This is a genomic window from Cupriavidus sp. 291-E7, from assembly GCF_057798835.1.
In genome coordinates, this window is the sequence record NZ_JBYOJV010000016.1 from 55,720 (window position 1) to 112,218 (window position 56,499).

Consider the following 56,499-nt stretch of genomic DNA (forward strand, 5'->3'; position numbering starts at 1 on the left):
TTGACGTTGGCAAAGCGGCCCAGTGACTCGATGGCCTGTGCCGGCGGCACGCCCACGTGACGCGCGGCGGCAATCGCGGCAATCGCGTTCATGCGGTTGTGCGTGCCCTGCAGGTCCCAGACCACGGTGCCCTGGACTTCCTCGCGGAAGTACACGTCGAAGGCGTCCTTGCCGGCCGGCGCGGCCGTGCGGGCATCGCCTTCGCGCCAGTCGCCCATGCCGAACTGCTCCACTTCGCTCCAGCAGCCGCGCTCCAGCACGCGGGCCAGGGCCGGCTCGTTGCCGTTCACGATCAGGCGGCCCTGACCCGGTACCGTCCGCACCAGATGGTGGAATTGGGTCTCGATCGCGCCCAGATCGGGAAAGATGTCAGCGTGATCGTATTCCAGGTTGTTCAGGATCGCCGTGCGCGGGCGGTAGTGCACGAACTTGCTGCGCTTGTCGAAGAAGGCGGTGTCGTACTCGTCGGCTTCGATGACAAAGAAGTCCGATTCCGTCAGCCGCGCCGAAATGCCAAAGTTCTGCGGCACGCCGCCCACCAGGAATCCAGGGTTGTAACCAGCATCCTCCAGCAGCCACGCCAGCATCGACGTGGTAGTGGTCTTGCCATGCGTGCCGGCCACGGCCAGCGTCCACTTGCCGTTCAATACGTGTTCGCCCAGCCATTGCGGGCCCGACACATACGGCAGGTTGCGGTTCAGGATCGCTTCCATCAGCGGATTGCCGCGCGACACCACGTTGCCGATCACGTACAGGTCGGGATTGAGCGAGAGCTGCTCCGGATCGAACCCTTCGATCAGGTCGATGCCCTGGGCTTCGAGCTGGGTGCTCATGGGCGGGTAGACATTGGCGTCGCAACCGGTCACGCGGTGACCCGCCTGTCGCGCCAGGACCGCAACGCCGCCCATGAACGTACCGCAGATGCCAAGGATGTGAATATGCATGGGAGCTTCGGGAATGCGTGGGACCGCGGCGGCCGGGCCGCGCGGCACAGGAAAAGAAGGCTCTGATTGTACCCGCATGCGCAGGGTTCCCCTGGGCTGCGCGACCTTGCCGCAGGCGCGCCGCGCGGCCATGCGGGTATCATCGTCACCATGTCTCGACGTACGCCCTCAGACCCCGCCCGCCTGCGCGAGGAAATCGCCCAGGCCGCAGCGCGCATGATCGCCGAAGATGGCGCCGACTACGCCACCGCCAAGCGCAAGGCAGCCCGCCAGCTGCTGGGTGACTTGCGCGTGGCCGGAGAATGGCTGCCCGATAACGAGCAGATCGAGGAAGAAGTGCGCGCCTACCAGGCACTGTTCCATAGCGAGCACCAGCCGCGCATCCTGGCACTGCTGCGCCAGCTGGCCGTGCTGGCGATGGACGACCTGACCCCGTTCCGCCCCTATCTGGTCGGCGCCGTGCTCAACGGCACCGCCACCGAGCACTCCGACGTCTATATCCAGTGCTTCTGCGACAGCCCCAAGGACGTGGCGCTGCACCTGCTCAATGCCGGGGTGGACTTCGACACCAGCGAGAGCCGGCACTTCGCCGGCCGCGGCGACGTGGAGACGCTCAGTTTCCTATGGCGCGGCCAGTGGCCCGCCGTGCGCGAGGCGCGACAGCTGGCCGGCGAGGTACGCGCCACGCTGGGCGCGCCGGTGGGCATCCACATCGCGCTGTATGATGCGATCGACGAACGCGGCGCCGCACGGGCCGATTCCAGTGGCCGCGTGGCCCGGGCCGACATCAATGCCGTGCGCGCCCTGATCGAAGCCGCCGGCACGGGCAATTGAGCGCAGGGCTGCGCCCAGCATCGCTATCTATATAGAACTGTCATCATCGCCATCCAAACATGACTGCATCTACACCAGGCTCCAAGACGAACCGCCGCTCCTCCCTCACCATCTGGATCATCGTGGCCGTCCTGGCCGCAGTGGCCGGTGCGGTCGCGGCGAATTTCGCGCTGGCGCCCAAGCAGGCGTCGGACCAGGCGGTCGAGTCGCTGTTCCAGGCCAAAATGCCTGATCCGACCGGCAACGAGCTGGATCTATCGAAATTTCGCGGCAAGACGCTGGTCGTGAACTTCTGGGCGCCCTGGTGTGGCCCGTGCGTCGAAGAGATGCCCGAACTGACCGCCCTGCACGGCGAGTACGCGCAGAAGAACGTGGAGTTCATCGGCATCGGCATCGATTCCGCCGGCAACATTCAGGAATTTCTCAAGAAAGTCCCCGTAAAGTACCCGTTGGCCGTGGCCGGCTTCACGGGTACCGAACTGGCCAAGAGCTTTGGCAATGCTCAGGGCGGCCTGCCCTACACGGTTGTCATCACCCCTGACGGCAACGTGAAATACCGCAAGATGGGCCGCGTCCATGCGGACGAACTGCGCAAGGAATTGCCCGGCGCCTGAGTCGGACAAACGGCGCAGACTTGCAAGTTACCTCGATCTACGCCGATCTACGGTCAAAATCACCCGAAGTGACGCCCAACGCGCGGACAAACCCGCATCCACGGCGATTTTGTGGCAAATGATGCACTCGCGGCCCAGAAAATGGCCTTCGAGCGACATCCCGGCTTGTATCGCGTGCTAGACAAATCCCTCTAAGCTACGGTAATCTCCGCGCAATTTCGTTGAACTGGTCGAGTCGCCGTGTCGTCTACCCCTACCGTCAGCCGCTCCGCCCGCTACCGTAAAGTGCTGGTTCTGCATGGTCCGAACCTGAACTTGCTCGGAACGCGTGAGCCGCAGACTTATGGACACACCACGCTGGCCGATATCAACGACGCGCTGGCAAAACGCGCCGCGGCCGCCGGCATTGGACTGGACACGTTCCAGTCCAATCATGAGGGCGCCCTGGTGGACCGCGTCCATGCAGCGCGAGGCGAAGGGGTGGATCTCGTCATCATCAATCCCGCGGCCTTCACGCACACCAGCGTGGCGCTGCGCGATGCGCTGGCCGGGGTGGCCATTCCATTCGTCGAAGTGCATCTGTCCAATGTGCATCGCCGCGAGCCGTTCCGCCATCACTCATATTTCTCCGATCAGGCGATCGGGGTGATCTGCGGCCTGGGCTGGCAGGGATATCTGTTGGCACTCGAATACGCGCTGGCACAGGAACAGGACACACCGGGCAGCTGATACCCGATCTGTACAAACCGAGACAACCGCGGCCTGTTCCGTCCCACGAGGCAGGCCAAAATCAATGACTGACCGCCGCCGTCCCCTTCCTTGAACCGAAGGTGACCGGACAACCCGATTCTGGAGGATAAGAAGATGGACCTGCGCAAGCTGAAGACGCTGATCGACCTGGTGGCCGAATCCGGCATTTCGGAGCTCGAAGTGACCGAGGGCGACGGCAAGGTTCGCATCGTCAAGCAACCCCCGCAGGTGCTGGCGGCTCCCATTGCCATGCCCCAGTTCCAGGCTATGCCGGCGGTTGGCGCCGCACCGGCCGGCGCAGTCGCTCCGGCAGCCGTGGCGACGGAAGCCGCTCCGCAACTGCCGGCTGGCCACGTGGTCACGTCGCCGATGGTCGGCACGTTCTACCGCGCTCCGTCGCCGGGCGCCGCCCCGTTCGTGAACGTGGGCGATACCGTCAAGGAAGGCCAGACCATCTGCATCATCGAAGCCATGAAGCTGCTCAATGAGATCGAGTGCGACAAGGCCGGTGTGATCAAGGAAATCCTGGTCGAAAACGGCCAGGCCGTGGAATACGGCCAGCCGCTGTTCGTGATCGGCTGAAGCCGGCAGCCGGCTGACGCGGCAAAGCGGCCCCTGGCCCTGCCGCATGCGTTGGCCCGGTGCGCCATTCCCGGCGTGCGCGGGCCCGCCCCTGTTCTCGCAGAGAGAGACCATGTTTGAAAAAATTCTGATCGCGAACCGCGGCGAGATCGCCCTTCGCATCCAGCGCGCCTGCCGCGAGCTGGGCATCAAGACCGTGGTGGTGTACTCGGAAGCCGACAAGGAAGCCAAGTACGTGAAGCTGGCCGACGAAGCCGTCTGTATCGGCCCGGCCCCTTCGCCGCTGTCCTACCTGAACATGCCGGCCATCATCTCGGCGGCCGAAGTCACCGACGCCCAGGCGATTCACCCTGGCTACGGCTTCCTGTCGGAGAACGCCGACTTTGCCGAGCGCGTGGAAAAGTCCGGCTTCGTGTTCATCGGCCCGACGTCCGACAACATTCGCCTGATGGGCGACAAGGTGTCGGCCAAGCAGGCCATGATCAAGTCCGGCGTGCCGTGCGTGCCGGGTTCGGACGGCGCGCTGCCTGACGATCCCAAGGAAATTCTGGCCACCGCGCGCCGCGTGGGTTACCCCGTGATCATCAAGGCCGCCGGTGGCGGTGGCGGTCGCGGCATGCGCGTGGTGCACACGGAAGCCGCGCTGATCAACGCCGTCAACATGACGCGCGAAGAAGCGGGCCGTGCCTTCGGAAATCCCGAGGTCTACATGGAGAAGTTCCTTGAGAACCCGCGCCATGTGGAAATCCAGATCCTGGCCGACCAGCACAAGCAGGCCATCTGGCTGGGCGAGCGCGACTGCTCGATGCAGCGCCGTCACCAGAAGGTGATCGAGGAAGCGCCGGCTCCGCACATTCCGCGCCGCCTGATCGAGCGTATCGGCGACCGCTGCGCCGATGCGTGCAAGAAGATCGGCTACCGTGGCGCCGGCACGTTCGAATTCCTGTACGAGAACAACGAGTTCTACTTCATCGAGATGAACACGCGCGTGCAGGTCGAGCACCCCGTGACCGAGATGATCACGGGCATCGACATCGTGCAGGAACAGATCCGCATCGCTTACGGCGAGAAGCTGCGCTTCCGCCAGAAGGACGTGGAACTGCGCGGCCACGCGATCGAGTGCCGGATCAACGCCGAAGACCCGTTCAAGTTCACGCCGTCGCCGGGCCGCATCACCGCCTGGCACATGCCGGGCGGCCCCGGTGTCCGTGTGGACTCGCACGCGTATGATGGCTACTTCGTGCCGCCCAACTACGATTCGATGATCGGCAAGATCATCACGTACGGCACCACGCGCGATCAGGCCATCGCCCGTATGCGCATTGCGCTGTCGGAGATGGTGGTGGATGGCATCCTGACCAACGTGCCGCTGCACCGCGATCTGATGCTCGACGCCAACTTCGTGGAAGGCGGCACCAGCATTCACTATCTTGAACACCGCCTGGCCCAGAAGGCCAACGCCCAGGGCGAAAAACCCTGAAGCGGGGCCAATCGGCCGGCTTTGCAGTAGAAAAGGAACCCCGTGGCTTTCCAGGAATGTGTGATCGAAATTGCGCAGGATCAGGCTGAAGCCTGGTCCGATGCATTGTTCGACCTCGGCGCGCTGTCGGTATCGGTGGAAGACGCCGATGCCGATACGCCTGACGAGCAACCGCTCTTTGGAGAGCCCGGGCTGGAGCCGACGCGGCTGGCGTGGAACCGTTCGCGCGTGGTGGCGCTCTTCGATGAAGAGACCGACCCCGCGCTGGTGGTCACCGCCGCCGCCAATACGCTCAATGTCGACCCGGTGCCACCCTACACGCTGCGCGCCGTGGAAGACCAGGACTGGGTGCGTCTGACCCAGTCGCAATTCGAACCGATCCGCGTGGGCGAGAAGATCTGGGTCGTACCGTCATGGCACGATGCGCCGGAACCCGACGCAGTGATCCTGGAACTCGATCCGGGCCTGGCGTTCGGCACCGGCAGCCACCCGACCACTCGCCTGTGCATGCAGTGGCTCGAACAGAACGTGCGTGCCGGCGAAACCGTGCTCGACTATGGCTGTGGCTCGGGCATCCTGGCCATCGTGGCCAAGAAGCTGGGCGCGGGCGATACCGTCGGGATCGACATCGATCCGAATGCCGTCGAGGCATCGCGCTACAACGCCGAGCGCAATCGCGTGGAAGCCACCTTTGCGCTGCCGGAGTCGGTATCGGAAGCCGCCTACGACCTGGTCGTGGCCAATATCCTGTCGAATCCGCTCAAGCTGATGGCCGCGATGCTGACCGCGCGTGTGCGCCCTGGCGGCAGGCTGATCCTGTCCGGCGTGCTTGAACGGCAAGCCGATGAAGTGGCCGCCGCCTATGCACCGTGGATCGCCATGTCTGTCTGGCGCAGCGAGGAAGGCTGGGTCTGCCTGCACGGCACTCGCCCCGCTTCCGCTGCCTCCGCAAACCAATCCTGATATCCGATCATGGCCGCTGCCAAGCTCGTCACGCGCTGTCCGGCCTGCCGTACCGCGTTCCGGCTGGTTGCGGATCAGTTGCGGCTGCGCCAGGGCCTGGTCCGTTGCGGACAATGCGATACCGTCTTCGATGCGCGTGAGCACCTGATCGAGGTGCCGGCGCCGGGCGCCGCTTCCGCTGCAACACCGGCGCCTGATACGGCGCCATCGAGCGTCTCGATGGCCGCGGCACTCGCCCATGCCGAGCAGACGCAGGCAGCATCCCGCGCGCGCGAAAACGAGGCGCCCTTCGACCCCGGCTTCGATCCTGGGTACGAAGTCCCTGCGCTCGATTCTCCGACGACGATGATGTCGGAGCCGGAACAGGCTGAAGAGGCCGCTGCGGCAGACGCTGCGGCGAAGGCGTATTCGCAGCCGGATGCTGGCGTCGATGAAAGCGCGGAGATCGACGAAAGTGCCGAGGCCGAGGCCGATGCTGCGCGTGAATCCGAAGACGCACACACTTCGTCACCTGCCGATGCGGATGCGATGGCAGGCACGGAAGCCGTAGGGCTCGCTGATTCCAGCCAGCCTGAACAGCCTGTGGAGCCAGCACAGCCGGCCGAGTTCGAAGCATCCTCAGCACCCGCAGCACCCGATGAGGCCGAGGAATCCTCGGAAGCCCTGCAATCAGCGGAAGCGGAAGCGGAAACATTCGCGCCAGCCAGCACCGCCTTGCCCGCTGACGACGTCGAGCCCGCACCGAGCGAAGCATCGGCACCGGCAACCACGCCGGATGTGGACGTAGAGACGCCGCTCACGACGCCGCCCACTCCCTGGCCCACGCTCAACCATTCGGCATTCGACGATGAGCCGCTGCGGCAGTCCCCATCGACGCCTTCGACGCCATCGCCAGCCCCGTCGCCTGCCGCGCATTCCTCGCTTGACCCTGCCGCTGCGTTTGCGCCGAAAAATCCGTCGGGCTTGCCGCCATACGGCGCGTACAGTGCCAAGGCAAGCTGGCCGCCACTCCGGCCAGGCGATACGCCAACGGCCAATCCGGCGTCCGAGGCAATTGCGCCGGAAATGCCCGATGCCACCGATGAAGGCGAGGCGGATCACACCGTCCTGGCATCCGAGGCACCGGTGCTGCCCGATGCCGAAGCCGCGCAGGCATCTCACGAGCCCGCCGCCGAACCGCTGAGCATTTCGGAGCCGTTCCCGAAGAACGAAGAGGTACCCAGCGCAAGCGGTTTCCTTCGCACGGCGGACCCGGCCGACCCCGAGGCGGAAGCCTGGGCCGCCCAGGCGAAGGACGTCATCGAGCACGATCTGGGCGTCACGCCCCGCGATGGCACACCTGACGCCGTCGCACGCGAGACCACCACGCGCCACTGGTTGCGCCAGGACGACGCCGCGGCGCCCTCGGGCCCTGTCTTTGCGCCCGATTTCCTGCGGCATACGCGCGAGCGCGAACAGGCGCGCACGCCGCGTGCCCAGGTATCGGTGCCCGGCAGCAAGCGCACATGGATGCGCGCGGTGGCAGTCGTGCTGGGTCTGGGCATCCTGATTCAGGGCGTCTACCTGGCACGCAGCCAGATCGCCGGCAGCCTGCCGGTGCTGCGCCCGGTACTTGAGGCAGCCTGCGCACCATTCGGCTGCGATGTGCCGCCGTGGCGCGATCTCGATGCGCTGCGCATCGACAGCTCCCAGTTGCAGAAACAGGACGAAGGCACCGACGTCTATCAGCTCGCCGTCACGCTGCGCAACCAGGGTCGCGCCACCACGGCGCTGCCGGCTATCGAACTCGTGATGACCGACCTGCAGGATCAGTTGCTGCTGCGCCGCGTGCTGCAGCCGACCGAGTACCTGGAGCCAGCCCAGCGCGGCTTTGTCGCCACGGGCCTGCGCGCGGGCAGCGAGCTACCGGTTCGGGTACGATTCCGGACTCAGCAGTCAGCGGCCAACTACCGCGTGCTGATTTTCTACCCCTGAATTCCATCGCCCCCCGCCACGCCGGCCGGCAATGTACCGAACCGGCGGGCCGTATCTTCCTGACAGGAGCAACCATGAGCAATGTGACCCTCGGCGGCAACGCCATCGAAGTAGGCGGCAAGTTTCCTCACGCTGGCGACAAGGCCCCGGCCTTCTCGCTGGTTGGCAAGGATCTGAAGGACGTGACGCTGGCCGACTTCGCCGGCAAGCGCAAGGTGCTGAACATCGTACCGAGCCTGGACACGCCCGTCTGCCAGGCATCCGCGCGCAAGTTCAACGAGGCCGCCAGCAGCCTGGCCAACACGGTGGTGCTGACGATCTCGGCCGACCTGCCGTTCGCTATGGGCCGCTTCTGCACGGCCGAAGGCCTGACCAATGTGGTCACGCTGTCGACGATGCGCGGCGCTGACTTCAAGAACGCCTACGGTGTCGACATCAAGTCGGGCCCGCTGGCCGGCGTGTGCGCACGCGCGGTGGTGGTGGTCGACGAAAATGACGCGGTCAAATACAGCGAGCTGGTGCCCGAGATCAAGCAGGAACCGAACTACGACGCTGCCTTGGCCGCCCTGAAGTAATCTGTGCGTTAGCACACAGTTGTACAAGCACTTCCGCCCGTCATGCACGGGCGGAATTATTTAACGTATCTGTTGCGGCTAGACACACGGCCGTATCGTTTGGAGAAGAGATGTCCAGCCTGATCTGCGGCTCCGTTGCCTACGACACCATCATGACGTTTGACGGACGGTTCCGTGAACACATTCTTCCGGATCAGATCCACATGCTGAACGTCTCGTTCCTGGTACCGGGCATGCGGCGCGAGTTCGGCGGCTGCGCCGGCAATATCGCCTATACGCTGAAGATGCTCGGCGGCGATCCGGTGGTGATGGCCACGGTGGGCCAGGACGCCGGCCCGTATCTGCAGTATCTGCGCGATCTGGGCATTGGCACCGAACATATCCGTACGCTGGCCGACACGTTCACCGCGCAGGCGATGATCACGACCGACCTGGACAACAACCAGATCACGGCTTTCCACCCCGGCGCAATGAGCCAGTCGCAGGTCAACAGCGTGCAGGACGCGCTGACCTCGGGCAAGCGCCCGGCGCTGGGCATCGTCGCGCCGGACAGCCGCGAAGGCATGCTGCACCACGCACAACAGTTTGCGGAAGCCGGCATCCCGTTCATCTTCGATCTGGGTCAGGCCATGCCGCTGTTCAACGGCGAGGACCTGCGGCAGTTCATTGAACTCGCCAGTTACGTGACGGTCAATGACTACGAAGCGCAGGTCATGCTTTCGCGCACTGCGTGGACCAGCGCCGAAGTGGCCGCCAAGGTCCGTGCGTTCATCGTGACGCATGGCGAGCGTGGCGCCAGCATCTTCGCCGACGGCCAGCAATACGCCATTCCGGCCGTGCAGGCCGAGCGCGTGGTGGACCCCACCGGCTGCGGCGATGCATTCCGTGGCGGCCTGCTCTACGGCATCGAACAGGGCCTGGACTGGGAAACCACCGGCCGCCTCGCGTCGCTGATGGGCGCGCTGAAGATTGCCCAGCAGGGTCCACAGAATCACTGGATTTCGCGTGAAGAAATCGGCAGCCGGTTCGCATCGGCATTCGGTTATCAATACGCCTAAGATGAAACGGTGCTCCGCGCGCACCGGGAGATGACGAACGGCGCGGCGTTCAGACGGGAGTTGCCATGCATCAGATACTTCGAACCGGCGGTGTGGCAGTACTGGCCGCGGCGGCACTGGTCGGCGGCTGCGCCAATTACTCGAATTCGGGCAGCGTCTATTCGCCCGGGCAGGCACAGCGCGAACAGACCGTACGTTACGGCGTGGTCCAGGGCGTGCGCGAAGTCATGATCCAGGGGAGCACCACGGGGGCGGGCACGCTTGCCGGCAGTGCAATCGGTGGCGTCGCCGCGGGTAGCACCATTGGTAGTGGTGGCGGCTCCGTGGCAGCCGGTCTATTGGGTGCCGTGCTTGGCGGCATTGCCGGTAGCGCGGCCGAGAACCGCGTAACGCAACGGCGCGGTCTGGAAATCACGGTGCAGCTCGAGGATGGCGACATGCGCGCGATCACCCAGGAGGCCGACGAGGTCTTCAGGCCGGGCGACCGGGTGCGCCTGCTGTCTTCCGGTGGCGTGACACGCGTCTCGCACTGAAAAGATTACAGGGATGTCAGATTGAAACGCCGCGTGCCTCCGGGCCGCGGCGTTTTGCTTTGGGTCCACCGGCGGCGCATGGCCGCATATGCGTTCGGCCAATAAAAAACCCGCCGGGCACGGATGCCATCGGCGGGTTGGCAAGACTTGCTGTCTTGCGGACCGGATACAGCGTATCCGGTCAGTGCGGCACGCGATGCGTGCCCTGGTGATTCCCGGTTGTGATCGCTCGCACGAGGCGAAGCGATTACGGACGGTTGCCCGTCGGGAACGGCCAGGCCGCAGCCGGGTTCAGCGTGGTCTTTGCGGGCGCAGCAGCAGCGGGTGCAACAGCAGGGGCAGCGGCAGGCTTGGCAGCCTTCTTGGCAGCCGGCTTCTTCGCAGCAGCCTTCTTCGCAGCAGGCTTCTTGGCAGCCGGCTTCTTGGCAGCAGCCTTCTTGGCGGCCGGCTTCTTGGCAGCAGCGGCCTTCTTGGCCGGTGCAGCCTTCTTGGCAGCAACCTTCTTGACTGCAGCCTTCTTGGCCGGTGCTGCCTTCTTGGCGGCTACCTTCTTGGTTGCAACCTTCTTGGCAGCAACCTTCTTCACTGCAGCCTTCTTGGCCGGTGCTGCCTTCTTGGCGGCTACCTTCTTGGTTGCAACCTTCTTAGCAGCAACCTTCTTCACTGCGGCCTTCTTGGCTGCCGGCTTCTTGGCGGCGACCTTCTTGGCAGCTACCTTCTTCGTAGCGACCTTCTTGGCAGCAGCCTTCTTGGCGGCCGGAGCAGCCTTCTTGGCGGCGACCTTCTTCACAGCGGCCTTCTTGGCGGCGGGCTTGGCAGCCTTCTTGGCCGCCGGCTTTTTCTTTGCAGCAGTTGCCATGGATAACTCCTTCACTAGCGTGAAATATCGAATGACCTAAATGGACGACCCGACCGATCCGAGGCGCATTCATGCATGCCCCAACCGAGCGAGCGATTCATCGGCGCACGACACATCTTCAACCGCACGCTAATGAATTCGGTGACAGGGAAACCGCGGCGACCCATGTCGCACAGCGCGGTGTTTTCACGGCAGCGCAAAATCCGCGCGCGGGCTGCAAAGCCAGCGTCCAGGCGGATTTCCGGGGCATGCCGTGCCCTGGAATATTCGATTGGCCCGCGCCGTCCATCATGTCGGCGCACTGCCAGAAAAGAGGAGATATCGGTCAGCAGGCCTGCAGTACGGGCTTGGCCTCGCGCACTGCAGACGGCAATCCTACGGGGGTAGCTCGCCCATCCCGTCACTGGGCTACAGGAGACTGCACGCGTTGTAAGAAGCCTGATCGGCCCGGTCTGCGTCAAAGTTCTGGTGCTCCTCGGCTACCCGTATTCACTGCTACGAAGCGTCGCGTCATCGTTGCTTCTTGCTTGCCTTCTTGCGACGCTCGCTTCGTCGAATCACGTCGATGCAATGAAGTGAGACTCTTGTCAAGGCGAATCATAATTCGTTTGTTCGATGATGTTAAGAAAAAAGTGCAAAAAAACTTGCGCGCAAGATCGAATCGATCTAATTCACGCGCGCGCTCCGATGACGACACCATCGATACCCACTCCGATGACGACTCTCGCAAGCCAATCGAAGTTCCATCTCGCGCGTGTTTCGATGGTCCGCTAACGCATCGCGCTACCTCTGCGCGATGCACTCTCGCACCTCGCGCACTCGCCGTCGAAGAACGCTTTCCACATGTCGCATCGCTACGCTCCGACAACATTCGACACACTCGTCGGCTGCCCGGAAAGCCGCATGATCATTAGCTTTCCGACTCGCGTGCGATGACACGCAGCGCGATCGCAGACAGGTTGGCGATGTCCGCCACCGCGCTCGGCGATCGCGCTTCAGACAAGCTCGCACGCGACGCGCAACCACTGCCGGCACGCGCGCACTCGGTGTCCACGTGAACGGCGTCGCTCGATCTCGCTTGCGTCGATCAGACAGTTGCGCGAGTGCGACGAAAGAGTGATGCGCGTACGCAACGGTCTGTCACTTCGATGCACGTTCAGCGCCTCGTTTTGACATCGATCGCGCGATCGATGATGTGTCGGCGAGCAAGCCAACCGGTGAATCGCGGGATGCTTGCACCCACATGCATCGCATGTCGACGGACGCTTGCGCGCGTCTTCACGAAGTCCGTCACGACAGCCATGCGCCGATGCACGCGCTGGCCATCGCGCTGCCGTCGCCGCTGTCCGTTGGCAGTCGTCGGAGCATCGCCGCGCCCGACCACTGCTTCGTCAAACTCCGATCTGCTTCAGCGCTGCGATCCGGCTCACAACGCATTCGGGTTCTCACCAATGCCTTGCTTCGCCGCCGTGCGAGATGCGCCGGCGGTGTCGTGCAGCGCGTGCCGGTTGTGGCGCCGTTACGCCATCAGCCGATCCGCTAGAGGAATGTCTCGGGTGCTGCCTCTGCGCGGCGGATGTTGCAGGACAAAATCAAGGCCGGGCGCCGCCGGGCGGGCGATCGAAGCCACCAGTGAGGTACGCTCTGGTGCGTACGCAAACGGATGTTGGACGTTGCGGCGCGCGACGGTCGCCAGTAGATTGGCGTCGCGCGGCGCCGATGCCGACCGATGGGCTGGGATTCATGCGAACCTGTGCAACCATCCTGACCGTGCGCGGATATCCTGCACGCCTTGTACGGCTTGCACGTCAGACCTGCAGGATGGTCCGCAGCGTTACCGACCGGCAAGACCCGCGCCGCGACCTGGTGAATCCACCTTCGCGACACTGAACTGGAGATCTTCATGCGCATGACCGACCCTCGCGCCCTGCTTCGCACCACTGCCCGTGCCGCCATGTTTGCCGCGGCACTCACCGCCAGCACCTTTGCCCTGGCGCAGTCCTCCCCAGCCGGCACCTGGCACACGATCGACGACAGCACGGGCAAGCCGCGCGGCGTGATCGAAATTTCAGAGAAGGATGGCGTGTACAGCGGCAAGCTCGTGAAGAGCCTGGTGCCTACCGAAGGAGCGCCCAAGGTGTGCGACAAATGCACTGACGCGCGCAAGGACCAGCCGATCATTGGCATGACGCTGCTCACCGGGCTGCGCAAGAGCGCCGACAACGAATGGACTGGCGGCGAGATCCTGGACCCGGAAACCGGCAAGCTCTACAAGTGCAAGATGTCGCTGGCCGACGATGGCAAAAAACTCAACGTGCGCGGCTTCATCGGCATCAGCCTGATCGGCCGGACACAGACCTGGGTGCGCCAGCAGTGACGTCGTAACACGCAGCGACGGTCAGGCTCCCCTTGCCTGGTTCATCCACTGGATGCGGGAAGGGGTAGCCGGCGGCAAGCAGATTGCGGGCCGCACCACGCTTCAGCAATCTGACAGCTTCCTTCGGTAAGATCGAATTCCCGATCCTCTTTACAACAACTACCGGAGACTGAGCATGCATTTCCCTCTTCGCGGCCGCACGCTGGCCCTTGCACTCGCCGCCACCTCCCTCATCGCCACCACCGCCCAGGCCGCCGATGCCTGGCCGAATCATGTGATCAAGTTTGTCGTGCCATTCACCGCCGGCGGCGCCAATGATCTGGTGGCACGCGCGGGCGCGGAAGCGGTCAGCAAGCGCATCGGCCAACCCGTCGTGATCGAGAACCGCCCCGGTGCTGGCGGCATCGTCGGCGCCGACTATGTGGCCAAGAGCAAGCCCGACGGCTACACGTTCCTGGTGGGTGCCGTGGGTACGGTCACCAACGGCCTGATCCGCACGAAGATGCCCTACCAGCCCGACGACCTCATGCCGGTTGGACTGATCGCCGTCAGCCCGTCGGTGATCGTGGCGTCGCCGTCGCTGCCCGTGAATAACGTGAAGGAACTCGTCGAGTACTCCAAGAAGCAGGGTGGCGTGCCGTTTGCCACTGCGGGCAGCGGAAGCACGCCGCATTTCGTCGAAGAAATGCTTAAGGAAAAAGGTGCGCAGCTGACCGTGGTGCCCTACAAGAGCGGATCGGAAAGCATCACTGCCGTGATCGGTGGCCAGGTGGCTGCAACGTCCGAAGCGTCGATCGTCGTGCTGCCGCAGATCAAGGCCGGCAAGCTCAAGGCATTGGGTGCGACGTGGGACAAGCATATGCCCGCCGCACCGAACATCCCCACCACTGCCGAACAGGGCCTGCCTGAAGTGCGTATCGGCCATTGGGCGGGCATCTTCGCGCCGAAGGGTACCGACCCCGCGATCATCAAGAAGTTGAATGCGGAGTTGACGGCCGGCATGCAGAACGCCGAGATCCGCGAGCGCCTGATCCAGAACGGTATCGAGCCAGCGGGTGGATCGGTGGAGAGTTTCGTGGCGTTCATCAAGTCGGAACGCGAGCGCCTTGGCCGTATCGCAAAGAACGCCAACATGACGGCCGACTAACGCCTGATCGAGCCCCATCGAGAGCCCGATCGAGAAATATTTTGGATGAGATCACCCCATCGGGTGATCATATGTCTGCAGACGGCCCGCTACATGCGGGCCGTGTTGTTTGTGTCGTCAACGCTTCAAAAGCGATGCATTGGCCATACAAAACCGGTCACAGCATCAGGTCGACGCGCTTCATGTGCGAACCTTGAGACATTCAACCCCGACGCATCTTGTCTGTGACGGCCTTGCAACGCAAATTGCAACGCGAATAGTTCGTATTTATATTCCGGATCGCCCGCACATACGCCCCGGTTTGCTCGCCGGTAAAGGGCCCGGTAGTACGGGGCGAACTGGATCCGACAATGCTCCGCCGCACCCCCGTGGCCACCGCGCTGGTGGCCCTCTTCGCAGCTCCCGCAGCACCGGCCGCCTTTGCACAGCAGGCCCCTCAACCCGCCGCGCAATCGCCCGCGCCAGCGGCGGCACAGCCTGCGGCATCCGTGCCGCAAACGCTGCGCGAGGTGACGGTGCAAGGCTCCGCCGCGCGCGACGACTTCAATCCCGCTGGCAGCCAGTTATCCAAGCTGCCCGCTGACCTGCGCGACGTTCCGCAATCGGTAACGATCGTGAACCGTGCGTTGATGGACTCGCAAGGCGCCAGCTCCCTGGCCGATGCGCTGCGCAACGTACCCGGCATCACCATCGGCGGTGCGGAAGGTGGCCAGATCGGCAACAACATCAACCTGAACGGCTTCTCGGCACGCACGGACATCTATCTGGATGGCTTCCGCGACCGTGGCCAGTACTACCGCGACACGTTCGCGCTGGACCAGGTGGAAGTGCTGATGGGACCGTCGTCGATGCTGTTCGGCCGAGGCTCGACGGGCGGCGTGATCAACCAGGTCAGCAAGAAGCCGAAGCTGCAGGCCGCGACCGAAGTGTCCGGCTCTGTCACCACGAACGGGCTGGTGCGCGCCACGGCGGACGTCAATACGCCCACCGGCGATACATCGGCCTTCCGCATCTCGGCGATGGCGCAGGATGGCAAGCCGAGCACGCGCGATGAGATGACCGTGCAGGACTTTGGCATCGCGCCGTCGTGGCGCTATGGCATCGGCACCTCGACCGAGATCACGTTGTCCGCGTTGCTCCAGCACAACGAGGACATGCCCGACTACGGCCTGCCCGCCATCAACGGCCACCCCGTCAATGTCGACCGGAATACGTTCTACGGTTTCAACAACGACCACACGCGCCAGAACATCGTGTCGCTGTCGGGCGGCGTCGACCACAAGTTCTCGCCCAACCTGCGGCTGCGCAACTACACGGCGTTCAACTATGTGGAAACCAATGCCCGCGAGACGGCACCCAACGCCGTGGGATCGATCAATGCAGCGGGTGCCTTTACCGCGCTGACCACCACGAACCTGCCGCTGTCGCAGCTATACGTGCGCCAGCAGAGCCATGACCGCAGCATTCGCGATTATTCGATCTTCAACCAGACCGAACTGACGGCGAAGTTCGACACCGGCTCGGTGAAACACACGCTGCTGACGGGTCTGGAATTCGGCCACGACGGCTACAACAACCAGAACTACTTCCGCAACGGCAGCTGCGGCAGCACGGCGCTGAACCCGGCCACGGGTACCTCGGGCTACGTGGCCTGTACGCCAGTCGTCAATCCGCCGTACCAGGACTCGCCCGGCAGCGTTGCCACCCGCACGGGCAACCTGCAGGGCGGCTCGGCCAACACGGTGGCGGTCTATGCCAACGACTCGATCGAGTTCACGAAGCAGTGGAAGGCCGTGGCCGGCGTGCGCTACGACAAGTACATCGCCAGCATCAGCAACTCGGTCAATTCCAGCAATACGGCAGGCAGCACGGTACTGCCCAACGCCGACCAGACCGCGCACTTCACAAGCGTGCGACTCGGCGGCATCTGGCAGCCGACGGAGCAGCAGTCTTACTACGTGTCGTATGGCACGTCGTTCAACCCGTCGCTGGAGCAACTGGTGGGCACGGTGGGCCAGCAATCGCTGGACCCCGAGAAGAACAAGGCCTACGAGGCAGGCGGCAAGTGGGATCTGATGAGCGGCAACCTGTCGGTGACGTCGGCCATCTTCCGCATCACCAAGGACAACGCGCGCAGCCAGATCGACGCCACCACCTACGCGCTGACCGGCAAGATCCAGGTGGATGGCTTCCGGGCCGGCGTGACCGGTCGCATCACGCCGAAGTGGCAGGTGTTCGCCGGTTACACGTACCTCGATGCCGAGATCAAGAGCGGCATCGCCGCCGGCACCCAGGGCATGGTGCCGACCAATACGCCAAAGCACACCGCCACGGCCTGGACCAGCTACTCCATCCTGCCGAGCTGGGAAGTGGGCGGCGGGGCGTTCTACATGTCGCAGCGCTACGCCAACAACACCAACACGGTGCAGGTCGGCGGCTTTGTGCGCTGGGACGGCATGATTGCCTACCACCAGCCTAAATACGATGTTCGCCTGAACCTGTTCAACATCTTCGACAAGAAGTATTACGATGCGTTGATCCAGTCGGACGGCGGCCGGTCGGTGCCGGGTACGGGCCGAACCGCAATGCTGTCGTTCACCTATCGCATGTAAGCATCGCCGGGGCCGCACAGGACCGTGCCCTCCGGCGGCCCCAACCGGACTTCATCCATGCTGGTTCGCATTCCGAAGGTTCTCAACCCCGAACAGGTTGCCGTGGTGCTGGGGCAGCTCGAACACGCCGGCGACGCCTGGGTCGATGGCCGCGTATCGGCCGGCTATTCCGGCGCGCCGGTCAAGTTCAATCAGCAGATCGACGAGCGCTCGGAAGTAGCGGCGCAATGCCAGCACCTGATCCTGGCCGCCCTGGAACGACATCCGCTATTTATTAGCGCGGCGCTGCCGAACATCGTCTATCCGCCGATGTTCAACCGTTACAGCGAAGGCATGACCTTCGGTGCGCATGTCGATGGCGGCGTCCGCATCCATCCGCACAGCGGCCGCAAGCTGCGCACCGATATCTCCGCCACGCTGTTCCTGTCAGACCCCGCCAGCTACGACGGCGGCGAACTGCAGGTGGAAGACACGTACGGCGTACATTCGGTAAAACTGGCAGCGGGAGACTTGGTGGTCTATCCCGCCACCAGCCTGCACCAGGTGACGCCCATCACGCGCGGCACGCGGGTTGCCAGCTTCTTCTGGATACAGAGCCTGATCCGCGACGACGGCCAGCGCACGCTGCTGTTCGACATGGACAACGCCATCCAGACGCTCAATCAGACCAATGCCGACGAACGCGCGCGCCGCAGCCTGATCGGCTGCTATCACAACCTGCTGCGGCAGTGGAGCGAGACCTGAGCATCGGGGCTTCGGTCCTCAACCGAACTGCTCGGCCAGCGCCTGCCTGGCCTGGCCGATGAACTCGCTCTCGCCGCGCCGCGCGCCTAATAGATAGAACTCCGCGGACGGCAGCGCCGGTAGCTTCCATCCCGCCACCCCCGCGGCATCGAGCAACGTCACGCCTGGCCCGATTGCCGACGTGTTCAGGCACGACACCCCGAGACCCGCCGCTAGCGCCAGGTGCAGACCGGCCACGCCGGAAGCCGAGTGCGCGATCTCGAACTCCCGCCGGCGGCGCATCAGGAGCTGCACCACGAACTGATGCATCGAACAGGTGTCGGGCAGCAGCACCAGTGGCAACGTGCCCTGTGGCGCTTCGGCAATCTCCGGCGCCGCCACCCAGGCCAGTGCCTCCCGCCGCAGTACCGTGCCGCCGCGTGCGCCTTCACGGCTTCGGTCCGTGCCGCGCGCGCCGATCAGCCGCATGCTCAGCCCGATATCGAAGGCATCCATGTCCGCCGCGGCCTCGATGGCGGCGCTCTTCATGACCGTGACGTGCAGCTTCAGGTAGGGATAGCGGTCACGCAGGCGCCGCAGCATGCCGGCGATCTCGCCGGGACGGAAATAGTCCGTCACCGCCAGCCGTAGCTCGCCATCGAGTGTCTGCCCGCGCAGTTCCGCCATCGCCTGTTCATTCAGCGACAGGATGCGCCGCGCATAGTCGAGCAAACGCGCCCCCGCCGGTGTCACCGCCGCCCCCTTCTTGCCACGAGTCAGCAGCGGCACGCCGGCGCGCTCTTCGAGCTTGCGCAGCTGCTCGCTGACCGACGATTGCGACAGAAAAAGGCGCGGCGCGGCCGCCGACAGGCTGCCGCTCTCCGCCACCACCACAAAGGTCCGGAGCTGGTCCGTTTCGAATCCACGCATGACTTTTACGTTTCGGCTATTCCGATAGATAGGATCGTATATTCCCGCTTTTCCGATTTCAAGGAAGATCCTACGATGACATCACCGCAGCCGCAATGACGCGCGCCGCAACGTAAAACCCTTACCCGAAAGGAGCCAGTCATGCCCCACGTATCCCTGCAGATCTCCGGCCATCCCGATTCCGAACTGACCCGCCGCGCCGTGGCTACGGTGGGTGAGCTGACCCAGCGCGTGCTGGGCAAGGAAGCGCCGGTGATTGCCACCACCGTGACCTACATCCCGCGCGAACAGTGGTTTATCGGCGGCAAGCCGTTGTCCGAATATGACAAGGGGCGTAACGCGTTCCAGCTCGATATCAGCGTGACCGACGAGACCAACACCAAGGCGGAAAAGGCCGAATATCTGCGCCAGTCCTTCGCGGCGCTGTCCGAGCTGATCGGCGACGTCAACGAGGTGTCATATATCTACGTGATCGACGCCCGCGCGGCTGCCTACGGCTATGGTGGCAAGACCCAGGAGTTCCGGCATCAGCACCGTTGAGACCGCGCCGCCCCACGGCACGATGGCCCCGCGATGGCGATTCCATCGCCCGGGTTAAAAGTGCCGTGCGGGCGGCGTGCTTGTGCCACGCCGCGATGTTCACTAGTGTGGAGGGCGGATTTCCCGATACCGGAGGCATCGCATGAAGCAAGTCACGCTGCCCGGCGGCGAGCGCGTTCCCGCGCTGGGCCTGGGCACCTGGAACATCGGCGACCATCGCGGCACGCGCGCCGAGGAAATCGCCACGCTGCAAATGGGCCTGGACATGGGCCTGCGTCTGATCGATACGGCGGAAATGTATGGCGAAGGCTTGTCCGAATCGCTGATCGGCGAAGCACTGGCTGGCCGCCGGGACGATGCCTTCCTTGTCAGCAAGGTCTATCCGCACAATGCCAGCCGCAAGGGCGCCATCGCCGCGTGCGAGCGCAGCCTGCGCCGGCTGGGCACCGACCACCTGGACCTGTATCTGCTGCACTGGCGCGGAGACGTGCCGTTCGACGACACGATCGAGGCGTTTCAGGCACTGCAGGCGGCAGGCAAGATCCGCCATTTCGGCGTCAGCAATCTGGATCTGGCCGACATGGAGGAATTCTGCGACGTCCCGGGCGGCGACGCCGTAGCGGTCAACCAGTTGCTCTACAACCTGACTCGCCGCGGCATCGAGTTCGATCTGTTGCCGTGGTTGCGTGAGCGAAACGTGCCGGTGATGGCCTATTCGCCTATTGAACAGGCGCGGCTGCTGCGCAATGCCGGGCTGCAGCGCTTTGCGCAACAGCACGATATGACTCCGGCGCAAGCGGCGCTGGCATGGCTGCTGAGGTCCGACGATGTCATCGCGATCCCGAAGACCGCGCACCGCGACCGCCTGCGCGAGAACTTCAGCGCGCTGGACATCACGCTGACTCCGGACCAATTGGCCGAACTGGACAAACTCTTTCCGCCGCCGCGCCACGCGCAACCGCTGGCGATGCTTTGACCGTCGGCATCGCAAAAGAAAAGGCGCCGCTGCTGCGGCGCCTTTTTCATGTCGGTTGCGAAAGAGGTATCCGGTAACTCAGCGCTGTCCGGCTTTGTAGCGCTCCACCTCGACGTAGCGCGTCAGGTAGGTCCGGGCCTTCTCGCGCGTATCGGTGGTGACGCGATCGGCGGCTTGGCGCGCACTATTCTGGCCGTGGGCGCTGCTCATTTGCGCCGACAGGTAGGACTGGAAGGCGTCGTGCATGACCTTCAGCTGGTCCTTGCAGGCATCGATGGCACCGGCGGCAACTTCCTTCGAGGTGCCCTTGCCCTTGGCACCATCGCCGGCCCTGTCCTGGACGCAATCCATGTATTTGGCGCGCTCGGCCTGCCAGCCGGAATTCATCTGCGCCACTTCCTGCTTGGCCTCGGGCGATTCCACCGTCGGTGCGGACCCGCAAGCGGCCAACAGCAGTGCCGTCAGCGGCGTGACGATTGCGCCGGCGCGCATCCAGGCGCGGGGACGCTGCAATGCAGCATTCGGGGTCGAGTGCGGAGTCGAGTGCGGAATCAATTGGTCGGAAACGGCGTGGCCGGCGGTCATGTTGAGGGGGGCGGTTGACTTGTGCATGCACCACAGACCCGCCTGCTTACAGCGGGTTCCGGGACTAGTTCCCTGATTTTGCAAGAAAGTATGACGACGTCATGTCAGAGACCACTTGCCTCCATGTCAGACAAAATCGCATTTGCGGATGTGCCTTGTCCGCCTATGCTGTAGAGGCGGTTGCAACACATTACCCTCCTGGAGGAAATAATGAAACGTAGAACCTTCCTGTCCGCCGGCAGTGCCGGGCTTGTTGGTATTACCGGTCTCTCTATGGGCGCGCTGTCGCTGACGGGCTGCAGCGTGACCGGCCCCAAGGATTCGGGCGACAACGCGTCCAAGCGCCGCGAAATCGATACCGGCGCCACGGACACGCTGAGCCGGCTTTATGCCACGGCCAACGGGGCACGGGATCTCGGTGCCAAGGCAAAGGGCATCCTGATCTTCCCGAAACTGCTTTCCGCGGGCTTTATCGTCGGCGGCGAGTACGGCGACGGCGTACTGCGTTCCGGTGGTGCCGACCGCGGCTACTACCGGGCGATTTCCGGGTCGGTCGGCTGGCAGATCGGCGCGCAGTCCAAGGCATTCATTCTGATGTTCATGACGCAGGATGCCTACGACAAATTCGTGCGCAGCAGCGGCTGGCAGGTCGGAGCCGACGCCACCGTGGCACTTGCCACGATCGGCGCCAATGGCCAGATCGACACCAATACCGCCCAGCAGCCGATCATCGGCTTTGCCATGACCAACGCTGGCCTGATGGCCGGCCTGAGCCTGGAAGGCACCAAGATCTCCAAGCTCAATATCTGATCCGCGGATCGATACGCTGGCCGACTCACCGTCGGCGCGTAGCACAAGGCGCGCTTGTTGCGGAACCGTTGCGTTCCGTAACAAGCGCGCTTTTTTTCTTCGCTTCATGCCCGCGCCCAGCCGTTAGAATTCGTCCCTTGCCAATTTTCCAACCCGTACGCGAGGCCGAATTCTCATGTGGTTCAAGAATCTCCAGATTCATCGTTTCTCCGCCCCGTGGACGCTGAGTGCAGAAGATGTGGAGGCCAGCCTGGCCAAACACGCGTTCTATCCCGGCACCAGCCTTGAGATGCAGACCCAGGGCTGGGCATCGCCGCGCGACAACGACCAGCTCGTGCATTGCGTCAACAAACAGATGCTGCTGGTACTGCGCACCGAAAAGAAGCTGCTGCCGGCCACCGTGGTCAACCAGGTGACCAAGGCACGTGCGGCTGAAATCGAAGAACAGCAGGGCTTCAAGCCGGGCCGCAAGCAGTTGAAGGAACTGAAGGAACAGGTCACCGAGGAACTGCTGCCGCGCGCCTTCAGCATCCGCCGCGACACGCGCGTCTGGATCGACCCGGTCAACGGCTGGCTCGCCATTGACGCAGCCGGCACGGCCAAGGCCGACGAAGTGCGCGGCATGCTGTTCAAGGCCATCGATCCGCTGCCCGTGGTGGGCCTGCAGGTCAATCTGTCGCCCGTTACCGCCATGACCGAATGGCTGGCCACCGATACGGCGCCGGCCGGCTTCACCGTCGACCAGGAAATCGAACTGCAGTCGAGCAGCGAGAGCAAGGCCACGGTACGCTACGTGCGCCACCCGCTCGACCCCGAGGATCTGCGCCGCCATATCGCCGCAGGCAAGCGCTGCACCCGCCTGGCCATGACCTGGAACGACCGCGTGTCCTTCGTGCTGACTGACGCGCTGGCCGTCAAGCGCGTGAATCCGCTCGATGTGATCAAGGAACAGGCCGACGCCACGCTCCACGACGAGAACGAACGCTTCGACGCCGATTTCGCGTTGATGGCCGGTGAGCTTGCCGGCCTGCTTGCGGACCTGACCGAAGCACTTGGCGGCGAGCGCAAGCCCGAAGGCGCCACGGCAGTGGAACAGCGCAAGGCAGCCTGACCTCCAGCAGGCGGCCACCTCAACCGAGCGTCAACACAATGTGACGCCCGGTTTCACCGGCCTGCCGCCATGCGTCCTCGACCTCGCTCATCGGTATCTGGTCCGCCTCAATCGACAGATAGCCCTCGCGCATGCAGCCCAGGACATCCTCCACCACGAACCTCAGGTCTTCTGGCGGAGGATGATTGGCCGGTCCGCATCCCATCAGCACCGCACGCGAATCGCGCAGCGCGATGGGCGTCATCATGACGCTGGGCGCCATCCTGCGATCGGCCACGGAAACGATGCGCGTCCCGTGGACGCCAGGCAAGGCCGGTACGCCGCCCGCCTGGACCAGCGCCGCCAGCAGTAGCTCCAGGGCTTCGCCCCAGATAAAGTCCAGGACCACGTCGATCCCATCGAGGGCGTGTGTCGCAAACATGTGATGCAGCACGCTCGGCGTCTGGCCGAGGTCGATCTGCGCATCGGCACCGAGTATGTTTGCCAGGTCCATGCGGTGCCCCGCCACGATGACCCTTCCGGCGCCCTGCAGCCGGGCGGCCTGCACGGCCAGCTGCCCGACCAGCCCCGACACCCCAAGCAACAGCACTGTCTCTCCGGGCGCCAGATCCGCACGAACCGTAAGCGGCAGCCATGCACTCAAGGCGGGGCCCACCAGCGCGGCAGCCGCGACCGAGTCCACGTCGTCCGGCACCCGCACCACCCATTCAGCCGGCACGAACTCGGCCATCGCGCCAAACGGACTTCGGCCCGCATGGAAGTACACGCGCTGCCCGTCGGCCAGGTAGCCGACGCCATCGCGCCCGCACACATAGGGCAATTCGAGCGGCATGCTCGCATGCTGGCCGCGCGCGATGGCCAGGTCCGCCGGACGGATCGCCGACGCGCAGACGCGCACCATGACTTCGCCAGCGCGCGGTTCGGGATCGTGGAAATTGGTGAAGCGCGGGGCTTCGCCCATCTGGTGCAATACAACGGCTCGCATCGTGACTCTCTCCTTGGTTGAGATCCGCGAACGATCCTAAGTGGCCATTTGCCCAGTGTCTTTGAGGCGATTCTGAAAACGAAGCACGCGTAGAATCTGGCCGAAAGAGAAAAGAGAAAAGAGAAAAAACAAAAGACGCCACGGACAAAGACGTCACCGCCATTCCAACCAGTTGAGGAGATCCCCCTTGAAGTCGTTGCGCCCCCACACCCGCCTGACGCTGGCCGCCCTGCTGCTGGCCGCCGCCAGCACCGCCCATGCCGCCTGGCCAGAGCGCCCCATCAAACTCATCGTGCCGTTCCCGCCCGGGCAAGCCACCGACATCTTTGCGCGCGCGCTGGCCGAACGGCTCGGCAAGCAGCTAGGGCAATCGGTGATCGTGGAAAACCGCGCCGGCGCGGGCGGCAATATCGGCATGGAGGTGGCCGCCAAGGCCCCGGCCGACGGCTACACGATCGTGATGGCCGGCAGCGCGATGGCGATCAACCAGACGCTCTACAAGAAGCTCAACTACGATCCGCGCCAGGACTTTGCGCCGGTGTCGGGCGTGTTCTCGGTGCCGCTGGTGTTCCTGGCCACGCCGCAATCGGGCTTCACGTCGCTGCGCGATCTGATCGCCAAGGCCAAGGCCGCGCCGGGCAAGTACAGCTACGCCAGCGCGGGTATCGGCGGCACGCAGCACCTGTCCGCCGAAATGCTCAAGGCGCAGACCAGCACCTTCATCGTCCATATCCCGTACAAGGGCAGCGGCCCGGCCCAGGCGGACTTCCTCGGGAATCAGATTCCTCTGATGGTGGACTCGGTCACCGCGGCCATGCCGCTGATCCAGACCAACAAGGCGTTGCCGTTGGCCGTCACCACGGCAACGCGCGTGCCCCAGCTGCCATCGGTACCGACCGTGCGGGAGCAAGGCGTGCCGGGCTTCGAGGCGCTTGGCTGGGCCGTGATGATGGCGCCCGCCGGCACGCCGCCGGCCATCGTCAGCCAGCTCAACGCCGAGACCGTGAAGGCGCTGCAATCGCCGGAACTGCACAAGTTCATCACCGACCGGGGATCGGAGCCGATGCCGATGACGCCGGCGGAAACCGGCAAGTTCGTCGACAGCGAGATCAGGAAGTGGTCGGCGGTGGTGAAGCGGTCGGGAGCAACCGCGGATTGAGCGGCGAAAACCGTGCGATCGCACGGTTCTTGGCGGACCTGTCAAAAAAAGCGGCGCCAAAGAAAAACGGCCACCGGGTTCTCACCCGATGGCCGCTCCTCACCCGTCCCGGCTGCCTGGACTGTTCAGTACATGTAGTTACTGCTGTGCAGCCGACCCTTCAATCGATACTTCGCGGTGGTACTGCCAATCAGTCCCACGACAGCGCGCCGCCGGTCTGATACTCGATCACGCGCGTTTCGAAGAAGTTGCGTTCCTTCTTCAGGTCGATCATCTCGCTCATCCACGGGAACGGGTTTTCCTCGTTCGGGAACAACTGCTCCAGACCGATCTGCTGGCAGCGGCGGTTGCAGATGTAGCGCAGGTAGCCCTTGAACATCGGGGCGTTCAGACCCAGCACGCCGCGCGGCATGGTGTCTTCCGCGTAGCGGTATTCCAGATCCACGGCCTTCTTGAACAGCTCGGTGATCTCGGCCTTGAACTCGGGCGTCCACAGATGCGGGTTTTCGAGCTTGATCTGGTTGATCAGGTCGATACCGAAATTGCAGTGCAGCGATTCGTCGCGCAGGATGTACTGGTACTGCTCTGCGGCACCGGTCATCTTGTTCTGGCGGCCCATCGCCAGGATCTGCGTGAAGCCCACGTAGAAGAACAGACCTTCCATGATGCAGGCGAACACGATCAGGCTCTTCAGCAGCTTCTGGTCGTTCTCGGGCGTGCCGGTCTTGAACGACGGATCGGTCAGCGTGTCGATGAACGGGATCAGGAACTCGTCCTTGTCGCGGATCGACTGCACTTCATGGTACGCGTTGAAGATCTCGGCCTCGTTCAGGCCCAGCGATTCCACGATGTACTGGTACGCGTGCGTGTGGATGGCCTCTTCGAAGGCCTGGCGCAGCAGGTACTGGCGGCATTCCGGCGCCGTGATCTGGCGGTAGGTGCCCAGCACGATGTTGTTGGCGGCCAGCGAGTCGGCCGTCACGAAAAAGCCCAGGTTGCGCTTGATGATGCGGCGCTCGTCCTCGGTCAGACCGTTCGGGTCTTTCCACAGGGCGATGTCGCGCGACATGTTGATTTCCTGCGGCATCCAGTGGTTGGCGCAGCCAGCCAGGTACTTTTCCCACGCCCACTTGTACTTGAACGGCACCAGCTGGTTCACGTCCGTGGCACCGTTGATCACGCGCTTGTCGGCGGCGTTCACGCGGCGCGTGCTCTGTGCGGCGGCGGCGTTCGGGTTGTTGCCGAGGATGCCCGACGGCGCGGTGGCGGCCGGCGGCAGTACGCCTTGCTGGTCGACCGTGGCGGCCGGCACCGCGGGTTGCAGGGCAGGCTGCGGTGCGGCCTGCGGCGTGGCTTGAACGTCGTCGTCCCAGCTCAGCATGTTGTGTTCTCCAAGATTCGATTACGGGGGCGGCTTTGGCGCAACGCCTCGGCGGTTGAGCCGTCCGCCCTCTCCCCCGGCCCCTCTCCCGCACAGCGGGAGAAGGGAACAGACCGAGGGCAATTCAATGTGTTACTGGCAGGCTTCGCACTCGTCGAAGCCGGGGTCGCCCGGACGCATCGTGCAGACCGCGCCTTCGGCTTCCGGCATGGCCGGCGCCGATGCCGCCGCCGCGGCGATGGCCGACTGGCTGTCCGCACCCGACGACACCGCATTCAGCGAACCGCGCGTCACGGTGGACTTCTCCACGTGCGTGGCGGCGATCGTGCGCAGGTAGTACGTCGTCTTCAGACCGCGCAGCCAGGCCAGCTTGTACGTGTCGTCCAGCTTCTTGCCCGATGCGCCGGCCATGTAGATGTTCAGCGACTGAGCCTGGTCGATCCACTTCTGGCGGCGGCTGGCGGCTTCCACCAGCCAGGTCGGCTCCACTTCGAAGGCCGTGGCATAGATATCGCGCAGGTCTTGCGGAATGCGGTCGATGCGGGCCAGCGAACCGTCGAAGTACTTCAGGTCCGCAACCATCACTTCGTCCCACAGGCCGCGGTCCTTCAGGTCACGCACCAGGTAGTCGTTCACCACCGTGAATTCGCCCGACAGGTTCGACTTCACGTACAGGTTCTGGAACGTCGGCTCGATGCAGGCGGACACGCCGATGATGTTCGAAATGGTCGCGGTCGGGGCGATCGCGATGCAGTTCGAATTGCGCATGCCGTGCTGCTTGATGCGGGCGCGCAGGCTGTCCCAATCCATCGTCGACGACAGATCCACCTCCAGGTAGCCGCCGCGTTCATCGGCCAGCAGCTTGAGCGAGTCCTGCGGCAGGATGCCACGGTCCCACAGCGAACCCTGGTAGGTGCTGTAGCGGCCGCGCTCTTCAGCCAGTTCGGTCGACGCGTGGTACGCGTAGTAGCAGACCGCTTCCATCGACGTGTCGGCGAACTTCACCGCGGCGTCGCTGGAGTACGGCGTGCGCAGCACGTGCAGGCAGTCCTGGAAGCCCATGATGCCCATGCCCACCGGACGGTGGCGCAGGTTCGAATTGCGCGCCTTTTCCACCGCGTAGTAGTTGATGTCGATCACGTTGTCGAGCATGCGCATCGCGGTGCGGATCGTCTTCTGCAGCTTTACGTGGTCCAGCACGTGCGTGCCGTCGGCCTGCTGCTTCAGGTGAGCCACCAGGTTCACCGAACCCAGGTTGCACACGGCGATTTCGCTGTCGTTCGTGTTCAGCGTGATTTCCGTGCACAGGTTCGAGCTATGCACCACGCCCACGTGCTGCTGCGGGCTGCGGATGTTGCACGGGTCCTTGAACGTGATCCACGGATGGCCGGTTTCGAACAGCATGCCCAGCATCTTGCGCCAGAGCTGCATGGCCGGCACCTTCTTGAACAGCTTCAGTTCGCCGTTGGCTGCCTTGGCTTCGTAGCCCAGGTAAGCGCGTTCGAATTCCTTGCCGACCAGGTCATGCAGGTCCGGGCAGGTGGACGGCGAGAACAGCGTCCATTCGGCGTTTTCCATCACGCGCTTCATGAACAGGTCCGGAATCCAGTTGGCCGTGTTCATGTCGTGCGTGCGGCGGCGGTCGTCGCCGGTGTTCTTGCGCAGCTCCAGGAATTCCTCGATGTCCAGGTGCCACGTCTCCAGGTACGCGCAGACCGCGCCCTTGCGCTTGCCGCCCTGGTTCACGGCCACGGCCGTGTCGTTGACCACCTTCAGGAACGGCACCACACCCTGCGACTTGCCGTTGGTGCCCTTGATGTGCGAACCGAGCGCGCGCACGTTGGTCCAGTCGTTGCCCAGGCCGCCGGCGAACTTCGACAGCAGCGCGTTTTCCTTCAGGGCTTCGTAGATGCCTTCCAGGTCGTCCGACACCGTGGTCAGGTAGCACGACGACAGCTGCGAGCGGCGCGTGCCCGAGTTGAACAGCGTCGGCGTGGACGACATGAAGTCGAACGACGACAGCAGCTGGTAGAACTCGATGGCGCGGGCTTCGCGGTCCTTTTCTTCCAGCGCCAGGCCCATCGCCACGCGCATGAAGAACGCCTGCGGCATTTCGATGCGTACTTCGTCAACGTGCAGGAAGTAGCGGTCGTACAGCGTCTGCAGGCCGAGGTAGTTGAACTGGAAGTCGCGCGAGGCGTCCAGCGCGGCGCCCAGGCGGGCCAGGTCGTACGTGGCCAGCTTTTCGTCCAGCAGCTCGGCTTCGATGCCGCGCGCGATGAACTTCGGGAAGTACTCGGCGTACTTCGTCGACATTTCGGTCTGGGTCACTTCGGTGCCCAGGATTTCCTTGCGGATCGTGTGCAGCAGGATACGGGCGGTCACCTGGCTGTAGGCCGGGTCCTTCTCGATCAGCGTACGCGCGGCCAGGATGGCCGAGTCGTAGACCTGCGTCATCGGCACGCCGTCGTACAGGTTCTTGAGCGTTTCCTTCAGGATCGGCTCGGCACTCACGGCATTGCCCAGACCGCTGCAGGCGTTGTCGATCAGCGCGTGCAGCGCCACCAGGTCCAGCGGGTAGCTCACGCCCTTGTCGGTCACGTTGAACGACACGCCGGCTTCCTGCACGCGGGCCACGGCTTGCGCGTTGGCCTGAGCGCGTTCCTGCGTGCGCTTTTCGCGGTACAGCACGTAGGCGCGGGCCACCTCATGTTCGCCCGAGCGCATCAGCGCCAGTTCCACGTGATCCTGCACGTCTTCGATATGGAAGGTGCCGCCATTCGGACGGCTGCGCACCAGCGCGCGCACCACGCCCTGGGTCAGTTGCTCGACCAGCTCGCGCACGCGCGCGGACGCCGCGCCCTGGCCACCGTTGACGGCCAGGAAGGCCTTGGTCACGGCCACGGCAATCTTGTTCGGCTCGAACGCCACCACGGCGCCGTTACGGCGGATCAGCTTGTAGTCCTGGTACGAAACACCTGCAGCGGCAGGGCTCTGCTGCGAGCTACCGGCTGCTGCGCCACCAATTCCAGTTGCGCCAGTCACGCCGGTGGTTTGTTGTTCGTTTTGGGCCGTTTGCATGAGGTAACTCCGGTATTAACCCTGTGATGAATACTTCTGTTCTTGTACTGAGACGACAAAGTCCCTAGCAAAATGCGCTTCCTAAGACACTTGATTCAGGCCAGGCCAGATGCGAACCAAACTGCTCGTGCGGACATTTTGCTAGGGACTTTCGGTACTGCTCCGGCCCGATAACCAATATGCGTTAGATGACGCCTGTCACGGCGGCGGCTACTGCACTTCCGGGCCGGCTCCCCGGCGGCACCACTAGATGTTGTGGTGCCGTTCAAAACTGGGCCTAAGTATAGTGAAAAGAGACAGCATGACCAGTCTTGACAAGCGCGCGGGGCGGGCTGAGGCTCCCGGTGCGGCGGCGCCACATTCCCGCAAAGCGCGCTGCCTCAAGGCTTCGCGGCGTCACGTTCGGTGGCGCACAAAATTTCGAAAATTTTTTAATTGGAATGGATCACCGATAGGTGACCCAGGATGGGGCGCGGTACCGTCCACCGGGGGGCGCGATTGTAGCCCCGATTGCGCCGAAATGAGGCGGCGCGCAGGCAACAGCACGGGAATTTTTCACCGCCATGACAACCTGCACCGCATGGGGTCTTGTCATCGCCACTTTCGCCGTCACGGCCCATCCGGACCCATCACGACCGACGTGAGGTGTTTGCACAACATCGGGGGAAATACCTACCCGGTCACCCCTGCCGCCGATACGGCAACAGTGCGGGCGGCAGTTGCGCCAGCATGGCCAGGCGATCCCAGTCGAAGTGAGGCCCCGGGTCCGTCTTCCGGCCGGGCGCGATATCGCTGTGACCGGCAACACCCTGGATCGGATACGCAACGCGCAGCGCGGCCACCAGCGCACCGGCGGTACCGTACTGGGCCAGCGTGAATGGCTGGTCGTCGGTGCCTTCGATCTCGATGCCGATGGAGAAATCATTGCAGCGTTGCCGCCCGCAATAGTCGGACTGGCCCGCATGCCATGCGCGCTGGGTGCAAGGGACGAACTGCACCAGCTCGCCATCGCGCGCAATCAGGAAGTGGGCCGATACGCGCACGTCACGGATCGTCTCGAAGAACGGATGGCGCGACACGTCGAGCCGGTTCTGGAAGAACGCTTCGATGTCGCCAGTGCCGAACTGGCCCGGCGGCAGGCTGATGTTGTGGATCACCACCACGTCCAGCGGCATGCCCGCGGGGCGGGCATCGAAATTGGGGGACGGCGCGCGGCGGGCGGCGGGCACCCAACCGTCGGCGTCCGGCAGGAAGTCGTGCGCGCTGGCCGCGTCAGGCATCGCGGCCCTCGCCTTCGGCCAGCGGCTCGCCCTCGTCCACGGCGGCTTGTCCGTCGCGGCCTTCGCGCTCGTCACGGATGCCAAGCTGCTGGATGCGATAGCGCAACTGCCGGAAGTTCAGCCCCAGCAGCGGCGCGGCGGCGGTGCGGTTGAAACCGGTCTGCCTGAGCGCGCGCAGGATCAGCTCCCGCTCCACGGCTTCGAGCCGCGCGGGCAGGTCGATCGGGAAGTCGAGGTTGGCCAGCGCCGTGGCCAGCGGGTCGTTTTCCACAACACCGCCCGGCTCCGGTTCCGGCGCCAGCTCGGGCAGCGTCACGACAGGTGCCGCCGCGCCCGGTGCCGGCCAGGTGGCCGGACTGCCCCATGCGTGATAGCCGGCCGGCACCGGGGCAGCCGCTGGGGCATGCATCACCGCGGGCGCGCCCGCCTGCAGCATGGTGGCGCGCTCCATGCCGGCATCGAGCGGGCCCAGGTCCGCCACCGCGATTTCTTCGGACTCCGCGAACGCATAGGCGCGCTCCAGCAGGTTTTCCAGCTCACGCACGTTGCCGGGGAACGGGTACGTCGTCAGCCTGTCCAGCGCGGCGCGCGACAGTCGCTTGGGATGCGCATCGCCATAGCGCGCGGCCAGATGTTCCAGGATGGCGTGGGCCAGCACCGGCACGTCCACCACGCGCTCGCGCAGCGTGGGCATGCGCAGTTCCAGCACGTTGAGCCGGTAATAAAGATCCTGCCGGAACGAACCGGCCGCGACCATCGCGGCCAGATCCTTGTGGCTGGCGCACATCACGCGCACATCGACGCTGTCTTCCTTGCTGGCGCCGATCTTGCGCACGCGGCGCTCCTGCAGCGCGCGCAGCAGCTTGACCTGCATGGCCAGCGGCAGGTCCGCCACCTCGTCCAGCATCAGCGTGCCGCCGTGGGCCGCCTGGAAAAAGCCGCCACGCTCGGCGTCGGCGCCCGTGAACGCCCCCTTTACATGGCCGAAGAACTCGGCCTCCATCAGCGTTTCGGGAATCGCACCGCAGTTCACGGCCACGAACGGATGGGCCGAGCGCGCGCTGATGGCGTGGATGGCGCGCGCCGCGCGCTCCTTGCCGCTGCCCGATTCTCCGCTGATCACCACCGGTGCCATGCTGCGCGCCAGCCGCGACAGCGAGCGGCGTACGTCGTTGATGGCCGTGGAAATACCGGGCAGCAAGCTCGCGGCACGATCGGCCAGTTCGGCCAATTCGGACAGCTCTCCTGCATTGCCGCCATCCACCGGCGCCCGCTGCTGGCGTCCCAGCGCATTCAGGATCAGCGTGCGCAGCTGGTCCAGCGAGACTGGCTTGGCGATGTAGTCGAAGGCACCGGCCTTGAGTGCGTCCACGGCATTGTCGGCGCTGCCATATGCCGTGATCACGGCCACTGGCGTCCGTTCGGGCGATGCCGAAAGCTGGCGCACGATATCGATGCCCAGACCGTCGCCAAGCCGCATATCGGTCAGCACCAGGCTGTAGCGCCGTTCGGCCAGGCGCAGGCGCGCTTCGGCCAGCGACCCGGCCATCACCACGTCATGGCCCATGCGGCGCAGCGATATGTCCAGCAGCTCGCGCAGGTCAGCCTCGTCGTCGATGACGAGTATCGGATCGGGAGCGGGCGGTCTGGCTGCCATGACGGTGTAAGGGTCCGGTTATTGTTATTCGGTGCGAACTAGCCGGCGATGGCGGCATCGACCACGTCAGGTGCCTGGATGCGCATCGTCAGCACGAATGCCTTGGCTGGAAGTGTATCGCGAGCCCCGCCGCCAAGCATGCCGGTGCGTTCCAGCAACACATCGACGACGATCGCGCCGTAACGCACCTGCGCATCGTTGGCCCCGCACAGCTCGCGCGCCATGAACAGGCCCAGCCCGGTGCCTTGCGGATTGCTGGTGAAAAACGGCTCGAACAGGCTGCGTTGCTGGTCGCGCGTGACTTCGGCCCCGTCGTTCCAGACGATCAGCTCGGCATGGTGCTGATCCAGCGCATGGGCCAGCATGCGGATCGACCCCGGCAACCGGCTGCAGTAGCGCCACGCGTTGTCGAGCAGATTGCCCAGCACCTGCTGGAGCTGCGCGACATCGAAGATCACCGGGCCTTGCAGGTCGACGGTGACGCGAATTGCATTGGGATTGACCTCGGCGCGGGCGCCGGCACGCGAGCGCATCTCCAGCCGCCAGCGGTCGACGATCTCCGGCAGCGCCTGGCCCAGGTCCACCGCGCTCTGATCGGTCTTGGGCCGGCGCGACAGTTGCAGCACATCGGACACCACCTGGTCCAGCCGCCGCACGTTATCGCTGATGATGCGCAGCAGCCGCGCATCGATACTGCTGCCCTCGCCGCCGCCGGAATCGGCCAGCAGCTCGTTGGCCTGGCTGATGGCGGCCAGCGGATTGCGGATCTGGTGCGCCACGCTGGCCACCAGCCGGCCCATCGCCGCCAGCTTTTCCTGTTGCACCTGCTCGGCGATGCGCTCCCAGCTTTCGATATGCACCAGCACCGTATCGCGCATTTCGCTGCGCAGCAGGGTCTCGTCCTCGGGGCTCCATGCCATCGCCTCGTTCTGGGCGATGGCCAGACGCAGCCGCGCCGCGCCTTCGGGCGACATGTCGTGCACCCCCGTGGTATCGCCGCCGAACGTGGAAACGCCGTTGAGCGTGGCGCGCAGCCCCGCCAGGCCGGGCAGCACGAAACGCAGACGCAGGCGCGTGTGCAGCATGGGCGCGCGGCTTGCCGACGGGCGCGACGGCAGCGGCAGCAGCTGAAGAATGCGCGGTACGTCGTCCTTGCGCTGGATCCAGTCGCGCAGCATCTCCATCAGTGGCTGCAGGCGCGGAATGCGGCGCAGGTCGAACAGCACGTTCTCGCGCTCGCCCGAGCGCACCTGTCCCTGCTTGATCCGCTCGTGCGGCTGCACGCCCAGCAGCACGAACGCCGCCGGGTTGGCTGCAACCACGGCGCCGTTGGCGCGCACCAGCATCACGCCATCCTGCATGTCGTTGACCATCAGGCGGTTCACCAGCTGCTGCAGGCGCAGTTCCTGTTCGCGCGCCAGCGCCAGCTGCTCCTGCGCGATCTGGCGGTTGGCCAGCATGTACATCACCAGCGCCGCGATCATGAACACCAGCCCGAACAGGCCCGATCCCAGCAGATTGGCGTCCGCCTGGCGTGCCAGCAGTGTCTGGGCAAATGGGTTGACCATCACCAGCATGGCCGATACGGCCGCGGTGAACAGCGCGAACAGCAGGCTGGTCAGCGCCCCGGCTTCCAGCGCGGGCAGCAGAAAGATCATCGCCAGCCCTTCGCCATGACTGCCGGCGCCGCCCAGTACCAGGTAGACGGCGGCCAGCAACGTCAGATCGACGATGACCTGCACGCGCACGCGCAGGTGAAAATGGCGCCGCCACAGCGTGCCAAACAATGTCACCAGGGCGATGCACAGGTACGGCACCACCGCCGGAATGGCGGCCGCCGTGCGCGCGGTGGCGGCGATGCTGACCACCGCCACGCCGGAGCCGGCGCGCTCCAGCGGCAGCCAGGCATAGCCCAGCAGCAGCAGCGCCACGGCCGCGCGCGTCCAGCAGAAATAGCGCAGCAGGCGCCAGTGGAATTCAGGCGGCTCGGGCTGGCGCCACAGATCGACCAGCAGGTGCCAGCCGCTCAGCCGGGCCCAGACCGATGGCCGCCGCTTCATGCGCCGCCCTCTCCGGCGGTATCCGGGAGATGGCTGCGGCGGCAGTAATGAAGGCCCTGCCACGCGATGGCATCGCCCCTCGGCAGATGCACGCCGCAGTGCGCGCACTGGACCATCGGCTCGGAGGCGTCGCCGTCGGCTGCCGCACGCCCCGTCGCGGTATCGCGCCGCGCCCGTTCGGCATCCTGACGCGCGCTGGCGCGTTCACGCAGCCACCACAGGACGCCCAGCACGACAGCCAGCAGGAGGAAGATTCTTGCCATAAATCGGAAAAAACGAGAAACGCGTTGGCCTGGATGGCGGGGTGCCGTCAGGTAATCCGGTGCAGCACCACTTCGATCACGAAGCGGCTGCCCACGTAGGCCAGCAGCAGGATGCCGAACGACGCAATGACCCAGCGCAGCGCTGTGCGGCCACGCCATCCGCGGAAACTCCGGCCGATCAGGATGCCGCCGAACATCAGCCACGAAATGATCGCGAAAACGGTCTTGTGGTCCACGCGAAATGCCCGGGCGAACAACTGCTCCGAGAACAGGAAGCCCGACACGATCGTCAGCGTCAGCAGCACGAAGCCTGCCGCAATCAGGCGGAACAGCAGCTTTTCCAGCGTCAGCAGCGGCGGCAGCAGGTCGAGCCAGCGGCCCAGCCATTGCCCGGACGCCGGCTCACCGGCCGCCGGCCGGTTGAAACTGTGCAGGCGGCGCTCGGCCAGCAGCATCAGGAAGGCATGGAAGGCGGCCAGCGTGAACAGCCCGTAGGCCACGTTGGCAATCACGAAATGCAGCTTGAACAGCGGCCGCGCCGCATAGCCCAGAATCTGCGTGCCCGGAAATGCCAGCGGCATCAGGCTCGCCAGCATCGCCACGGGGAACACGATCAGTCCCAGACCGGCCAGCGAGAAGAAGAAACTCTCGATCCAGTAGATACCCACGCCCAGCCACAGCATGGCCGACAGCGCGAAGGCGAAGCCGAACATCATGTGGTCCGCCGGGAAGATCGTTTCGTGCAGCAGCACGCCGTGGCTGACCAGCGCCACCATCACCGCGGCGTGCCACCAGGCGGGCTGGCCGCTGGCCTGGTCGCCGTTGGCGGGCGATGGCATCAGCACGGTCAGGGCCGCGGCGCCGGTGCGCCCCTGTGGCCCGACGGTGCCTCCCCCGGCGGCCGCCAGTTGCGGGTTGCGCGTCGCCCAGCCGTGAAAGGCCAGGCCGCAGTAGAGAATTGCCGTCAAGGCATACAGTACAATGGCCATTTGCGCAGTTTACCTTAGTGCCAACACGGGTGGTTCTGGCGATGGATTCCCGCCACAACGCCCAGCCCAAGCCGGCTGCGCCCCGCATTCGAAGCCGAATTTTCTCCCCTTTTCTGCCATGCTGGATAACCTCACACAACGCCTGGCGCGGGTCGTCAAGACCATGCGCGGCGAGGCCCGACTGACCGAGGCCAATACCGCCGAGATGCTGCGCGAAGTGCGCCTTGCCATGCTCGAAGCCGACGTGGCGCTGCCGGTCGTGCGTGACTTCATCGCCCGCGTCAAGGAAAAGGCGCTTGGCGAGGACGTGGTCACGAGCCTGACCCCGGGCCAGGCGCTGGTCGGCGTGGTGCAGCGCGAGCTGACCGCCGTCATCGGCGGTGACGAAGCCGTCGCCGACCCCAAGGTCAATGAGCTGAACCTGAACGTTCAGCCGCCCGCGGTGATCCTGATGGCCGGCCTGCAAGGTGCCGGCAAGACCACCACGTCCGGCAAGCTGGCCAAGTGGCTCAAGGAAAACCGCAAGAAGAAGGTGCTGACGGTATCGTGCGACGTGTATCGTCCCGCCGCTATCGCCCAGCTCAAGACCGTGTCCGAACAGGTGGGCGCGGACTTCTTCCCGTCGCAGCCGGACCAGAAGCCGGTGGACATCGCCCGCGCGGCGCTGGACTGGGCGCGCAAGCACTATCACGACGTGCTGATCGTCGATACGGCCGGCCGCCTTGGTATCGACGAGGCGATGATGCAGGAGATTGCCACGCTGCACGCCGAGCTCAAGCCCGCCGAAACGCTGTTCGTGGTCGACGCCATGCTCGGCCAGGACGCCGTGAACACGGCCAAGGCGTTCAACGACGCGCTGCCGCTGACCGGCGTGGTGCTGACCAAGCTCGACGGCGACGCACGCGGCGGTGCCGCGTTGTCCGTGCGCCACATCACGGGGCGTCCGATCAAGTTCGTCGGCGTCGGTGAAAAGCTCGATGGCCTGGAGCCCTTCTACCCCGACCGCATGGCCCAGCGTATTCTGGGCATGGGTGACATCCTCGCGCTGGTGGAGGAAGCCCAGCGCGGCGTGGATATGGACGCGGCCGAGAAACTGGCCAAGAAGATCAAGAAGACCGGCGGCTTCGATCTGGAAGACTTCAAGGCGCAGATCGGCCAGATGAAGAAGATGGGTGGCCTGGGCAGCCTGGTGGACAAGCTGCCGGCGCAGTTCGCGCAGCAGGCGCAGGGTGCCAACATGGACCAGGCCGAGAAGCAGGTGCGCCGCATGGAAGGCATCATCAACAGCATGACGGCCGCCGAGCGCGCCAAGCCGGAGCTGATCAAGGCCAGCCGAAAGCGCCGCATCGCGGCCGGCGCCGGCGTGCCGGTTCAGGAGGTGAACCGCCTGCTGAACCAGTTCGACCAGATGCAGGGCATGATGAAAAAGCTCAAAGGCGGCGGCATGATGAAGATGATGCGCCAGATGGGTGCCATGAAAGGCGGCATGAAGGGTCTGTTCAACCGCTGACCCGCCGCCGAATCCTTACCCGCAAAAGACACGTAACAGGACACACCGATCATGATGACCGCCGAACAGGCCCGCGAACTCTGGGCCAGCTCCGAGGAAATCGTCAGCGCCGAGGAGGTGCAGGACTCGCTGGACCGCATGTCCCGCGAGATTACCGACAAGATGGGCGACGCCTTTCCGCTGGTGCTGTCCGTGATGGGCGGCGCCGTGGTCTTCACCGGCATGCTGCTGCCCAAGCTGCAGTTCCCGCTGGAATTCGACTACATCCACCTCTCGCGCTACAACAACAAGACCGTTGGCGGCGAGATGCAATGGCGCGTGGCGCCCCGCGAATCGGTCAAGGACCGCGTGGTGCTGGTGCTCGACGACATCCTTGATGAAGGCGAGACGATGGCGGCCATCCGCCAGCGCATCATGGACATGGGCGCGAAGGAATTCCACGCCGCCGTGCTCTGCGAAAAGACGCTGACCAAGGTAAAGCCGATGCACCCTGACTTCTGTGGGTTCCAGGTGCCCGACCGCTACGTCTTTGGTTGCGGCATGGACGTCAAGGGTTACTGGCGCAACCTCGGCGCGATCCGCGCGCTGGTCTGAGCTTTGCCCCGGCGGCGCCAGCCGCCGGTATGGCGAAGTGAAGCGATTCTGGCCAGGCGCGGCCGCCAGACGGTACGAGTGGATCGACCTGAGCCGCGCGACGACGCCAGAATCGTCCCGTTATTGGCTACCCGTGCGGACTGGCGCCGAGGATCGGCCACAGCGAGGCCAGCAACAGCAGCGCCATCGTTACATTGAACACCCGCAGCACGCGGGGATTGCCGAGCCAGCGGCGCAGCCCTGCGCCGAATACCGCCCAGGTGGTAATGCTCGGCAGGTTCACCACGGCACACAACGCCGCCATCAGCGCCGCGTTGATCCAGATATTCGGATGCAGCACATAAGCGCTGCATGCGCCCACCGCCATCACCCAGGCTTTCGGATTGACCCATTGGAACGCGGCCGCGCGCAGAAAGCTCATCGGCCGGGTCACCTCGCGGTCCTGCAATCCGCCTGCCGTCGCCAGCTTCCACGCCAGCCAGACCAGGTAAGCCGTTGCCCCCACGCGGAGCACATTCCACGTCCACGGGAGTGCCGTGAAAACCGAGCCCAGGCCCAGTCCCACGACCGTGATCATGACCACCATGCCAATGCAAATGCCAAGCAGGTGCGGCACGGTGCGCCGCAGGCCAAAGTTCACGCCGGGGGCCAGCAGCATCGTGTTGTTCGGGCCGGGTGTGATCGAAGACACCAGAAGAAAGGCGCTGTACGCCAGCAGCGCGCTGGTGCTGGCGGCAAGGTGAGGCGTAGCGGACAGGGCCATGACGGCGCTCCAGAAACATCGACAGGCGCTCAGTCTAGGCACACATCACAGTACAGTACCGGTACACATTGACGAAAAAGCGCCGGTACGGGGCCGATCCATTAGATATCTACCGTGCTAACGCCCTGCCGCGCTGACCGCCACCGCGACCGCCATGCCCCAGAGCACGATGCCCGTCATCCGCTCCACGGTGCGCACCGACCGCGCGAACCGTCCCATGATGGCGGGATGCCGTACGGCCGCCGCCACGGCAACGTCCCACAGCAGCACCACGCCGAACATCCAGACGCCATAAGCGGCCTGAGCGCCCAGCGGCGTGTGCCGTCCGGCCAGTACCGCAAACAGGCTGGCATAGAACAGACCGTTCTTGGGATTGAGGACGGCCGACAGGAATCCCATGCCGACGAGCGACGCCCAGGCTGCCCTCGGCCGGATGCCAGGCGGCGCCTCCGGCAGTTCGACAGTGCCCCGCGCACGCAGGAATTTCCAGCCCATCCACGCCAGATAGGCGCAGCCGGCCCATTGCAGTGAAGTGAACACCTGGCGCATGCCGGCCGTGGCGGCCAGCCCCGCAAGGGCCAGCACTATATAGATGCCGTTGCCCAGCGCGATACCCACGCACACGCCCATCGCACGCCGCGTGCCCTCCACCATTGCCGTGCGCAGGACCAGGAAGAAGTCCGGGCCGGGACTGAGCAGCGCCAGCCCGTGCGCGCCTGCAACCATCGCAAATTGCTGCCACGACACCTGATCGAAAACCATCGTTGACTCCTTGCCGCGAAGAACGCAAAGGCAGGCAGTCTGGCCGGACCAGCGGGGGATGGATTGTAGAAAATTGCGCGGGCGGGGGCGTGCCTAGCTGGCGCGCTGGAAGGCGCGCGGCGTCATGGCCACACGCTGACGGAAGGCGCGATGAAAGTGGCTCTGGTCGGCAAACCCGAGCTGCTGGGCGACATCGGCCAGGGCATCGCCCCGCCGAAGAAGCTGGCGCGCCCGATTGATGCGAAGGTCGAGCTGGTATGCGTGCGGTGTCATGCCGAATTGCGCGCGAAACTGCCGGATCAATTGATAACGGCTCAGTCGTGCCACGTCCGCAAGCTCGGCCAGCGGCAGGCGATCGCCGTGCTTCTGGCGCAATAACGCCACCACATCGTCAAGTCGGCCGGCAGGCGCCTGCGCGATATCCGCGCCCTCGTCCAGCAAGCCCTGGACATCGCCGACGAAGGCCACCAGCGCGGCTTCCTTTTCCACGGCGTCGCCCTCCGAAAACAGCATCTCGCTCAGCGAGCACACGGCGCCGTACACGGCCGGATCGTGCGTCACGTGAACCTGGCGCACACGTGCCCTGCCCGCTTCGTCTAGCACCGCGTCGACCCATGCCGCATCGAGATGAATCATCTGGTAGCTCCAGTGCCCGTCGGGCTCCGGATTGCACGCGTGCACGCAATTCGCGGGCACCCAGACAACGCTGCCCGGCGCCAGCCGCGCGCTGTGCCGATCATGACTGAAGACGCTGGTCCCGGCATCGACCGCGCCGACGGACAGGGTGGGATGCGTGTGAGGCAGGTACGCGGCGCGGCTGTCGCAGGCGCGGCGGCTTTCAGCGACGGGCAGCGCGGGATCGAACCAGTAACGGTTCAGCCCCGGCTGCGGTACGGATGCTCGCGCAGCCATTTGGTGGCGATCCACTTCTCGCCCGATTCCACCGGCAGCCCCGCATGCAATGTGCGCTCGTCGAGCGTGCCATCTGGCTGCTTGTAGCGGAAGAACACCGCATTGCCCTTTACCGGCGCCACCTCGAGACCGAGCTTGGGAAACGCCGTGGCGCCACCCGACGGCGGGCTGTTCAGATAGATGACCAGCGTGGCCACGCGCTGTCCGCCCACGCGCAACTGGCGCGCTTCGCCGGGGCGTTGCGGATTGAAGAAATCGAAGTGCGGCTGATATTCGCCGCCTGGCTTGTAGTTGAGGATCTGCAGCCCTTCGCCGTGGTCGACGGGCAAGCCCGTGATCGCCGCTATCCGGGCCTCGATACGCTGGATCAGCGCATGCTCGCCCACCTGGAACATGGCACCCATGCTGGTGCGCGCATCTATCAGGTTTTCATCGCCGGTATCGGGATTCACCACCGGTGACCGGTGCAAGCGGTCGCGCGCCAGCGAAATCAGCGCATCGCATTCGGTGCCGTCGAGCAGGTTCTGCAGCAGCAGGATGCGCGGCGCTTCCAGCGCGAACAGGATTGGAATCTCGCGCCCTTCATGGTGAAAGGCGTTGCTGCCAGCCACGGACGCGGCGGAGGCGGAGGCGGAGGCAGACGCGGCCGCCCCGGTCCGTCGCCCCGTTTTCTGGTCCGCGTGTTGCCCGGCCGGTTGCCGCGCCGGCGTCGGCGCCTGGCGGGCGGGCGGACGATGGCCTAGCGCCGCGTTCACGGTGTCCCGTGCGAACGTGGCATCGTAGCCCGAGCGCAGCATCGACAGCACCAGCGATTCGGCTTCGAAGCCCTGCTCGATATGCCGCGCCAGCCACTGCTCCAGCTCGGGCGAGGTAGCGCGATACCCTGCGCGGGACTCACGTGTCATGACGGATTGGCCAGGCGCTGCGGCGAGAACGGGTTGCGGGCCGGTGATTCGGGCGGCAGCGTGCGGCGTGCCGGTGCCGCGGGCGCGGCGCCCTCGGGGTCGCCCGCGATCGTGACCGTGGCCTCGGAATATTGCCAGCGCTTCCAGGCACCCAGCACCGCGTTAGGGTATTCCGGGCGTCCACGGCTGCCGTTGTAGCGGCCCAGCGCCAGGAACAGATCGCCGTTTTCCCGATCGAGGTAGTGACGCAGAATCGTGCAGCCGTAGCGCAGGTTGCTTTGCAGATGGAACAGCTTGCGGGTATCGCCATCGCCAATCGATCGCACCCAGAACGGCATCACCTGCATCAGCCCGCGCGCATCGGCGGAACTGATGGCGTATTTGCGAAAGCCGCTCTCCACCTGCACCAGGCCCAGCACCAGCGACGGCTCCAGCCCGGCGCGCTTGGCTTCGTAATAGACCGTTTCGATCAGCTCCACCCGCGTCTGCGGGTCGGGCATCTTGGCCTCCAGCCGGCGCGACATCTCGCCCAGCCATTTCAGGTACCCGAGCCTTTCGGAACCCGACGCAAACACCGGGCGCACCGGCCGGTTGTCCGCAATGGCCGCAGCCAGCGCGCCGCGCACGGAGTCAGCCAGGGCCTCTTCCTTCTGGGCACCGGCCTGGACTGACGTGGTCAGCACAGCACAAAGCAGCCCGCCGGCCAGGATGGCTGGCCAGCGGCGGGGCACGGAAAGACCGGCGGCGCGCATGGCGATCGGCGATCAGCTGGCCAGCAGATTGCGCACGTGCGCAACCACGTCGGCCACGGCTACCGGAGTGGCTTGCGCATCGCGGCGGCCCTGGTACTCGACCTTGCCTTCCTTGAGGCCGCGATCACCGACCACCACACGGTGCGGCACGCCGATCAGCTCCCAGTCGGCAAACATCACGCCGGGGCGCTCGCCTCGGTCGTCCAGGATCACGTCCACGCCGGCCGCCAGCAGCTCGGCATGGATGCGGTCCGCCTCGGCCTTGACGGCCTCGTTGCGGTCGTAGCCGACGGGGCACACCACCACGGCAAACGGGGCAATCGCCGCCGGCCAGATGATGCCGCGCTCGTCATAGTTCTGCTCGATGGCGGCGCCCAGGATCCGCGTGACGCCAATGCCATAGCAGCCCATCTGCATCGGCTGGTTCTTGCCGTTTTCATCGAGGAACACGGCGTTCATCGATTCCGAATAGCGGGTGCCCAGCATGAATACGTGGCCGACTTCGATGCCACGGCAGATTTCCAGCGTGCCCTTGCCGTCCGGCGAGGCGTCGCCAGCCAGCACGTTGCGCAGGTCGGCCACGACCGGCTCGGGCAGGTCACGGCCCCAGTTCACACCCGTGTAGTGGTAGTCGCGCTCGTTGGCACCGCAGCAGAAATCGCTCATGTTGGCGACGGTACGGTCCGCCACCACCTTGACCGGCTTCTTCGTGCCGATCGGGCCCAGGTAGCCGGGGGGCGAGCCGAACGTATCGACGATCTCGGTTTCGGTGGCAAAGCGGAATTCGGTCAGGCCCGGCACCTTCGAAGCCTTGACCTCGTTCAGTTCGTGGTCGCCGCGGATCAGCAGCAGCCAGATCTGAGGGCCGGTGTCGCCATCGGTGGCCAGCACGATCGACTTGACCGTGCGGGCCAGCGGGATGCCGAGGAATTCGGCCACGTGCTCGCACTTGGCCTTTTCCGGCGTCGAGGTCTTCGTCAGCGCTTCCGCGGCGGCGGCGCGCTGGGCCGACAGCGGCAGCGCCTCGGCCGCCTCCATGTTGGCGGCGTAGTCCGACGTGGGGCAGTAGACGATGGCGTCCTCGCCGGTATCGGCGATCACGTGGAATTCGTGGGAGCCCGAGCCGCCAATGGCGCCGTTATCGGCCGCCACGGCGCGGAATTCCAGGCCGAACCGCGTGAAAATGCGTTGGTAGGCGTCGTACATGCTCTTGTACGAGACCTTCAGGCCTTCGACGTCACGATCGAACGAGTAGGCGTCCTTCATCGTGAATTCGCGGCCGCGCATGATGCCGAAGCGGGGACGGCGCTCGTCGCGGAACTTGGTCTGGATCTGGTAGAAGTTCACGGGCAGCTGCTTGTAGCTGCGGATTTCGCCACGGGCGATGTCGGTCACCACCTCTTCCGACGTCGGCTGCAGGGCAAAGTCGCGTTCGTGGCGGTCTTTCAGGCGCAGCAGTTCGGGACCCATCTTGTCCCAGCGGCCCGTTTCCTCCCACAGCTCGGCCGGCTGAACCACCGGCATCAGCAGTTCCACCGCGCCGGCGCGGTTCATTTCCTCGCGAACGATGTTCTCCACCTTGCGGATCACGCGCAGGCCGACCGGCATGTAGCTGTAGATGCCGGCGCCCAGCTTCTTGATCATGCCGGCCCGCATCATCAGTTTGTGCGACACGATTTCCGCGTCGGCGGGGGCTTCCTTGAGGGTGGAAATGAAGAATTGCGAGGCTTTCATCCGTTGGTTTCTCGTAAGGCTGGTCGTGGCGGGTCGTTCCGACCGCGCCGCCGGACGGCAGCAATGGGCTTCCGGTTCATGGGGCACGCGCCTGAAACTGCCCATCTGGTCGGGAAAACCAGCATTCCCGTGGTCAGGCCGATGCGCGCGCATCCCTTATAATCGACGTAATTCTAAAGGATTCGAGGTGCAGTCATGCTCGATCGTGAAGGCTTTCGCCCGAACGTCGGCATCATCCTCATCAACGCACGTAACGAGGTTTTCTGGGGCAAGCGAATCGGCGAACACTCCTGGCAGTTTCCGCAAGGTGGCATCAAGTACGGCGAAACGCCAGAACAGGCCATGTTCCGCGAGCTGCAAGAAGAAGTCGGCCTGCTTCCGGAACACGTCAGGATTGTCGGTCGCACGCGCGACTGGCTGCGTTATGAGGTGCCGGACAAGTTCATTCGCCGCGAGATCCGCGGCCACTATAAGGGCCAGAAACAGATCTGGTTCCTGCTGCGCATGGTTTGCCGCGACTGCGACATCCACTTGCGCGCATCGGACCATCCCGAGTTCGACGCCTGGCGCTGGAGCGACTACTGGGTGCCGCTGGAGGCCGTGATCGAGTTCAAGCGCGACGTCTACCAGCTGGCGCTGACCGAACTGTCGCGTTTCCTGAACCGTAGCCGCGTACCGCTGAGCCCCTACGGGCATCATCACGTCGGTCACGGCCGGCATGGCGACGGTGCGCGGCCGCCCCGGCAGCCTGATATCCAGGCGGCCACGGCCGATGCGAGCGAGGCGGCAGCCAACTCGCAGGAACCCTCTCTCTCGCCGGATCTGCCGGCGACCACCAACCGGAGTCACGGATGATTAGTTTCAGCGGCCGGGGCATTCGCTCCGGCCTGTTGCTGGCAGCGGCCTGCCTGGCCCTGGCCGGCTGCAAGACGACTGGCAAGGGCATGCCCGAGGAAGAAGCAAAGGATCCCGACAGCGGGTTCGTCAATCCGTTCGAGGATCGCCAGTTCAAGGAAGTTGAGACCGCCCTGCCCGCGCCGCCGCGCGACGAGGACCTGATCCGGTTCTCGGTCAACGATTCCGCGGACTTCCGGTTTGCCGTCGATTCCAAGTCGATCTCGGTCGGCACGGACCGCGTGGTGCGCTACACGGTAGTCATCACCAGTTCGGGTGGCGGGCGCAATGTCAGCTACGAAGGCCTGCGCTGCGACGCATTCGAGCGCCGGATCTATGCCACGCTGCCCAAGGGCGCCACGGCGTGGGTGCCGAACCTGGGCGAGACGCGCGACATGTGGATCCGGATGCAGAGCCGCGCGCGCAACGCCTATGCGGCCACGCTGGCGACTGACTATTTCTGCGAAGGCCGCACCGTGGCAGGCAAGCCGGAGCAGCTCATCCGCGACCTGAAGGCATACGCGCCCAGCCGCTGACCTGCCTCATCGACGCAAAAAAAACGGCGAGCACCCTTCGGGACTCGCCGTTTTTCATGGACGCTCGCCGCGCCTTCAGACCAGCACGAGATTGTCGCGGTGGATCAATTCTGGCTCGTTCAGATGACCAAGCACCGTTTCGATTTCCGAAGACGGCTTGCGGGCGATGAGCCGGGCTTCCGCGCTCGAATAGTTCGTGATGCCGCGCGCCACCTCATGGCCGGTACTGTCGACGCAGGCAATCACCTCACCTCGCGCAAACTCGCCCTGCACTTCGGTCACGCCGATCGGCAGCAGCGACTTGCCGCCGCTGGTCAGCTTCTCCACCGCACCCGCGTCGATCACCACACGGCCGCGCAGCTGCAGATGATCGGCCATCCATTGCTTGCGCGCCGTCAGCCGGCCTGTCGGCGCCAGCAACTGCGTACCGATGGCTTCGCCCTCGGCCAGACGGCCCAGCACGTCCTGCTCGCGGCCCGATGCGATCGTGGTATGAGCACCGGATTTGGCCGCGCGCTTGGCAGCCAGGATCTTGGTCAGCATGCCGCCGCGCCCGATCGACGTGCCGGCGCCGCCAGCCATCGCCTCCAGCTCCGGCGTGCCAGCCAGCGCCTCGTGCACAAATTCGGCATTCGGATCCTTGCGCGGGTCGGCCGTATATAGGCCGCGCTGGTCGGTCAGGATCACCAGCGCATCGCCTTCGATCAGGTTTGTCACCAGCGCGCCGAGCGTATCGTTGTCGCCGAACTTGATTTCGTCGGTGACCACGGTGTCGTTCTCGTTGATGATCGGCACCACACCCAGCGTCAGCAGCGTCAGCAGCGTGGAGCGGGCGTTGAGATAGCGCTCGCGGTCCGCCAGGTCGGCGTGGGTCAGCAGCACCTGCGCGGTGCGGATGCCGTAGCGGCCGAACTGGCTCTCGTACACCTGCGCCAGCCCCATCTGGCCAACTGCCGCGGCCGCCTGCAGTTCGTGGATTTCCTTCGGCCGGCGCGACCAGCCCAGCCGCTGCATGCCTTCCGCGATAGCGCCCGAGCTGACCAGCACCACCTCCTTGCCCGTACCGCGCAGCTTGGCGATCTGGGCCGCCCAGCGTGCGATGGCATCGTGGTCCAGCCCCTTGCCGTCGTTGGTAACCAGGCTCGAGCCCACTTTGACGACAATACGTTTTGCCTGGGCGATGACCGATTGCATGGGAGTTTCCTGTCTCGGAGCCGTAGTTGTTGTGTGGGAGCGTTAGAGCTTACGCCTGCTCGCCGCCCCGGTCGACGTTGTGCAGGCGATCGTCCAGCCGGATGTCCGGCTCCGCCAGAGCGGCGGCCTCTTCGGCCTTCAGCGCGGCCAGGTGGTCCTTGATCGCATAGATCAGTTCGCGGCAACCCTCGCCGGTCAGGGCCGAGATATGGAACACCGGACCCTTCCACTTGTAGCGCTTGATGAAGTCCTTCACGCGGGCGGCGCGCTCCTCATCGGGCACCATGTCCACCTTGTTCAGCACCAGCCAGCGCGGCTTGTCGTACAGGGTTTCGTCGTACTTCTTCAGCTCGTTGACGATGGACTTGGCCTCGGCCACAGGGTCGACGTTTTCGTCGAACGGCGCGATATCAACAATATGGAGCAGCAGGCCAGTGCGCTGCAGATGCCGCAGGAACTGATGGCCCAGGCCGGCGCCTTCCGCGGCGCCTTCGATCAGGCCGGGAATGTCCGCCACCACGAACGACTGCTCGTGGTCGACGCGCACCACACCCAGATTCGGGTGCAGCGTCGTGAACGGGTAGTCCGCCACCTTCGGGCGGGCATTGGACACCTGCGTGATGAACGTGGACTTGCCTGCGTTGGGCATGCCCAGCAGGCCTACGTCCGCCAGCACCTTCAGTTCGAGCTTGAGCATGCGGCGCTCGCCCGGCTTGCCGTCCACCTGCTGGCGCGGCGCCCGATTGGTACTGGACTTGAAGTGGAGGTTGCCCCAGCCGCCCATGCCACCTTCGGCCAGGCATACCTTCTGGCCGTGCTCGGTCAGGTCGGCGATGACTTCGCCAGTGTCCATGTCCGAGATCAGCGTGCCCACCGGCATGCGCAGCGTGACGTCCTCGCCGGCGGCGCCGTAGCAGTCGGAGCCCCGACCGTTCTCGCCGTTCCTGGCAACGTGCTTCTTGGCGTAGCGATAGTCGATGAGCGTATTGATGTTGCGATCGGCCTGCGCAAACACGCTGCCGCCTCGCCCGCCATCACCGCCATCAGGGCCACCGAAGGGCACAAATTTCTCGCGCCGGAACGAAGCGCTTCCGTTGCCGCCATTGCCGGCGATCGCTTCGATACGGGCTTCGTCAATGAACTTCATGTTGGTTTTCCGATGTGGATCTGGCTTGTGCTCGCGAAACGCTGACAAAACGAAGCGTCGCAGTTCTGGCCGGGACTAAGCAGGGATTCCGGCCGTTGGTCGGACAAGCTGCGGGACGCGACAGCAGACAGTGCAAATGTTACGGCAAGGCCGCGCAATGACGCCAGATTCGTTTTGTTAGCGTTTCGAAATGAAAAAAGCCCCGCATTGGATGCGGGGCCTTTCATGCTGCAAAGGCTGTATCAGGCCGCCGGAACGACGCTGACGTGCTGCTTTTTAGCAGGGCCCTTGACGGCGAACTGCACATGACCGTCCACCAGGGCGAACAGCGTGTGGTCCTTGCCGATACCGACGTTGTCGCCAGCGTGCACACGCGTGCCGCGTTGACGAACGATGATGCCGCCGGCGTTGATGGCCTGGCCACCGTACACCTTCACGCCCAGGCGCTTCGATTCCGAATCACGGCCGTTCCGCGTAGAGCCGCCGCCTTTTTTCTGTGCCATGTCTTAACTCCTGTTGACCTATTGCGATGAAACCTGTGTCCGAGCCAATGCTCAGGCAACGATGGCTTCGATGCGCAGTTCGGTGTAATTCTGACGATGGCCCTGACGCTTCTGGTAGTGCTTGCGACGGCGCATCTTGAAGATCTTCACCTTGTCGTGACGACCTTGGGCGATAACGGTAGCCTTGACGGAAGCCCCGCTCACCAGCGGCGTACCAAACTTGATTTGGTCGCCAGCGCCCACTGCGAGCACCTGGTCCAGCGTGATTTCTGCGCCAATGTCAGCCGGTATCTGTTCTACTTTCAGTTTTTCGCCAGCAGCAACCTTGTATTGCTTGCCGCCGGTTTTTACGACCGCGTACATTGTCGAACCTCTCGATGTTGATTGAAACGATGAATGCTGCTCCAGGGAGCCCCGGAGCCGGCGCCGTTTCGTGCGCCGCAGACGGTTTGCATGAGAAACGCAACCGAAGGAACCGGCGATTATAGACCGGTTTACGGAAAAGCGCAAAGAAAACAATAAGATAGCCTGCCGGGCGCAGGCTGCGGCGGGCGACGCACTTTCAGAAAAGCGCGACTTGTCAGGTCAGGTCGGCCAGCAGGAACCCGGCCAGGGCAGCGAAAGCCACCCACCAGGCGGTGCGGCGGACATGCCGTCGGGATGCATTGGGCTTGTCCATGCCGGCATTATAGGTGCGCAACCTTGCTGCCCGGCGTACTGACAATCCCTTCCATTGCGATGCACACGACGGCCATAGTCACATGCGCATCGCATATAATCCACCGGTTTTGCGAAACGGTGATCTCATCTTGTCTCAGTCTTCCGCCACTGCCTTGCTTGCCCCGGTCGCTGCCGACATGCGCGCCGTTGACGCTGTCATCCGCCGCCGCTTGTCGTCGGAAGTTCCGCTGGTCGAGCAGATTGGCGAGTACATCATCAGTGCGGGCGGAAAGCGCCTGCGTCCGGTCATCCTGCTGCTGTCGGCGCGTGCGTTTGGCTACGAAGGCCACCGCCATCACGAGCTGGCCGCGGTCGTGGAATTCATCCACACGGCCACGCTGCTGCACGACGACGTGGTCGATGAGTCGGAACTGCGCCGCGGCCGCCAGACGGCCAACGCCGTGTTCGGCAATGCCGCCAGCGTGCTGGTGGGCGACTTCCTCTATTCGCGCGCCTTCCAGATGATGGTGGACGCCGGCAGCATGCGCATCATGGAGATTCTCTCCAACGCCACCAACGTGATCGCCGAGGGCGAAGTGCTGCAGCTGCTGAACATGCACGACCCCGACGTCACCGTGGAGCGCTACCTGCAGGTGATTCGCTACAAGACCGCCAAGCTGTTCGAAGCGTCCGCGCAACTCGGCGCGGTGCTGGCTGGCGCCGATGCCGCGATGGAAGAAGCTGCCGCCGAATACGGCCGTCGCATTGGCACCGCATTCCAGCTGATCGACGACATGCTCGACTACACGGCCAGTGCCGAGCAGATGGGCAAGAATGCCGGCGACGACCTGCGCGAGGGCAAGCCCACGCTGCCGCTGCTGCACCTGCTGGAGCATGGCACGAGCGAGCAGCGCGAACTGGCGCGCGACGCCATCGTGCAAGGTGGCACCGAGCACTTCGACGCCGTGTTCTCGGCCATCCATGCCAGCGGCGCACTTGAGGTAACGTTCGCCGCCGCCAAGCACGAGGCCGAGGCCGCCGAGCGGGCCGCGATGCAGTTCCCCGATTCGCCACTTAAGAACACACTGATCGAGCTGTGCGCGTTCTCGCTGCAGCGCCAGAGCTGACGGCGATGTACGGATTTTCTTGAGAAGGCGCTTGCCAACCTCGAGAAACGCCGCTAGAATTTTGTTCTTTGCTGCTGACGACGCACTATCAGCCGGCAACAGAAATCGGGGTGTAGCTTAGCCTGGTAGAGCGCTACGTTCGGGACGTAGAGGCCGGAGGTTCGAATCCTCTCACCCCGACCAGATTTCGATGCACGGCATCGCCGGACATCACCAAGCATCAGCAGAAAGCCGCACAGCAATGTGCGGCTTTTTTGTTTTTGCCCGCGCTTTTTGCGCGCCCCTCCCCCTCGCTTCCCGTCCCATCTCACGTCCGATTCCTTGCCCCGCGCAAGTAGGGTTGCAGCCGTGTCGCACAAACGCCAACGCGCGCGCGGGCTGGCTTTACAAAAAGTGACCCCGGCGTCAAACTGCCCCGGTCCGGGACCTCCGCCCTGTGCCGTCCCATCGCAGTCAACCGCGCCGCCCGCCGTTTTCTGACAAGCCTTCGGCAGCCTGCGCACCTTGCACAGTATTTCGCCATGACACTAGGTCTAGCGCTTGCCCAGAGCCGGCGGATCGCGCCAGCGCTGCTCGCCCAGCTCGAGCAATCGGCACGGGAAAAGAAAACGCAGTTGATCGATGAGATCATCGGCAGCGGCACGATGTCCGCGCACGACATCGCCATCTTCGCCGCCGACAAGTATCAACTGCCGCTGCTTGATCTGTCGCAATACAACCTCAACCGCGTGCCGCCGGCGCTGGCCGGCAACCGCGAGTTTCACGCGCACCGGCTGCTGCCGCTGGGACGCCGCGAGAACCGCGTGATCGTGGCGATATCCGATCCGGCCAACCAGACCGGCGTCGACGCCATCCGGCAAAAGCTGAACCTGCCCGTGGAAGCGGTCGTGGTCGAGCACGACAAGCTGATGAAGCATGTGCGTGCCGCCGGCGAATCCCTCGGTACGCTCAAGAACATCTCGCCGGTGACGCCCACCGCGCAGAAGATGATCGAATACGATCCGTCGGCGGCCGCTGCCGCGCGCAAGGGTCCGGGCAACGAGATCGACGACGCGCCCGTGGTGCGCTTCCTGCAGAAACTGCTGACCGAAGCCTTCCATCGCGGAGCATCCGATCTGCATTTCGAACCGTTCGAGTTTTTCTACCGCATCCGCTTCCGTGTGGACGGCGTGCTGCAGGAAGTCGCCCGCCCGCCGCTGGACATCCGCGACAAGGTCGCCACGCGCATCAAGGTGCTGTCGCGGCTGGACATCTCGGAAAAGCGCGTGCCGCAGGACGGCCGGATGAAGCTGCTGATCTCCGTCCCCAAGGAAAAGGACAGCAAGGAAACGATCGACAAGGCGATCGACTTCCGGGTCTCGACGCTGCCGACACTGTTCGGCGAGAAGATCGTGATGCGGATTCTCGATTCCTCGACCGACAAGCTCGACATCGACCAGCTCGGCTACGAGCCGAAGCAGAAGGAACTGTTGCTCGAGGTGATCAAGCGCCCGTACGGGATGGTGCTGGTGACCGGCCCGACCGGCAGCGGCAAGACCGTGTCGCTCTACACGTTCCTGAACATGTTGAACCAGGGCGACATCAACATCTCCACGGCCGAAGATCCGGCGGAAATCCAGCTGCCCGGCATCAACCAGGTCAACGTCAACGACAAGGCGGGGCTGACTTTCGCGGCCGCCCTCAAGTCGTTCCTGCGGCAGGATCCGGACATCATCATGGTCGGCGAAATCCGTGACCTGGAAACCGCCGACATCTCGATCAAGGCCGCGCAGACCGGCCACCTGGTTCTGTCCACGCTGCATACCAATGACGCGCCCACGACACTGACCCGCCTGATGAACATGGGCGTGGCACCGTTCAACATCGCGTCGTCGGTACTGATGATTACCGCGCAACGCCTGGCGCGCCGCCTTTGCACCTGCAAGCGGGAGGGCGACCTGGCGCCGCAGGTGCTGCTCGATGCCGGTTTCGCCGAGTCCGATATCGACGGCAGCTGGAAGCCGTATCACCCGGTGGGCTGCGAGCGCTGCAACGGCAGTGGCTACAAGGGCCGTTGCGGTATCTATCAGGTCATGCCGATTTCCGAGGCCATGCAGCAGATCATCCTGTCGCACGGTACCGCGCTGCAGATCGCCGAACAGTCGCGCAAGGAAGGCGTGCTATCGTTGCGCGACGCCGGCCTGCAGAAGGTAAAACAGGGCATTACGTCGCTCGAAGAAGTGCTGGCGACCACGAACAACTGACGGTTTGAAGCAGTGCTGACCAGGCGCGCGGCCGGGGACAGTGCATCGTAGAACTGGCTGCGCAAACGGGTGCCGGCATCGGGTGCGGGCACCGCAAAACAATAGCAATAGCAATATTTCGGGGGTCATATCATGGCGACGCGCGCACCAGCGGCGGGCGCCCGGACGGCAGCGCCGTCACGGGCCAAGACAGGGCGGAAGGCGCCCACGCAATACATCTTCGAGTGGGAAGCCAAGGACCGCAAGGGCAAGACCTTCAAGGGCGAGCAGCGGGCCGAGAGCCAGGCGGAAGTAACCAGCACCCTGCGCAAGCAAGGGCTGACCGTCGTCAAGATGAAGAAGCGCAAGGCGGCGCGCGGCAAAAAGATCACCGAAAAGGATATCGCCTATTTCACGCGCCAGCTGTCGACGATGCTCAAGGCGGGCATTCCGCTGCTGCAGTCGATCGACATCATTGCGCGCGGCCATGCCAACCCGAACTTCACCCAGCTGCTGAACGACATCCGCTTCGACATCGAGGCCGGTAGCAGCATGGCGCAGGCCTTCCGCCGGCACCCGAAGTACTTCGATACGCTCTACTGCAACCTGATCGATGCCGGCGAGCAAGGCGGTATTCTCGATGCGCTGCTGGAGCGGCTGTCGCTGTACATGGAAAAGAGCATCGCGCTGAAGAGTCAGATCAAGTCGGCAATGATCTATCCGATCGCCGTGCTGACCGTGGCCTTTGCCGTGACCGTGGTGCTGATGCTGTTCGTGATCCCGGCCTTCAAGGGCGTGTTCTCCAGCTTTGGCGCCGCGCTGCCGGCGCCGACGCAGCTGGTGATCAACATGTCCGACTTCTTTGTCCAGTACTGGTATCTGATCGTCGGCACCCCCGTACTCTCAATCATCGGCTACTTCCGGGCGCGCAAGACATCGGAAAAGGTGCAGCGCTGGCACGATAAGGTGCTGCTGATGATGCCGATCTTCGGCAGCCTGTTCCGCAAGGCCGTGGTAGCGCGCTGGACACGAACCCTGGCCACGATGTTCGCGGCGGGCACGCCACTGGTGGAGTCGATGGAGTCGGTGGCGGGCGCCGCCGGCAACTGGATTTACTATGACGCGACCCGCGAGATCGAGCAGTCTGTCCGGATCGGTACCAGCCTGACCAATGCCATGCAGGCCACCCATGTGTTCGACAACATGGTGCTGCAGATGACGCAGATCGGGGAGGAATCCGGTGCGCTGGACAATATGCTGCTCAAGGTTGCCGAGTTCTACGAGCGCGAGGTTGACGACGCCGTGGCGGCCATTTCCAGCCTGATCGAGCCGCTGATCATCGTGATCCTTGGTGTGATGATCGGTGGCATGGTGGTGGCCATGTACCTGCCGATCTTCAAGCTTGGCCAGGTAGTTTAAGGATAGGTGTAGCGATGCAAGCTGTATTTGGCCCGAGTGGCGCCGCCACACTGGCATCGCTGGCGGCGTGGCCGCCAGCCTTCGTAATCGTGGCGGCCGGACTGCTCGGCCTGCTCGTGGGCAGTTTCCTCAATGTGGTGATCCATCGTCTGCCAAGGATGATGGATCACGACGAGGCCAACTACATCGCCGAACTGCGCGGCGAGCCGCTGCCGCATCCGGACCGTTACAACCTCATGGTGCCGAGGTCGGCCTGCCCCCATTGCGGGCACACGATTGCGGCATGGGAGAACGTGCCCGTGGTCAGCTGGCTGTTTCTGCGCGGCAAGTGCTCGTCCTGCAAGGCGCCGATCAGCATCCGTTACCCGCTCGTGGAAGCCCTGACGGGCGCCCTCAGCGCACTCGCGATGTGGCATTTCGGCCCGACCGTTCAGGCGCTGGCTGCGATCGCGATGATCTGGGCGTTGGTGGCGCTGTTCATGATCGACGCCGATACCCAACTGCTGCCGGACCAGATCACGCTGCCGCTGCTGTGGCTGGGTCTTCTGCTGAACCTGCACGGGTACTTCGCGCCGTTGGCGGACGCCGTGATCGGTGCCGCCGCCGGCTACCTGGTGCTTTGGAGCGTCTACTGGATCTTCAAGCTGGTGCGCGGCCGCGAAGGCATGGGCTACGGCGATTTCAAGCTGATGGGCGCGCTTGGCGCCTGGTTCGGCTGGCAGGCACTGCCGGCGCTGATTCTGATGTCGTCGATTGTCGGCGCCATCATCGGTGGCGCGATGCTGCTCATCCAGCGCAAGGGCAGCGAGACCACGTTCCCGTTTGGCCCTTACATCGCCGGAGCGGGAATGATCGTGCTGTTCTTCGGCCCGGACGTGCTGCCGCTGGGCCTGGTAGCCGGGCGGTAGCCGCAAAGCTGGTATCGTTGGCGGCATCGCCAATGAAAAAAAGTTTGCCTCCATGCTGGAAATCGGACTGACCGGTGGCATCGGCTCCGGCAAGACCCGTGTCGCGGATATGTTTGCCGAGCGCGGTGCCGCGCTGATCGATACCGATCTGCTTGCCCACGAGATCACCGCCCCGGGCGGGGCCGCCATTGCACCGCTGGTGGAAGCCTTTGGCCCACAGTGCCTGCGGCCAGACGGCGCAATGGACCGCGATGCCATGCGCGCGCTCGTGTTTTCCGATCCCACGGCAAAGATCAGGCTCGAAGCCATCACCCATCCACTGATCCGCCAGCTGACCGAGTCGCGGGCCGCCACCATCCGGGCTGCCGGCCAGCATCCCTACCTGATTTACGTGGTGCCGTTGCTTGTGGAGTCGGGCACATGGCGCGCGCGGGTCGGGCGCGTGCTCGTTGTTGATTGCCAGGAAGAGACGCAGGTCGCTCGTGTCATGGCACGCAACGGGTTCACGCGATCCCAGGTGCAGGCCATCATGCACAGGCAGGCCACACGTGCGGCGCGTCTGGCCGTCGCGGACGATGTGATCGACAACGACGGCCCGCCCGACGCACTTGCGCCGCAAGTGGCACGCCTGGACGCGCTATATCGCGAGCTATCGGCCAGCAACGCGGACACACGGGCCGGCGGGTAGGCACCTTGCGGGCACCGCGAATCGCCGGGACCACGTCCGCTACAGGCCACCCTGGCACATTCGATTTGTCCTCAGGCCCCGACTCGCATAGAATGCGCTGAAACATGCCGGAAATAGTGCGCTGAGTGACGGCTCCCGGCCTTTGTGCCGCGACTGAACCACCTTGGCGTACGGAGGAACCGGCGGGCCCGCCGGGCGCCCTCGACTGAAACAACCGCCATTCGGCGCGCAGCACGGATACCGACTTGATCCTGTACGAATATCCTTTCAACGAACGCATCAGGACGCTCCTGCGCCTGGAAGACCTGTTCGATCGGCTGGATTATTTCCTCGGACAGGAACATCCGCTTCAGCACCACGTTGCCATCACCACGATCTTCGAGATTATCGACGTGGCTGGCCGTGCCGATCTCAAGACTGACCTGATCAAGGAACTGGAGCGTCAGCGCCAGGCACTGGCACCGCTGCGTGCCAATCCACAGATCGATCAGGATGCCCTGGTCAGCATCGTCACCGAAATCGAACAGGGCATTGCCGCACTGAGCCAGACCGTTGGCAAGGCCGGTCAGTTACTGACCGACAACGAGTGGCTCACCAGCATCCGCAGCCGCGCGATCATTCCGGGCGGCACCTGCGAATTCGACCTGCCGGCCTACTTTGCCTGGCAACACCGCCCCGCCGAAGATCGCCGCGCCGATATCCTCAAGTGGGCGCGGCCGCTGGCTTCGCTGCGCATGGGTGCGACCATCGTGCTGCGCCTGCTGCGCGAGTCGGGCCAGAGTGGCAAGGTAATTGCCACGGGCGGCAGCTACCAGCAAATGCTGTCTGGCCGCAGCTACCAGCTGATGCAGGTGTACCTGGACGAATCGCTGCTGGCATTCATCCCCGAGATGAGCGCCAACAAGTACATGCTCTGGGTGCGCTTTACCCAGCAGGACGGCGATATGCGTCCGCGCTCGGTCGACGCGGACATCCCCTTCCTGCTCAAGCTCTGCAATTTCTGAAGTCCACCACGATGCCAGCCGTCGTCAAATGTCCCACCTGCGGCAAGGATGTTGCCTGGGTGCAGGAAAACAAGTTCCGCCCGTTCTGCTCCGATCGCTGCAAGCAGATCGACCTTGGCGCCTGGGCGTCTGAAAAGTATGTGATCGGCGGCAAGCCGGACGAGACGCCATCGCCGGACCTGCCGGCGGACGAGGAAGACTGATATTCCCCGAATCTGGTGCGCCCTCTCCCGCAACGCGGGAGAGGAAATCGCATAGCAACTGCACGCGCATCAGCGCGCCGCCAGCACCCTTCGGCAGAATCCGACACACACGGCAATAAACACCGCCAACCCCAGCCACTGGGCGTTTGTGGCAAACCCCTCGCCCACCAGCGCGAGCGGCGCTTCCTTGCCCGACAGGCCGATCACCGCGGCCAGCGCCACGCCGACCA

53 protein-coding genes and 1 tRNA gene (2 of these 54 cut by a window edge) are annotated in these 56,499 nt (G+C 64.4%); 31 read left to right on the forward strand and 23 right to left on the reverse strand.

What is annotated here, in order from left to right:
* On the reverse strand, positions 1–944 hold the 5' portion of the coding sequence (gene mpl / locus AC3FLX_RS24675; protein ID WP_488699946.1) for a UDP-N-acetylmuramate:L-alanyl-gamma-D-glutamyl-meso-diaminopimelate ligase. It extends 436 nt beyond the left edge of the window; 944 of the gene's 1,380 nt are visible here — the first part of the coding sequence; it begins with the start codon at positions 942–944; its stop codon lies off the left edge, out of view.
* A gap of 150 nt (positions 945–1,094) precedes the next feature.
* Here mpl and AC3FLX_RS24680 point away from each other — a divergent pair, with 150 nt between their 5' ends.
* The 10 genes from AC3FLX_RS24680 to AC3FLX_RS24725 all read left to right on the forward strand — a co-directional run bounded on the left by AC3FLX_RS24680 (position 1,095) and on the right by AC3FLX_RS24725 (position 10,307).
* A complete protein-coding gene (locus tag AC3FLX_RS24680; protein WP_488699948.1) occupies positions 1,095–1,778 on the forward strand; it encodes a UDP-N-acetylmuramate--alanine ligase in 684 nt (227 codons plus the stop codon).
* A gap of 59 nt (positions 1,779–1,837) precedes the next feature.
* A complete protein-coding gene (locus tag AC3FLX_RS24685; protein WP_488699949.1) occupies positions 1,838–2,392 on the forward strand; it encodes a TlpA family protein disulfide reductase in 555 nt (184 codons plus the stop codon).
* Between the two features lie 240 nt (positions 2,393–2,632).
* Positions 2,633–3,121 carry a type II 3-dehydroquinate dehydratase gene (gene aroQ, locus AC3FLX_RS24690; RefSeq protein ID WP_488699950.1) on the forward strand — a complete coding sequence of 163 codons (489 nt, stop codon included), beginning with the start codon at positions 2,633–2,635 and terminating at the stop codon, positions 3,119–3,121.
* A 135-nt stretch (positions 3,122–3,256) separates the two neighbouring features.
* A complete protein-coding gene (gene accB, locus AC3FLX_RS24695) occupies positions 3,257–3,724 on the forward strand; it encodes an acetyl-CoA carboxylase biotin carboxyl carrier protein (protein WP_488699951.1) in 468 nt (155 codons plus the stop codon).
* A gap of 112 nt (positions 3,725–3,836) precedes the next feature.
* The gene (accC, locus tag AC3FLX_RS24700) at positions 3,837–5,204 is read left to right on the forward strand and encodes an acetyl-CoA carboxylase biotin carboxylase subunit (protein ID WP_488699952.1); all 1,368 of its coding nucleotides are present in this window, start codon (positions 3,837–3,839) and stop codon (positions 5,202–5,204) included.
* Positions 5,205–5,246: 42 nt separating this feature from the next.
* On the forward strand, positions 5,247–6,167 hold the full coding sequence (prmA, locus tag AC3FLX_RS24705) for a 50S ribosomal protein L11 methyltransferase (RefSeq protein WP_488699953.1): 921 nt from the start codon (positions 5,247–5,249) through the stop codon (positions 6,165–6,167).
* Between the two features lie 9 nt (positions 6,168–6,176).
* A complete protein-coding gene (locus AC3FLX_RS24710; protein WP_488699954.1) occupies positions 6,177–8,141 on the forward strand; it encodes a DUF3426 domain-containing protein in 1,965 nt (654 codons plus the stop codon).
* Positions 8,142–8,215: 74 nt separating this feature from the next.
* Entirely contained in the window at positions 8,216–8,716 is a 501-nt protein-coding gene (gene tpx / locus AC3FLX_RS24715) for a thiol peroxidase (protein ID WP_488699956.1), read from the forward strand.
* 110 nt (positions 8,717–8,826) lie between these two features.
* Positions 8,827–9,774 (forward strand): carbohydrate kinase family protein, encoded by a 948-nt coding sequence (locus AC3FLX_RS24720; RefSeq protein ID WP_488699958.1) that lies wholly within the window; start codon positions 8,827–8,829, stop codon positions 9,772–9,774.
* Positions 9,775–9,839: 65 nt separating this feature from the next.
* Positions 9,840–10,307: an outer membrane lipoprotein gene (locus AC3FLX_RS24725; RefSeq protein ID WP_488699959.1), complete on the forward strand. Its 468-nt coding sequence runs from the start codon at positions 9,840–9,842 to the stop codon at positions 10,305–10,307.
* Positions 10,308–10,554: 247 nt separating this feature from the next.
* Here the strand turns inward: AC3FLX_RS24725 and AC3FLX_RS24730 are convergent, their stop codons facing one another.
* Positions 10,555–11,166 carry a histone H1-like DNA-binding protein gene (locus AC3FLX_RS24730; RefSeq protein ID WP_488699960.1) on the reverse strand — a complete coding sequence of 204 codons (612 nt, stop codon included), beginning with the start codon at positions 11,164–11,166 and terminating at the stop codon, positions 10,555–10,557.
* Positions 11,167–13,069: 1,903 nt separating this feature from the next.
* On the opposite strand from AC3FLX_RS24730, the gene AC3FLX_RS24735 reads away from it, so the two are divergent.
* From AC3FLX_RS24735 to AC3FLX_RS24750, 4 genes are all read left to right on the forward strand, one after another.
* Positions 13,070–13,543 carry a DUF2147 domain-containing protein gene (locus tag AC3FLX_RS24735; protein ID WP_488699961.1) on the forward strand — a complete coding sequence of 158 codons (474 nt, stop codon included), beginning with the start codon at positions 13,070–13,072 and terminating at the stop codon, positions 13,541–13,543.
* A gap of 175 nt (positions 13,544–13,718) precedes the next feature.
* Positions 13,719–14,690, forward strand: coding sequence for a Bug family tripartite tricarboxylate transporter substrate binding protein (locus tag AC3FLX_RS24740; RefSeq protein ID WP_488699962.1), 972 nt, complete (start codon positions 13,719–13,721; stop codon positions 14,688–14,690).
* Positions 14,691–15,040: 350 nt separating this feature from the next.
* Entirely contained in the window at positions 15,041–17,302 is a 2,262-nt protein-coding gene (locus AC3FLX_RS24745) for a TonB-dependent receptor (protein ID WP_488699963.1), read from the forward strand.
* 57 nt (positions 17,303–17,359) lie between these two features.
* Complete coding sequence (locus tag AC3FLX_RS24750) at positions 17,360–18,046, forward strand: Fe2+-dependent dioxygenase (protein ID WP_488699964.1); 687 nt, start codon at positions 17,360–17,362, stop codon at positions 18,044–18,046.
* An 18-nt stretch (positions 18,047–18,064) separates the two neighbouring features.
* On the opposite strand, the gene AC3FLX_RS24755 is transcribed toward AC3FLX_RS24750, so the two are convergent.
* On the reverse strand, positions 18,065–18,955 hold the full coding sequence (locus AC3FLX_RS24755; RefSeq protein WP_488699965.1) for a LysR family transcriptional regulator: 891 nt from the start codon (positions 18,953–18,955) through the stop codon (positions 18,065–18,067).
* Positions 18,956–19,096: 141 nt separating this feature from the next.
* Here AC3FLX_RS24755 and AC3FLX_RS24760 point away from each other — a divergent pair, with 141 nt between their 5' ends.
* Positions 19,097–19,495 carry a tautomerase family protein gene (locus AC3FLX_RS24760; RefSeq protein ID WP_488699967.1) on the forward strand — a complete coding sequence of 133 codons (399 nt, stop codon included), beginning with the start codon at positions 19,097–19,099 and terminating at the stop codon, positions 19,493–19,495.
* A gap of 142 nt (positions 19,496–19,637) precedes the next feature.
* Positions 19,638–20,471: an aldo/keto reductase gene (locus tag AC3FLX_RS24765; RefSeq protein WP_488699968.1), complete on the forward strand. Its 834-nt coding sequence runs from the start codon at positions 19,638–19,640 to the stop codon at positions 20,469–20,471.
* Between the two features lie 78 nt (positions 20,472–20,549).
* Here the strand turns inward: AC3FLX_RS24765 and AC3FLX_RS24770 are convergent, their stop codons facing one another.
* Positions 20,550–21,083, reverse strand: coding sequence for a hypothetical protein (locus AC3FLX_RS24770; RefSeq protein ID WP_488699969.1), 534 nt, complete (start codon positions 21,081–21,083; stop codon positions 20,550–20,552).
* Between the two features lie 183 nt (positions 21,084–21,266).
* Between AC3FLX_RS24770 and AC3FLX_RS24775 the strand changes: the two genes are divergently transcribed.
* Both AC3FLX_RS24775 and AC3FLX_RS24780 read left to right on the forward strand, forming a co-directional pair.
* Entirely contained in the window at positions 21,267–21,866 is a 600-nt protein-coding gene (locus AC3FLX_RS24775) for a BPSL1445 family SYLF domain-containing lipoprotein (protein ID WP_488699970.1), read from the forward strand.
* 175 nt (positions 21,867–22,041) lie between these two features.
* Positions 22,042–22,977 (forward strand): recombination-associated protein RdgC, encoded by a 936-nt coding sequence (locus AC3FLX_RS24780; protein WP_488699971.1) that lies wholly within the window; start codon positions 22,042–22,044, stop codon positions 22,975–22,977.
* Positions 22,978–22,996: 19 nt separating this feature from the next.
* Here the strand turns inward: AC3FLX_RS24780 and AC3FLX_RS24785 are convergent, their stop codons facing one another.
* Complete coding sequence (locus AC3FLX_RS24785; protein ID WP_488699972.1) at positions 22,997–23,962, reverse strand: MDR/zinc-dependent alcohol dehydrogenase-like family protein; 966 nt, start codon at positions 23,960–23,962, stop codon at positions 22,997–22,999.
* Between the two features lie 196 nt (positions 23,963–24,158).
* Between AC3FLX_RS24785 and AC3FLX_RS24790 the strand changes: the two genes are divergently transcribed.
* Positions 24,159–25,121, forward strand: a complete 963-nt coding sequence (locus tag AC3FLX_RS24790) for a tripartite tricarboxylate transporter substrate binding protein (protein WP_488700047.1) — start codon at positions 24,159–24,161, stop codon at positions 25,119–25,121.
* Between the two features lie 190 nt (positions 25,122–25,311).
* Here the strand turns inward: AC3FLX_RS24790 and AC3FLX_RS24795 are convergent, their stop codons facing one another.
* The 7 genes from AC3FLX_RS24795 to AC3FLX_RS24825 form a co-directional block, all read right to left on the reverse strand.
* Entirely contained in the window at positions 25,312–26,502 is a 1,191-nt protein-coding gene (locus AC3FLX_RS24795; protein WP_488699974.1) for a ribonucleotide-diphosphate reductase subunit beta, read from the reverse strand.
* Positions 26,503–26,634: 132 nt separating this feature from the next.
* The gene (locus AC3FLX_RS24800) at positions 26,635–29,583 is read right to left on the reverse strand and encodes a ribonucleoside-diphosphate reductase subunit alpha (RefSeq protein WP_488699975.1); all 2,949 of its coding nucleotides are present in this window, start codon (positions 29,581–29,583) and stop codon (positions 26,635–26,637) included.
* Positions 29,584–30,263: 680 nt separating this feature from the next.
* On the reverse strand, positions 30,264–30,863 hold the full coding sequence (gene ampD / locus AC3FLX_RS24805; RefSeq protein ID WP_488699976.1) for a 1,6-anhydro-N-acetylmuramyl-L-alanine amidase AmpD: 600 nt from the start codon (positions 30,861–30,863) through the stop codon (positions 30,264–30,266).
* Entirely contained in the window at positions 30,856–32,520 is a 1,665-nt protein-coding gene (locus AC3FLX_RS24810) for a sigma-54-dependent transcriptional regulator (RefSeq protein ID WP_488699977.1), read from the reverse strand. Before AC3FLX_RS24810 ends, ampD begins: the two co-directional genes overlap by 8 nt.
* A gap of 38 nt (positions 32,521–32,558) precedes the next feature.
* Positions 32,559–34,580: a PAS domain-containing sensor histidine kinase gene (locus AC3FLX_RS24815; protein WP_488699978.1), complete on the reverse strand. Its 2,022-nt coding sequence runs from the start codon at positions 34,578–34,580 to the stop codon at positions 32,559–32,561.
* Positions 34,577–34,843, reverse strand: a complete 267-nt coding sequence (locus AC3FLX_RS24820) for a PP0621 family protein (RefSeq protein ID WP_488699980.1) — start codon at positions 34,841–34,843, stop codon at positions 34,577–34,579. The genes AC3FLX_RS24815 and AC3FLX_RS24820 overlap by 4 nt, the downstream gene beginning before the upstream one ends.
* A 47-nt stretch (positions 34,844–34,890) precedes the next feature.
* Positions 34,891–35,832, reverse strand: a complete 942-nt coding sequence (locus AC3FLX_RS24825) for a cytochrome C assembly family protein (protein WP_488699981.1) — start codon at positions 35,830–35,832, stop codon at positions 34,891–34,893.
* A 118-nt stretch (positions 35,833–35,950) separates the two neighbouring features.
* On the opposite strand from AC3FLX_RS24825, the gene ffh reads away from it, so the two are divergent.
* A complete protein-coding gene (gene ffh, locus AC3FLX_RS24830; protein WP_488699982.1) occupies positions 35,951–37,342 on the forward strand; it encodes a signal recognition particle protein in 1,392 nt (463 codons plus the stop codon).
* Positions 37,343–37,393: 51 nt separating this feature from the next.
* Positions 37,394–37,936 (forward strand): hypoxanthine-guanine phosphoribosyltransferase, encoded by a 543-nt coding sequence (locus AC3FLX_RS24835; protein ID WP_488699983.1) that lies wholly within the window; start codon positions 37,394–37,396, stop codon positions 37,934–37,936.
* 127 nt (positions 37,937–38,063) lie between these two features.
* Here the strand turns inward: AC3FLX_RS24835 and AC3FLX_RS24840 are convergent, their stop codons facing one another.
* From AC3FLX_RS24840 to AC3FLX_RS24865, 6 genes are all read right to left on the reverse strand, one after another.
* Positions 38,064–38,699 carry a LysE family translocator gene (locus AC3FLX_RS24840; protein ID WP_488699984.1) on the reverse strand — a complete coding sequence of 212 codons (636 nt, stop codon included), beginning with the start codon at positions 38,697–38,699 and terminating at the stop codon, positions 38,064–38,066.
* A 117-nt stretch (positions 38,700–38,816) separates the two neighbouring features.
* Positions 38,817–39,461, reverse strand: a complete 645-nt coding sequence (locus AC3FLX_RS24845; RefSeq protein ID WP_488699985.1) for a LysE family translocator — start codon at positions 39,459–39,461, stop codon at positions 38,817–38,819.
* A gap of 93 nt (positions 39,462–39,554) precedes the next feature.
* Positions 39,555–40,373 carry a helix-turn-helix transcriptional regulator gene (locus AC3FLX_RS24850; protein ID WP_488699986.1) on the reverse strand — a complete coding sequence of 273 codons (819 nt, stop codon included), beginning with the start codon at positions 40,371–40,373 and terminating at the stop codon, positions 39,555–39,557.
* A complete protein-coding gene (locus AC3FLX_RS24855) occupies positions 40,337–41,278 on the reverse strand; it encodes a 2OG-Fe(II) oxygenase (RefSeq protein WP_488699987.1) in 942 nt (313 codons plus the stop codon). The genes AC3FLX_RS24850 and AC3FLX_RS24855 overlap by 37 nt, the downstream gene beginning before the upstream one ends.
* Positions 41,275–42,030, reverse strand: coding sequence for a lytic transglycosylase domain-containing protein (locus AC3FLX_RS24860; protein ID WP_488699988.1), 756 nt, complete (start codon positions 42,028–42,030; stop codon positions 41,275–41,277). Before AC3FLX_RS24860 ends, AC3FLX_RS24855 begins: the two co-directional genes overlap by 4 nt.
* A 12-nt stretch (positions 42,031–42,042) precedes the next feature.
* Entirely contained in the window at positions 42,043–43,764 is a 1,722-nt protein-coding gene (locus tag AC3FLX_RS24865; RefSeq protein WP_488699989.1) for a proline--tRNA ligase, read from the reverse strand.
* A gap of 195 nt (positions 43,765–43,959) precedes the next feature.
* Between AC3FLX_RS24865 and AC3FLX_RS24870 the strand changes: the two genes are divergently transcribed.
* Together AC3FLX_RS24870 and AC3FLX_RS24875 are read left to right on the forward strand one after the other, a co-directional pair.
* Positions 43,960–44,619, forward strand: coding sequence for an RNA pyrophosphohydrolase (locus AC3FLX_RS24870; protein WP_488699990.1), 660 nt, complete (start codon positions 43,960–43,962; stop codon positions 44,617–44,619).
* Positions 44,616–45,194 carry a CNP1-like family protein gene (locus AC3FLX_RS24875; RefSeq protein WP_488699991.1) on the forward strand — a complete coding sequence of 193 codons (579 nt, stop codon included), beginning with the start codon at positions 44,616–44,618 and terminating at the stop codon, positions 45,192–45,194. Before AC3FLX_RS24870 ends, AC3FLX_RS24875 begins: the two co-directional genes overlap by 4 nt.
* A 75-nt stretch (positions 45,195–45,269) precedes the next feature.
* On the opposite strand, the gene proB is transcribed toward AC3FLX_RS24875, so the two are convergent.
* The 4 genes from proB to rplU all read right to left on the reverse strand — a co-directional run bounded on the left by proB (position 45,270) and on the right by rplU (position 48,401).
* Entirely contained in the window at positions 45,270–46,388 is a 1,119-nt protein-coding gene (proB, locus tag AC3FLX_RS24880) for a glutamate 5-kinase (protein WP_488699992.1), read from the reverse strand.
* A 49-nt stretch (positions 46,389–46,437) separates the two neighbouring features.
* Positions 46,438–47,535 carry a GTPase ObgE gene (gene obgE, locus AC3FLX_RS24885; protein WP_488699993.1) on the reverse strand — a complete coding sequence of 366 codons (1,098 nt, stop codon included), beginning with the start codon at positions 47,533–47,535 and terminating at the stop codon, positions 46,438–46,440.
* Between the two features lie 242 nt (positions 47,536–47,777).
* Positions 47,778–48,038 (reverse strand): 50S ribosomal protein L27, encoded by a 261-nt coding sequence (rpmA, locus tag AC3FLX_RS24890; protein WP_488699994.1) that lies wholly within the window; start codon positions 48,036–48,038, stop codon positions 47,778–47,780.
* A gap of 51 nt (positions 48,039–48,089) precedes the next feature.
* A complete protein-coding gene (gene rplU / locus AC3FLX_RS24895) occupies positions 48,090–48,401 on the reverse strand; it encodes a 50S ribosomal protein L21 (RefSeq protein WP_008647259.1) in 312 nt (103 codons plus the stop codon).
* Between the two features lie 494 nt (positions 48,402–48,895).
* On the opposite strand from rplU, the gene ispB reads away from it, so the two are divergent.
* From ispB to AC3FLX_RS24935, 8 genes are all read left to right on the forward strand, one after another.
* Complete coding sequence (gene ispB / locus AC3FLX_RS24900) at positions 48,896–49,825, forward strand: octaprenyl diphosphate synthase (protein ID WP_488700048.1); 930 nt, start codon at positions 48,896–48,898, stop codon at positions 49,823–49,825.
* 106 nt (positions 49,826–49,931) lie between these two features.
* Positions 49,932–50,008, forward strand: a tRNA-Pro gene (locus AC3FLX_RS24905).
* Positions 50,009–50,346: 338 nt separating this feature from the next.
* Positions 50,347–52,068, forward strand: coding sequence for a type IV-A pilus assembly ATPase PilB (gene pilB / locus AC3FLX_RS24910; RefSeq protein ID WP_488699995.1), 1,722 nt, complete (start codon positions 50,347–50,349; stop codon positions 52,066–52,068).
* 132 nt (positions 52,069–52,200) lie between these two features.
* A complete protein-coding gene (locus AC3FLX_RS24915; protein WP_488699996.1) occupies positions 52,201–53,466 on the forward strand; it encodes a type II secretion system F family protein in 1,266 nt (421 codons plus the stop codon).
* 14 nt (positions 53,467–53,480) lie between these two features.
* Positions 53,481–54,374 carry a prepilin peptidase gene (locus AC3FLX_RS24920; RefSeq protein WP_488699997.1) on the forward strand — a complete coding sequence of 298 codons (894 nt, stop codon included), beginning with the start codon at positions 53,481–53,483 and terminating at the stop codon, positions 54,372–54,374.
* 52 nt (positions 54,375–54,426) lie between these two features.
* Positions 54,427–55,062 (forward strand): dephospho-CoA kinase, encoded by a 636-nt coding sequence (gene coaE / locus AC3FLX_RS24925; RefSeq protein WP_488699998.1) that lies wholly within the window; start codon positions 54,427–54,429, stop codon positions 55,060–55,062.
* 245 nt (positions 55,063–55,307) lie between these two features.
* Complete coding sequence (zapD, locus tag AC3FLX_RS24930) at positions 55,308–56,066, forward strand: cell division protein ZapD (protein ID WP_488699999.1); 759 nt, start codon at positions 55,308–55,310, stop codon at positions 56,064–56,066.
* A gap of 11 nt (positions 56,067–56,077) precedes the next feature.
* On the forward strand, positions 56,078–56,269 hold the full coding sequence (locus AC3FLX_RS24935) for a DNA gyrase inhibitor YacG (RefSeq protein WP_488700000.1): 192 nt from the start codon (positions 56,078–56,080) through the stop codon (positions 56,267–56,269).
* 69 nt (positions 56,270–56,338) lie between these two features.
* On the opposite strand, the gene AC3FLX_RS24940 is transcribed toward AC3FLX_RS24935, so the two are convergent.
* Positions 56,339–56,499, reverse strand: partial view of an OPT family oligopeptide transporter gene (locus tag AC3FLX_RS24940; RefSeq protein WP_488700001.1) — the end only. The gene runs 1,870 nt beyond the window's last position; only the last 161 of its 2,031 coding nucleotides appear in the window; the start codon falls outside the window, past its right edge; the stop codon is at positions 56,339–56,341.

Excerpts from the sequence above, each read along its gene's own strand:
- AC3FLX_RS24680 (WP_488699948.1), top strand. The coding sequence starts at position 1,095 with ATGTCTCGACGTACGCCCTCAGACCCCGCCCGCCTGCGCGAGGAAATC.
- AC3FLX_RS24685 (WP_488699949.1), top strand. The coding sequence starts at position 1,838 with ATGACTGCATCTACACCAGGCTCCAAGACGAACCGCCGCTCCTCCCTC.
- accB (WP_488699951.1), top strand. The coding sequence starts at position 3,257 with ATGGACCTGCGCAAGCTGAAGACGCTGATCGACCTGGTGGCCGAATCC.
- accC (WP_488699952.1), top strand. The coding sequence starts at position 3,837 with ATGTTTGAAAAAATTCTGATCGCGAACCGCGGCGAGATCGCCCTTCGC.
- AC3FLX_RS24710 (WP_488699954.1), top strand. The coding sequence starts at position 6,177 with ATGGCCGCTGCCAAGCTCGTCACGCGCTGTCCGGCCTGCCGTACCGCG.
- tpx (WP_488699956.1), top strand. The coding sequence starts at position 8,216 with ATGAGCAATGTGACCCTCGGCGGCAACGCCATCGAAGTAGGCGGCAAG.
- AC3FLX_RS24720 (WP_488699958.1), top strand. The coding sequence starts at position 8,827 with ATGTCCAGCCTGATCTGCGGCTCCGTTGCCTACGACACCATCATGACG.
- AC3FLX_RS24725 (WP_488699959.1), top strand. The coding sequence starts at position 9,840 with ATGCATCAGATACTTCGAACCGGCGGTGTGGCAGTACTGGCCGCGGCG.
- AC3FLX_RS24730 (WP_488699960.1), bottom strand. The coding sequence starts at position 11,166 with ATGGCAACTGCTGCAAAGAAAAAGCCGGCGGCCAAGAAGGCTGCCAAG.
- AC3FLX_RS24735 (WP_488699961.1), top strand. The coding sequence starts at position 13,070 with ATGCGCATGACCGACCCTCGCGCCCTGCTTCGCACCACTGCCCGTGCC.
- AC3FLX_RS24740 (WP_488699962.1), top strand. The coding sequence starts at position 13,719 with ATGCATTTCCCTCTTCGCGGCCGCACGCTGGCCCTTGCACTCGCCGCC.
- AC3FLX_RS24745 (WP_488699963.1), top strand. The coding sequence starts at position 15,041 with ATGCTCCGCCGCACCCCCGTGGCCACCGCGCTGGTGGCCCTCTTCGCA.
- AC3FLX_RS24750 (WP_488699964.1), top strand. The coding sequence starts at position 17,360 with ATGCTGGTTCGCATTCCGAAGGTTCTCAACCCCGAACAGGTTGCCGTG.
- AC3FLX_RS24755 (WP_488699965.1), bottom strand. The coding sequence starts at position 18,955 with ATGCGTGGATTCGAAACGGACCAGCTCCGGACCTTTGTGGTGGTGGCG.
- AC3FLX_RS24760 (WP_488699967.1), top strand. The coding sequence starts at position 19,097 with ATGCCCCACGTATCCCTGCAGATCTCCGGCCATCCCGATTCCGAACTG.
- AC3FLX_RS24765 (WP_488699968.1), top strand. The coding sequence starts at position 19,638 with ATGAAGCAAGTCACGCTGCCCGGCGGCGAGCGCGTTCCCGCGCTGGGC.
- AC3FLX_RS24770 (WP_488699969.1), bottom strand. The coding sequence starts at position 21,083 with ATGCACAAGTCAACCGCCCCCCTCAACATGACCGCCGGCCACGCCGTT.
- AC3FLX_RS24775 (WP_488699970.1), top strand. The coding sequence starts at position 21,267 with ATGAAACGTAGAACCTTCCTGTCCGCCGGCAGTGCCGGGCTTGTTGGT.
- AC3FLX_RS24780 (WP_488699971.1), top strand. The coding sequence starts at position 22,042 with ATGTGGTTCAAGAATCTCCAGATTCATCGTTTCTCCGCCCCGTGGACG.
- AC3FLX_RS24785 (WP_488699972.1), bottom strand. The coding sequence starts at position 23,962 with ATGCGAGCCGTTGTATTGCACCAGATGGGCGAAGCCCCGCGCTTCACC.
- AC3FLX_RS24795 (WP_488699974.1), bottom strand. The coding sequence starts at position 26,502 with ATGCTGAGCTGGGACGACGACGTTCAAGCCACGCCGCAGGCCGCACCG.
- AC3FLX_RS24800 (WP_488699975.1), bottom strand. The coding sequence starts at position 29,583 with ATGCAAACGGCCCAAAACGAACAACAAACCACCGGCGTGACTGGCGCA.
- ampD (WP_488699976.1), bottom strand. The coding sequence starts at position 30,863 with ATGCCTGACGCGGCCAGCGCGCACGACTTCCTGCCGGACGCCGACGGT.
- AC3FLX_RS24810 (WP_488699977.1), bottom strand. The coding sequence starts at position 32,520 with ATGGCAGCCAGACCGCCCGCTCCCGATCCGATACTCGTCATCGACGAC.
- AC3FLX_RS24815 (WP_488699978.1), bottom strand. The coding sequence starts at position 34,580 with ATGAAGCGGCGGCCATCGGTCTGGGCCCGGCTGAGCGGCTGGCACCTG.
- AC3FLX_RS24820 (WP_488699980.1), bottom strand. The coding sequence starts at position 34,843 with ATGGCAAGAATCTTCCTCCTGCTGGCTGTCGTGCTGGGCGTCCTGTGG.
- AC3FLX_RS24825 (WP_488699981.1), bottom strand. The coding sequence starts at position 35,832 with ATGGCCATTGTACTGTATGCCTTGACGGCAATTCTCTACTGCGGCCTG.
- ffh (WP_488699982.1), top strand. The coding sequence starts at position 35,951 with ATGCTGGATAACCTCACACAACGCCTGGCGCGGGTCGTCAAGACCATG.
- AC3FLX_RS24835 (WP_488699983.1), top strand. The coding sequence starts at position 37,394 with ATGATGACCGCCGAACAGGCCCGCGAACTCTGGGCCAGCTCCGAGGAA.
- AC3FLX_RS24840 (WP_488699984.1), bottom strand. The coding sequence starts at position 38,699 with ATGGCCCTGTCCGCTACGCCTCACCTTGCCGCCAGCACCAGCGCGCTG.
- AC3FLX_RS24845 (WP_488699985.1), bottom strand. The coding sequence starts at position 39,461 with ATGGTTTTCGATCAGGTGTCGTGGCAGCAATTTGCGATGGTTGCAGGC.
- AC3FLX_RS24850 (WP_488699986.1), bottom strand. The coding sequence starts at position 40,373 with ATGGCTGCGCGAGCATCCGTACCGCAGCCGGGGCTGAACCGTTACTGG.
- AC3FLX_RS24855 (WP_488699987.1), bottom strand. The coding sequence starts at position 41,278 with ATGACACGTGAGTCCCGCGCAGGGTATCGCGCTACCTCGCCCGAGCTG.
- AC3FLX_RS24860 (WP_488699988.1), bottom strand. The coding sequence starts at position 42,030 with ATGCGCGCCGCCGGTCTTTCCGTGCCCCGCCGCTGGCCAGCCATCCTG.
- AC3FLX_RS24865 (WP_488699989.1), bottom strand. The coding sequence starts at position 43,764 with ATGAAAGCCTCGCAATTCTTCATTTCCACCCTCAAGGAAGCCCCCGCC.
- AC3FLX_RS24870 (WP_488699990.1), top strand. The coding sequence starts at position 43,960 with ATGCTCGATCGTGAAGGCTTTCGCCCGAACGTCGGCATCATCCTCATC.
- AC3FLX_RS24875 (WP_488699991.1), top strand. The coding sequence starts at position 44,616 with ATGATTAGTTTCAGCGGCCGGGGCATTCGCTCCGGCCTGTTGCTGGCA.
- proB (WP_488699992.1), bottom strand. The coding sequence starts at position 46,388 with ATGCAATCGGTCATCGCCCAGGCAAAACGTATTGTCGTCAAAGTGGGC.
- obgE (WP_488699993.1), bottom strand. The coding sequence starts at position 47,535 with ATGAAGTTCATTGACGAAGCCCGTATCGAAGCGATCGCCGGCAATGGC.
- rpmA (WP_488699994.1), bottom strand. The coding sequence starts at position 48,038 with ATGGCACAGAAAAAAGGCGGCGGCTCTACGCGGAACGGCCGTGATTCG.
- rplU (WP_008647259.1), bottom strand. The coding sequence starts at position 48,401 with ATGTACGCGGTCGTAAAAACCGGCGGCAAGCAATACAAGGTTGCTGCT.
- ispB (WP_488700048.1), top strand. The coding sequence starts at position 48,896 with ATGCGCGCCGTTGACGCTGTCATCCGCCGCCGCTTGTCGTCGGAAGTT.
- pilB (WP_488699995.1), top strand. The coding sequence starts at position 50,347 with ATGACACTAGGTCTAGCGCTTGCCCAGAGCCGGCGGATCGCGCCAGCG.
- AC3FLX_RS24915 (WP_488699996.1), top strand. The coding sequence starts at position 52,201 with ATGGCGACGCGCGCACCAGCGGCGGGCGCCCGGACGGCAGCGCCGTCA.
- AC3FLX_RS24920 (WP_488699997.1), top strand. The coding sequence starts at position 53,481 with ATGCAAGCTGTATTTGGCCCGAGTGGCGCCGCCACACTGGCATCGCTG.
- coaE (WP_488699998.1), top strand. The coding sequence starts at position 54,427 with ATGCTGGAAATCGGACTGACCGGTGGCATCGGCTCCGGCAAGACCCGT.
- AC3FLX_RS24935 (WP_488700000.1), top strand. The coding sequence starts at position 56,078 with ATGCCAGCCGTCGTCAAATGTCCCACCTGCGGCAAGGATGTTGCCTGG.